This is a genomic window from Verrucosispora sp. WMMD573, from assembly GCF_027497175.1.
Lineage (GTDB): Bacteria > Actinomycetota > Actinomycetes > Mycobacteriales > Micromonosporaceae > Micromonospora.
This window is the reverse complement of record NZ_CP114901.1, coordinates 4024783-4082453: the sequence shown is the minus strand read 5'-3', so window position 1 is coordinate 4082453 and position 57671 is coordinate 4024783. Positions and strand designations below refer to the sequence as shown.

Here is a 57671-nt window from a genome sequence, read left to right as displayed (position 1 = left end):
CCGGCCCGGCGTCCGCAAGCCAGCGCCGCGAGTACACCACGACGTGATCGCCGTCGGCCAGCACCTGGTGAATCTGGACCTGCATATCGGCGAGCGGCACCAGCGCGGCACCGACGGCGGCGAGCCACTCCCCCTTGGTCGAGGTGATCGAACCCGGCCGATGGTGCACGAAGTCATCACTCAGCGACTGGGCGAGCGCGTTGACGTCACCCGTCGCGATCAGCCCTGCCAGGGCCCGTTGGACGATGGTCTTGTTCTCCGTGGTCATGGACGCAGTGTTTCCGCATCCGCGTGGCCTGTCGATGACATCGCATTTCATGGCGTCCAACTCCACGACGAGTACGCTCCATGATCGTGCACACGGTCGGGCAACTCCTGCGACAGTGGCGACACCGCCGAGGACTCAGCCAACTCGATCTCGCTATCGCCACCGACGTCTCTGCCCGTCACGTCAGCCTGGTCGAGACGGGCAGATCCAGACCGAGCGCCGACATGATCCTCCGGCTCGCCACTGAACTTCACGTGCCGCTACGCGAGCGCAACCACCTCCTGCTCGCCGGCGGCTTCGCACCCCGCTACACCGAACGTCCACTCGACGACAGTGCGCTGACGGCCGCCCACGACGCGATCCGCCGGGTGCTCCACGCCCACGAGCCGTACCCAGCGGTGGTCTTCGACCGTCGATGGAACATCGTGATGACCAATCGCGCCGTCGACCCGTTCTTCGCACAGGTAGCCCCCGACCTGCTGCGACCACCGGTCAACCTGGTACGGCTGGGACTGCATCCACGCGGGCTCGCCCGCCTGGTGGTCAACCTCGCCGACGTACGCGCGGTGTTCCGTACTCGGATCGCACGCCAACTCGCCGCCGCTCCCGACCCTGACCTCACCGCACTCTACGAAGAACTCCTGGCGCCCGAGCCCGACGACACGACAGACGAACGGATCGACGCCGACGTCGTGCTCCCGATGATCCTCAACGTCGGCGGACGAGAGCTGCGACTGTTCTCCACCATCACCACATTCGGCACCCCGAGGGACATCACCATCGACGAGGTCGCGATCGAGTCCTACTACCCCGCAGACGCGGAGAGCGCCACCTACTTCACCGAGTAGCGTGCGGCGGCACGCGCGGCCTCCATCTCGCGGGCCGACAGCCTGTATCGATCAGATCCGACGATGAAGCTCGCGACTCGGCCACCGAAACCCTTACGGTGCCCCGCCGTACTCAGCCCTCCGGCGCGACGGCGGACAGCCAGTCCTCGACCGGGGTGAGCGGGACGGGCGCAGGGCGTTCGACCGCCGTCGTCAGCTCGATCCGCCGACCCTCGGCGGCCGACCGGAGCAGGCTGGTCATGATGTCGAGTACGTGCAGCCCCACGTCGGCGCTGGCCCGTGGCGGACGCGTCTCGTCGGCCCGGACCAGGTCGATCAGGCCGACCCCCCGGGCGGCGGCGACGTAGCCGGCCTGCGGTTCGAGGGTGCGCCACTCGGGGCCGCCGAGCGCGAGGTGGCGGACCTCGCCGTCGAAGTTGTTCGGATCGGGTACGGCGAGGGTGCCCTCCTCCCCCTGTACCTCGATCGGCACGGCCGTCGTGGCGACACCGTCGAAGGTGGTCGTGAGGGTGCTCAGGGCGCCATCCGCGTGTTCCAGCACACCGCTCACGTGGGTCGGGACCTCGACCGGGATCCGCTGCCCGAGGCGGGGGCCCGAGCCGATGACCCGGGTGTCCCGCAGCCGGCTGGCCGCTCCGATCACCGCGCGAACCGGCCCGAGCAGGTGCACCAGCGCGGAGATGTAGTACGGCCCCATGTCCATGAGTGGGCCGCCGCCCGGGGCGTAGTAGAAGTCGGGGTTGGGGTGCCAGCGCTCGTGTCCCGGGGTGACCATGACGGCCGATGCGGAGAACGGGCGGCCGATCAGGCCACCATCGATAGCCGCTCGGGCGGTCTGCGTACCGGTGCCCAGAACGGTGTCCGGCGCGCATCCGACGCGGACGCCGGATGACGCCGCCCGGCTCATGAGCGACCGGCCCTCCGGCAAGGTGACGGTGAGCGGCTTCTCGACGTAGACGTGCCGGCCGGCGTCGATCGCCGCGCCGGAGATCTCGGCGTGCGCCGCCGGAATCGTCAGGTTGAGCACCGTTTCCACGTCGGGGTGGTGGAGCAGCCGCTCGACGCTTACCGCCTCCGCGCCGGGAATCGTGGCGGCGGCGGCGTCGGCCCGGGCCGCGTCCAGGTCGGCCACCGCGACCACGCGCACGGTCGGATGATCGGCCAGCGTGTTCAGGTACGCGCGGGAGATGACCCCGAGACCTACGATGCCGACGCCGTGCGGGTCGCCCACACCATCCCCCTCTCGATGACGGTACGGACGCATCCGTGCTCCAGCACGTCGAGGCTGTGTCCCGGAGTCGTCACCACGACCCGCCCGGCGCCCCAGTGTCGGGTCCAGATCGCCGGTGAGGTGACCGGCCGGTGCCACGGGTGCCACTCCCGGGTCGGGTGGGTGGTGGTGGCCAGGACGTCGATCAGGTCGTCGTGCAGGACCCAGTACTGCTCGGTGACCAGGTCGAAGTCCTCGATCCCGGCGGTGATCGGATGCTCCCGGCCCATGTCGGTGATGGTGACCGCGTGGGGCAGGAAGTTGTCCGCCTCGCCGCCGCCACGGTCGCACGGCTGGACCCCCGGATGGGTGGCGAACTGGCCGCCCACCAGGTGCAGGTAGTCCGAACAGGCGCGGAACGAGTCGACGATGCCACCGTGCCAGCCGGTGAAACCCGTGCCGGCGACGACCGCTGCGGCCAGGCCCGCCACCTGCTCGGCAGTGATCTGCGACATCGTCATGCACTGCACGATGAGGTCGGTGTCGGCCAGCTCGGCGGCGTCGGCGTAGATCTCGGTCGACCCCTCCACCCGTACCGCGTATCCGCTGCGTTCGAGGAACGGGATGAACAGCTCTGTCGCCTCGACCGGCCGGTGGCCCTCCCAACCGCCTCGGACCACAAGGGCTTTCCGCCGCGTCACATCCACTCCGTTCCGGCCCGCCGCACCGGGCCACACCGCTGCCGCCCGGGTCACGCCTGCACATCCGACCGCCGCCAACCGTACCCGCGTCGACAGCCAGACTCAGCCCTCCACCCGAGGCACCGCAGTCCGGACCTACCTGCCATGCACCGGAGTAATGGTTCCACTCCGAGCCTGCGCCCGCTGTTTCCGGTTGCTGGCAACGCCCAGCGTGCGGTCTGAGCGTGAACCATGAATATAAGCTGCATGCATGATTGACTCGTGGACCTTGCGGGTGCTCCTGGAGGTCGCCAGCCGGGGTTCGTTCTCCGCCGCGGCCGAGGCACTGTCCATGACGCAACCAGCCGTCTCACGGCAGATCAGCGGCTTGGAACGGCGCGTCGGCGTGCCACTGTTCCGTCGGCTTCCGCGCGGCGTACGGCTCACCCAGGCTGGGCAGACCGCCGTCGAGCTGGCCCGCGACATCCTGGTGCGGACCGACGCCCTGGAAGCCCGGTTGCGCGCCTTCACCAGCCTGACCGGCGGGCAGCTCAACGTGTCGGCCTTTCCGAGCGCCAACGCCCGGCTCACTCCGGAAGCCATTCGTCGCTTCGCCGAGTCCCACCCGGGCGTCGCGGTGAACCTTGTCCGCCCGGACGAGGCGGGTCCGCTGGCGGCCATCCGGGACGGCCGCATCGACGTGGCCCTGCTGACCTCGTGGCAGCTGTTCGCCGACCCGGTCAGCGCCAAACACGACCTGTCCGGGTCGCGACTCACCGACGAGGCGCTGGACGGTCTCGACCTGGTGCCGCTCTGCGACGAACGGCTTCACGTCGCCCTTCCGGCCGACCACCCGTTGGCGCAACGCAATCGGGTGCCGTTGCGGAAGCTGAAGGACGAGCGGTGGATCGAGGGCGCCTACCCGGACTGCCTCGGTCCGATCCCGCCGATCGCCGAGGCGTTGGGCGGCCCCCCACAGATCGCGTTCTTCTGCGACGACTGGAACGGCAAGCAGGCACTCGTCGCCGCGCGGGCCGGTGTGATGCTCGTGCCGACGCTGACCCAGGCCGCGCTACGGCCGGACATCGTCCTGCGCCCCACCGTTCCCGTCCTACCGACCCGCCGGCTGTATGCCGCGGCGGCCACCCCACCGTTCCGGTCGCCGGCGGCGACCGCGATGATCGAGATCCTCACCGCGATCTGCCGGCAGCCCGTCGACGCGTGACGACCCAGGCGGGTGCCACCGCCAGCAACACCGCGGTGACCAGGGTCAGCACTCCGGTGCTCTGGAACAGCACGTCGTCGGAGATGCGCGCATCGCTGTGCACGGGGTAAAGGTCGTTGATGAGGGCGTACGCGTCCAGCAGCCGCAGCACGACGAACAGGGCGTGATTGAACCCGCCCTCGAAAAGGCCGACCGCCGCCACCCAGAAGGCGTAGACCAGGAACCAGAAGATCGCGCGAGCCCACCGCATCGTCGATCCGAGGCGGTATGCCAGATACGTGACGGTGAACACGACGCTGAACACGACAGCCAGGACCGTCCGCTGCGGGCTGTCGAACCGGAGCCCCCCGTACAGGTGGTGGATGAACGTCACCAGGAATACCACTGTGGTCCAGGCGATGGCGGTTCCGCGCCGGTCCGCTGAAACTCGTTGCATCAACGCTCACATCCTTCGGACGTGGCCGGAATCCGGCCTGCCGCCAGCTCGATCGGCAGAGGCGACGGGTTGCTCGTGCACGGGCAGGTCATGCCGCCGAATCGTCTTCAGGAACTCACCCGCATCGACGATCTGGTCTTCGCGGTGGCATCGAGCCGCTCGATGCCGGCCAGCGGACGCTGTCCACGGAGATGAGTCTGAGCGGGCACAGCTATGAGCACCACTGCGACTTGGTAGGGAGAGCCATAACCTCAGCGCATGGCAACGCCTCGTATCGACGCCGCTCTCGCCAGCGGATCGGGCAGCGGTGCTACACCAGGATGAGGTGCGGTCGAGGCCGAGCCGCCGCAGCGTGCCGTCGAGGAGCAACCCCGCCCGCGCTGGTCCGACTTCCCCGGCTCCGCGTCGCGCTCGATCGTGGCTGACGCGGCGCACACTGAGACGATGGAGACGACCCGGGTCATCCTCTACCGTTTCCGGCTTCCGCTGCCAAGCGGCGACATGATCGTCCACCGGGAGGGCAGGACGACGGCTATCCGCTGGAACGACGAGCCGGTCGCGGTGTTGACCGTGGTGTGGGTGGATGACGATTCCCGGCACCGCTACTTCGTCGACCGCGATCTGGCCGACCGGTTCGGCCTGCGCCCCGCCGAGCGGGACTGGTCGTTCCTGTCGGTGGATCTCGAACCGGCCACGGCCGCGCAGTGGCGGGTCGCGGCGGAGAGCTACCTGACCGCGATACAGGCGGCCGAGCGCGACCGGCACGCGGCCCGGGATCATCCGCCGTGGTTCCGACGCAAGGCCGCCGCCGAGCGGGCACGGGCCCGGCACAGCGCGGCGCTCGAAGCCGCCGACAACGCCTACGCGCCGGTACGGGAGGCCGCCTCGCGATTGGTCGACGAGGTGTACGCCCCGATCGCGGCACGGGAGAGGGCCATCGCGGCAATCATCGGCAAGCCGCTCTGGAGGTACGTGCGCAAGGGCGACATCGCTCATGTGCACGCGGCCACCTCGGGCGGGTCGACCGCCGAACAGCTCATCTCTGCGATCACTCGGCAGAAGGGGATCACCGCGTTCCGGTGGGAGCCCGATGCCGTGGCGAAGGCCGTGGAGTTGCTCGGTGAAGAAGGATTCGAGGTGTGGTGGCACCGGTTCGCCGGGAATTGGCAGTACCGGCTCCAGCAGAACGAGAAGCCGTGGCGGGCCGGGGGCACCGGCCTCGCCGGCACCGGCGGCTTCGGAATCTGAGCGCGGATTTCGGGTCAGCCCAGCCGGGTCTGCCCGCAGGGCCCGCCGTGATCGCAGTACGGCTGCCGTTGGCTCCGCCCGCACCCGCACAGAACTGCCCTGGTCTCCGCCCGCATGCCTTGCGGCGTGTCCACTCTCAACTCACCGCGCACGATCAACTGTCCGGTGGAGTCGCGCCTGATCTGCGTCGGCCGGTCCGGGGCCTCCGCACCACCGTTTGCGAATTCGTACTGCAACGCTCCGGAGGGACACCGCCGCACCACCTCGGCCAGGCGCTCGCCCTCGGCGCCGTCGGGCCGGATCCACGGGCGCTGACCCGGGTCGAAGACCGCCGGCAGGCCGCGGACGCACTCGGCGGCGTGCAGGCAACGCCGGGCCTCGAAGGTGACCGTGATCGACCGCCCCTCGTACGCCTTCGTCGTTTCGCTGCTCATACCGACCTCCGTCGCTGCCGTACCGGGCTGCTCAGTCGCTGACTCTGCGGTAGCCTTGATCGAAGACGCGGCACCCGTGCATGTCGAACATGTCTGCCGACTGTTCATCGACGCACTCAGTCAGGAGGAACTCGACCTGCTCGCCAACATCTCCGATCGCGTCCGTGCCCACCTGGAGAGTCAGCGCGACTAAGGCCGAGCGACACCGAGGAGCCGCCGCGCCTCGCCGGTGACCTGGGGGGAAGCGATCGGAGCCCAGGCCGCGAACAGCGAGCGGAAGTAGTCGCCGTACCTGGCCGCAGTGGCCGGATTCTGCTCCACGACATCCAGTTCGTTGACGATGGTGAGGTCCACGAACGGTTGTCTCTGGTCGGGTTCCAGGTGCCAGGTCTGGTTGGTGAACCGGTCGACGACCACACCGGTCTCCGCCAGCTGCCGCCAGGTCCGCCTTCGGTCGCAGGCCCCGTACAGGTAGACGAGTGCCTCGGCGTCATCACCGATGAGGTTGCGGAGTGTGGCTCGATCGGCCCGGTCGAGCAGCGTCACATCGAAGCCGTCCGTGCCGTAGGCGGCATGCGCGAGACCGGCCAGCTGCGCGTCGACCACACATCTCAGGTCGGCGAGGCGGTAGTGGACCCGGCACAGATGGGCGTAGAGAGTGCCGCCGGGGTGCGCGATGGTCTCGGCCCCGCGCTGCCGCAGCCAGCGCCGCACCTCGGAATCCACGCTCATGGCCCGACCTTACGTAAGCCGCGTCCGGCCGGCGGCCCGTCAGCGAGGGCGGTTCGTCACACAGGCGCACCGAGCAGCTCGGTCGTCCGCTCCCACAGTCGGGTGGCCAACTGGTCGTCCGTGGCCTGCCGGTGGACCGGCCCGTCCGGTCTGAGACGGTGGAAGTAACCACCGTTGACCGCCTCCGGATCAGGGATCGTGGCCAGGTGAACCAGCGGTTCGGCGCCCTCAGCGAGGGTGGACAGACCGCCCAGCAGGCGGTACCGGACCAGCGCAGCGACCAGCGGGGCCTCCCGGTTGATGTCGGTGGCGGCGATCACCCCCGGGTGGAACGCCATCGCGGTCAGCCCGCTGCCCCGGGTACGACGGGCCAACTCGCGGGTGAACAGGATGTTCTGCCGCTTCGTCATCCCGTACCGCAGCAGCTCGGACCGTTTGCCGGCACCTTCGAGATCGTCGAGATCGACGCTGCCGAACCGGTGGCCCTTGCTGGAGGTGGTGATGACGCGCGCCCGCCCGCCGGCGGTCAACCGGCCCAACAGCAGGTTGGTGAGCAGGAACGGGGCCAGGTAGTTGACCTGGAACATCACATCATGACCGTCCTCGGTACGACTCCGCCTGGTCAGCACGACGCCGGCATTGTTGGCCAGCACGTCGATCCGGGGGTATCGACTCAGGAGCGTGTCGGCGAGCCGGCGTACGTCCGACAGCCGGGTGAAGTCGGCCACCAGCGGCTCGGCGCCCACCTGGCGCGCGACGGCGGCGGTCTTCTCGGGCGACCGGCCCACCACCACCACGGACGCCCCCAGACACGCCAACCGGCGGGCGGCCTCGGCGCCGATACCCGCACTGGCCCCGGTGATCACGACGGTCTTGCCTGCCAAGATCCGGTCACCCATGGCATCCATCTCCCCGAATGGGACGATGGCCCATCGTAGAAAACCAACAGCACGAACGCCACCGTCGGCGGGCCGGGTGAAAGGTGGTGCGGCCGGGTCTGCGATATCGGCGGTCAGCAGCGCGTGCTCGGGGCATCGGCCCCAACGGCCAACTCAGCCAGAACACCTGGCGACCCGACCACGAGCCGGGCGGCGGTGTGTGGTCGGTACCGCCCGGCTCGGTGCGATCAGTTCCCGCGTACCTCGGCGGCGGCGGCGACCAGGTGCCGCAGGGACGCCTCCACCTCCGGATAGTCGCGCGTCTTGAGGCCGCAGTCCGGATTCACCCACAACCGGCGGGCCGGCACGGCCGCGACCGCCCGGCGCAGTGCCTCGATCACCTCGTCGCGCGACGGCACCCGGGGCGAATGGATGTCCCACACCCCGGGTCCGACACCCCGGCCGTAGCCGATCGCGGCCAGGTCGTCGAGGACCTCCATCTTGGACCGTGACGCCTCAATGCTGGTGACGTCGGCGTCGAGAGCGTCGATGGCGTGGATCACCTCACCGAATTCCGAGTAGCACAGGTGCGTGTGGATCTGGGTGTCGTCGGCAACGCCGCAGGTGGCCAGCCGAAACGCTCCGACGGCCCAGTCCAGGTACGCCTTCTGGTCGGCCTTGCGCAGCGGCAGCGTCTCCCGTAGCGCCGGCTCATCGACCTGGATGACCCGGATTCCGGCGGACTCCAGGTCGCGGCACTCGTCACGCAGGGCCAGCGCCACCTGGTCGGCGGTGTCCGCGAGGGGCTGATCGGTACGGACGAACGACCAGGCCAGGATGGTGACCGGGCCGGTGAGCATGCCCTTGACCGGCTTGCTGGTCAGCGACTGCGCGTAGGTGGACCACTCGACGGTCATCGGAGCCTTGCGGGACACGTCGCCGTAGATGATCGGCGGGCGTACGCAGCGGGAGCCGTAGGACTGCACCCAGCCGTGCCGCGTGGCGGCGAAGCCGTCGAGTTGCTCGCCGAAGTACTGCACCATGTCGTTGCGTTCCGGTTCCCCGTGCACGAGCACGTCCAGACTCAGCCGTTCCTGCAACCGGATGACCTGCTCCACCTCCGTGCGCATCCGGGACGCGTAGCCGGCGTCGTCGAGGCTGCCGGCCCGGTGCGCGGCACGGGCCTTGCGCAGTTCGGCGGTCTGCGGGAACGACCCGATCGTGGTCGTCGGCAACTCCGGCAGCCCCAGTCTTTCCTGCTGGCGGGTGGCCCGGTTGGGGTACTCACCACGCTGCCGGTCGGTGCGGCGCAGCGCGGCCAGTCGGCCGCGCACGTCGTCGTGGCGCCAGGCTGCCGGGGTGGGCGGCAACGGCGCGGGTAGCGCGGTGGTGCCGTCGCGCAGCGCGCGGCCGAGCACGACGATCTCGTCGACCTTCTGTCGGGCGAACGCCAACCGCTCGGACAGCCGGGGGTCGAGGTGCGTCTCGGCGGACACGTCGACCGGCACGTGCAGCAGCGAACAGGACGAGGAGACGGCGACGTGATCGGCGAGCCCGGCGACCGTCGCGCCGGCCGTCACGGCGGCCCGCAGGTCGGTACGCCAGATGTTACGGCCGTCGACCAGGCCGGCGACGATGGTCCTGCCGCCCAGCGGGCCGGCGGCGGCGAGCCGGTGCAGGTTGCCCGGTCCGGCGACCAGATCCACGCCGACGGCTTCGACCGGAGTGTCCAGCAGCGCCGGAAGCGCATCGCCGAGATCACCGAAGTAGGTCGCCACGAAGATCCGTGGTCGGTGTGCGAGTTCACCGAGTCGGGTGTAGGCGCGACGGAGGGCATCGATCTCCGCGGAGCTACGGTCGACGACGTAGGCAGGCTCGTCCAGTTGCACCCAGTCGACACCCGCGTCCGCCAGAGCGGCGAGAATCCGGGCGTACGTCTGGACCAGGTCGTCGAGGCGGGCGAACGGATCGTTTCCCTTCGCCAGCAGCAGGAAGGTGGCTGGTCCGACGAACACCGGCCGGGTGGTGATGCCCAGGTCGCGTGCCTCGGCGTACTCGTCCAGCGCCTTCGCCGGGTCGGCGGCGAAGACGGTGTCCGGGGCGATCTCCGGCACCAGGTAGTGGTAGTTGGTGTCGAACCACTTCGTCAGCTCCAGCGCCGGCTCGGCGTCGACGCCGCGGGCCATGGCGAAGTAGGTGTCCAGCGCGGACAGGCCGAGCCGGCTGAACCGGGTCGGAACCGCGCCGACAGCGACCGCCGTGTCGAGCATCTGGTCGTAGTAGGAGAAGGTGTTCGACGGGATCGCGTCGAGACGGGCATCGCGGAGCGTCCGCCACGCCTGCACCCGCAGGCCGGCGGCGATGTTCGCCAGCGCCTCGGCGTCGATGCTGCCGGCCCAGTACGCCTCGACAGCCTTCTTGAGTTCACGATTGGCGCCGATGCGTGGATAGCCGAGCACGGTGCTCTGCCCGAATGCGGTACTCACCAGGGGTTCCTTCCCTCGAAGTGCCCGGCGGACACGGGAGGGTGGAAGACGGGTACGCCTCAGGTACCGGCTTCCGCCCTGGCCCTCCCGCGAGGCCGCCGGCGGCGCACACCGGCGGCGTGCGCAGCACTGGCAGGTCTTCGGACTCGCGGGCATGACACCAGGTCGCCTACTGGCCGTCGCTTCCCAGACCTCACGGTCCAGTGCTTTGTTGACGGCGGTCGTTCCCACTCACCGCTGCGGGGCAGTCCCGGATTCACACCGGGTTCCCTCTTACGACGCCCCGCCCACCCGGGCGGGACGTACCAGCACCGCCAGCCATCGTACGGGCCACGCCGCCGGGTGGGTCCGGAGTGCCCGGCCTGCGGGACGACGAGCAGGCCGAGCACCGGTGACCGCGTCCGGCGGCTGCGAGCCGTCGGAGGCGGCGTGCCGTCAGCGGCCGTACGTCTCCAACAGCCGCAACCAGACCTCGCTGACCGTCGGGTACGCCGGCACCGCGTGCCACAGTCGGTCCAGCGGAACCTCGCCGACGATGGCGATCGTCGCGGCGTGGATCAGTTCCGCGACGTCCGGACCGGCGAGGGTGCAGCCGACGATCACCTTCCGGTCCTCGTCGACGACCATCCGGGCGTGCCCCTGATAGCCATCAGCGTGCAGCGCGGCACCGGCGACGGCCCCCAGGTCGTAGTCCACGACCCGGATCCGCAGCCCGGCGGCCTCGGCCACAGCCGCGGTCAAGCCCACCGACGCGATCTCCGGGTCGGTGAACACCACCTGCGGCACCGCCCGCTCATCGGCCGTCGCGGTGTGCCGGCCCCACCGGCCGTCCTCGACCTTCAGACCCTTCGCCCGGGCCACGATCACGTCGCCCACCGCGCGCGCCTGGTACTTGCCCTGATGGGTCAGCAGCACCCGCCGGTTCACATCACCCGCCGCATACAGCCACTCGCCGCCGCCGACCACGCGCAAGGTGTCGTCGACCGTGAGCCAGGCACCCGGCGCCAGTCCCACCCGGTCGAGGCCGATGTCCTGGGTGTTCGGCGTACGACCGACCGCCACCAGCACCTCGTCTGCCTCGATCCGCTCGCCGTCGACAGTTGCGACGTGGACGACTCCGCGATCGTCGCGGTCGACGGAAACGGCCTCCGCGCCGAGGCGTACGGACACACCGGCCTCGCGCAACGACTCGGTGACCAGTTCACCGGCGAACGGCTCCGCCGACGGCAACAGGCCGTCGCGGGCCAGCACCGTCACCACAGACCCCAGGGCGGCGTACGCGGTCGCCATCTCGGCTGCCACGACGCCACCACCGATGATGGCGAGCCGACGGGGAACCGACCCGGCCGAGGCGGCCTCGCGGCTGGACCACGGCGCCGCCTCGCGCAGACCCGGAATATCCGGCAACAGGGCGCTGCTGCCGGTCGCCACGACCACGGCGTGCCGCGCGATCAGCGTCGTCGTTACACCGTCGACGCCGGTCACCTCGACAACGCGGGCGGAACTGATCCGCCCCTGACCACGGTGTAGCGCGACACCGGCCGACGCCAGCCAGGAAACCTGACCGTCGTCCCGCCAATGCGACGCGAAGACGTCGCGCCGGCCGAGCACTGCGGCCGCGTCCAGGTCTCCCGTCACCGCCTCCCGCGCACCCGGCAGTTGGCGAGCCGCCCGCAACGCGGACGCGCTGCGCAGCAACGCCTTGGTCGGCATGCAGGCCCAGTAGGAGCACTCGCCGCCGACCAACTCCCGCTCGACAATGGCGGCGGTCAGCCCGCCCCGCACGATCCGGTCGGCAACGTTCTCCCCGACCGGACCGGCACCGATCACCACGACGTCGTACTCGAGTGTGGTCATCTCAGCTGTCCTTCGCGGTACGGCCGAGGCGGATGGCCGCGATGAGGAAGAAGATGGCGCCGGGAATGGCGTAGCCAGCCGCATTGATCAATGACGGGTCATCCGCGGCGGCTGCGACGATGAAGGACCCACCAGCCAGAACCGAGATGCCGCCGCTGATGATCATCGGCCACTGGCCGCCCATCCGCCGACGGGTGACACCAACGACCAACTGGACCAGACCGGCGACGATCGCCCAGGCACCCCAGACCCGCAGGACAGCGGGAACACCGGACGCGCCTGCGACGCCCACTCCGACCGCCGCGATGAGGCTCACCGCGATGTTCACGTACAGCAGGGTCGGCGAGCCGGTGGCCCTTGACGAACGAAGATCGTAGATGGCCGCGCCCACGTCGAACAGCGGGTAGAGCACGAACAGCGCCACCGCGAGCGGACCGATCTCCTGGGCGGCGGCGATCGTCACGCCCGCCCACACGATGGCGAACGCGAAACGGATGAAGTACAGCCGCCGCAGCGCGGAGGCAGCCTCGGAGAGTCCGGGCGAAGCAGCGATTGTGGTCACGGGTGACCCTTTCAATGGAGAGGCGGGAGAACGAACGTTCTGTCTCTAAAGCATGCCAGGACTGCCCCGGGTCGTCAAGACCGAACGTTCTGTTCGCTAAAGTGGTGGGTATGACGCGCGGCAAACCCGACACTCGGCCCTCTGAGGCGCGCCTCCGGCTGCTCGCCACGGCGACCAGGATCTTCTACTCGGAGGGCATCCACTCCGTCGGCGTGGATCGGATCATCGCCGAGGCGAAGGTGACCCGGGCGACCTTCTACCGGCACTTCCCGAGCAAGGACGACCTCATCCTCGCCTACCTGCGTGAGATCCATGAGATGGAGCGCGGCACTGTCGACGCGGCCATCGCCGACAATTCATCACCTGTCGGCCCACTCCTGGCCATTGCCGGCTCCATCGCCCAGAACATCCAGGCCCCCGGCTTCCGTGGCTGCGCCTTCCTGAACGCGGCAGCCGAGTATCCCGACACGGAACATCCCGTGCGCCGGGAGATCATCGCCCACCGGCAATGGTTCCTGGACACGCTCAGCAAGCTGATGACGCAGGTGCACCCGGACACGGCGGACCCCGCCGCGCGCCGTTTCGTCATGCTCCGCGACGGCGCCATGGCAGCCGGCTGCCTCTTCGACCCCGCGCTGGTGTCCGAGACATTCCTGCACGGCGTCGACGACCTCCTTCAGACCCGTGCCGATCGACGATCGACCGGATCTATCGACTGAAGGGTGTCGCGGCCACCGAGGCGCAGGTGCCGGGCGAAGAACCCGGCCGCGTCCTCCCCCGCGTACCAGGGAACGCCCGTGTGTCCGCCCATGTTGGCGTGCAGCGTCTTCTCTTTGGAGCCGAAGGCGTCGAACAGTTCCAGGGCCGCCTGTCGGTCGTTCCCTTCGTCGTCCCATTGCAACAGCACGTGCAGCGGGATGGTGACCTGCCGGGCCTGCTCGACGATGAGGCGCGGCACGAAACTCCCGGCGAAGAGACCGGCGGCCACGATACGGGGCTCCACCACCGCGAGCCGGATGCCGACGGAGATCACTCCCCCGAGTAGATCCGTTGATCACCAACAGGAGAGGCTGGGACGGCGGACGGCTACCTCGTCCAGCCGCGTCTACGGTTTGTGGGCGAGTAGTCCGACGAAGGTGTGGTAGGTGTCGGTCTGCTTCGGCGCGGGCGTGTCCGGATCCGGACGCCATTCGGCCAGCGGCACCAGCCCCGGCTCCAGCAGCGTCAGTCCGTTGGTGAAGGAGAGGATTTCTTCGTCGGTGCGCCAGCGGCCGGTGCCGAGTGATTCGTTGAAGACGCGTTCGACTTCGCGGGCTTTGCGGGAGCCTTCGGGGTCGCGTTCGCCGGGGTCGCGGAAGTGTGAGATGGCCACGTAGCTGCGTGGTGGTAGTGCGTCGATCAGTTCGGCTGACACGGCTTGTGGTTGTTCGTGGTCGCCGAGGTGGTGCAGGATCGCGAAGAGTAGCAGCCCGATGGGTCGGTTGAAGTCGAGGAATTGGTGGACGTCGGGGTGGCTGAGGATGTTCTGGGTTTGCCGGATGTCGGCCTGGATCACTGTGGCGCGGCCTTCGGAGGCGAGTAGCGCCCGTCCGTGGGTCAGGACGATCGGGTCGTTGTCCACGTAGACCACGCGGGCGTTCGGGTTGTGTTCGGCGGCGACTTCGTGGACGTTGCCTTGGGTGGGTAGCCCTGATCCGAGGTCGAGGAACTGGTCGATGCCGGCGTTGGTGGCGAGGAATCGGATCACCCGGCGGAGGAAGGCTCGGTTCGCTTGGCCGGCGGCGGGGCCGTCGGGGGTGATTCGTAGGGCGTGTTCGGCGACTTTCCGGTCGACTTCGAAGTTGTCCTTGCCGCCGAGGAAGTAGTCGTATACCCGAGCCACGCTGGGCACGGTGAGGTCGATTCCGGCGGGTGCGGCCTCGTCGCGGGTCAATGCCATCTCCATCCGAATCTGATCGCCGCGCCGGTTCTGTGGCGGCGGCGGACCGTGGTGGGAAGTGTAGCGATCGGACGGTGCGGATTCTCGCCCCGCTGGTATCGCTCCCACCAGACCGGCCGCGCGAGCAGGGACCACGCCAATTTGGCGGAGACCGGCGTGTCCGACCTTGCGGCCACGATCCGACGCGCGGCCGTCGTGCGTGGTGAGATGCCGGGCCGAACCAGGTCCGGGCGAGGTGGTTGAGTCTGGGGCCAGACGGGGACCCGCCGGTGCAAGTGTGGCGTAGACATGGGTGGACAATGTCGAGGGCGGCGAGGTTGGCAGTGGTGCTGCGAGTGAGTGGCCGCAACGCGCGGTTCCAGCAGTGGAGAGCTCTCCTCGGCAATCGGACTAAGCGGCAGCGACGCGGCGAGTTCCTCGTGCAGGGCGTACGCCCGATCACGATGGCCGTCGCACAGGGCTGGCAGATCCGGGAGTTGCTCTACGACACCGGAACTCACCTGTCCGGCTGGGCACGCGAGACCCTGGACACGGTCCGGGCCGAGACGTTCGCCGTCTCACGTGACCTGATGCACGAGCTCGGAGGTAAGGCGGACACGGTTCCTGAGCTGCTGGCCGTGGTCGCGCTGCCGGCGGACGACCTATGCCGGATCCCGGTCGGTCCGACCATGCTCACCGTCGTGTTCGATCGGCCCACCAGCCCCGGCAACATCGGAACCCTCATTCGGTCGGCGGACGCCTTCGGTGCCGGCGGCGTCATCGTCACCGGCCACGCCGCCGACGTGTACGACCCGAAGGCGGTCCGGGCGAGCACCGGCTCACTGTTCGCCCTGCCCGTGGTCCGGGTGCCCTCCCACCAGGCCGTTCTTTCCTGGGTCGCTGCCGTCCGCGCCGAGGGCATCGGCATGAACATCGTGGGGACCGACGAGCGAGGCATGCTGGACGCCGCCGAGTACGACTTCACCCGGCCCACCCTGGCGTTGATCGGCAACGAGACCACCGGTCTCAGCTCCGGCTGGCGCGTGGCATGCGACGAACTCGTCCGCATCCCCATGCTGGGGTCCGCCAGCTCCCTGAACGCGGCGACCGCCGCGACTGTCGTGCTGTACGAATCGGCACGCCAGCGGGCCGCCGCCCGGCGATAGCACAAGCCGGGTCAACGTGGACGTCACCATCCCCGCAACAGCAGACTTTCGCCTCGGCCGATCGCCGCCAACGCCGCTGCCACATAGTCGGCGATGTCCGGCGGCAGTGCCGATGCCGTCACCCAGAGCAGCTCACTACATTTGCCGGGCTCCGCGATGAACGGCTCGCCGGTCCAGCGATCCACCTCGAAGAACAGATGGAAGTATTCATTGTCGTCGGAGCGTTCCGGCGCGGAGTGCATGAGCAACGCAAGACGGCAGCTGTGCGGCTCGGCGGCGATCCCGAGTTCCTCCCGCAGCTCGCGTACGAGGCCCGTGACCGCATCCTCACCTCCGTCAAGATGTCCGGCCGGCAGACTGAGCTGGCCGTCCCGGTAGCCGGTCGTCGCACGGCGGATCAGTAGCACCCGGCCCCGGTCACGGAGAATGCCGTACACGGCGGCGGCCACCCGGAAAGGCTCAGTCGGCACCCCCGGACCCTACGTCCATCCGGCGCAGGGCCCGGGGCCAGCCGCCCACTTCCGTCGGCCCGGTACCCGACGACGTTTCCGGAGAATTTCCGGAAGTTGTTGACAGTGCGACGGGCAGGTATCGACACTGACCCTTCGATTGCATGCACACGCATCGATCGGTTACCGGTGCCAAGGAGATCCCGTGAACAGTGACCCGAGACAGCGCAGGAGAGGTGCTCGAACAGCGTTGCCGACGGCGGTGTTGTTGCTGATAGGCAGCGCTGTCGCGGTCCAGTCCAGCGCCCCGGCCGCTGCGGCCGAGACCACGCTGCGGGCCGCAGCCGCCAAGGCCGGGCTGTTCTTCGGCGTCGCCGCCTCACCCAACCGGCTCTATCCGATCGTCGGTCAGGAGTTCAGCCAACTGACGCCTGAGAACGACATGAAGCCGGACCGGATCGCCACCTCCAGCGGCGGGCTGCAGAACACCAGCGGCGCGGACACCTTGGTCAACCACGCCCAGAGCAATAACATGCTGGTACGTGGCCACACGCTGGTCTGGCACTCGCAGGCCGGCGCGTTGCAGGGGGCCAGCCAGGCCACGCTGAACACCTTCATCGGCAACGCCATCAACCGCTGGGGCAGCAGGATCGCGTACTGGGACGTCGTCAACGAGGCGCTGGAGGACAACAACACCGGCCGGCGGCGTAACCAGTGGCCGCACACCATGAACCGGGACGCCAACGGCGACGGTGACTTCTTCGACGCCGGCGACACCGACGTCATCCGGGACTCGTTCATCCGGGCCAAGCAGGTCGTGCAGGCCGGTGGGCTGACCACCAAGCTCTGCATCAACGACTACGACGTCGATGGCCTGACGGTCCAGGGCGGTACCCCGAACCGCAAAGCCAACGCGCTGTACGACATCGTTCGCAACTACCGCCAGTACATCGACTGCGTCGGGTTCCAGGCGCACTTCAACGACAACCCGAACAGCATCATCACCAACGACATACAGGCAAACATCCAGCGCTTCGCCGACCTTGGCGTCGAAGTGCACATCACCGAGCTGGACATCGACGACGACCTGAGCAACAACGACATCGGAGCGGGCCAGGCGGAGAACTACCGCAAGGTCGTACGGGCCTGCCTCAACGTCGAACGGTGCACCGGCATCACCGTCTGGGGCATCTCCGACAGCGAGTCGTGGCGCTCCTCGGAGCGGGGCCTGCTGTTCACCGGCGGCAACGGGAACTACCAGAAGAAGGCCGCTTACCACGCGGTTCTCGACGAGCTGAACAAGGGCCGGAACCCCACCCCGCCGTCGACCACGCCGCCGGTGACGCCGTCCGTCCCGCCGACCACGCCACCGGTCGACCCGACCACACCACCGCCGCCGACCACCCCGCCGCCACCGACCACGCCGCCGCCGGCCACGGGGTGCTCCGCGACGGTCTCGCTGAACTCCTGGACCGGTGGCTTCGTCGCCACCGTCCGGGTCACCGCCGGCACCGCGCCGATCAGCGGATGGAGCGTCCAACTCACCCTGCCCTCCGGGGCCACCGTCACCAACACCTGGAACGCCAACCGCAGCGGCAGCAGCGGCACCGTGCAGTTCAGCAACGTCAGCTACAACGGCTCGGTGAACGCCGGACAATCCACCGAGTTCGGCTTCCAGGGCGTCGGAACCGCCACCGGCCTGACCCCGGTGTGCGCCGCCGCCTGAGCGCCACCTGTGCTGGACGGCCGCCGTGCCGGCCGTCCAGCACAGGCGAGGCGGTGTTGACGCTCCGAGGCGCGCCGCGATGGCGTGCGGGAGCGCGACCCGCAAGCGCCCACGAGACGATCCGGGCGCGGTCGGCGGGGCGTCGCGTCCGACCTGCCGGCGTTTGCGGCGCCGCGCCGAGGGAACCCGACGATGTATCCCCGGAACAGGAGGACGATCGTGGGTAACTTCATCAACAAGGTCAAGGACTTCGCGGACAAGCACGACAAGCAGGTCGACCAAGGGCTGGAGCGGGCCGGTGACATGGTCGACAAGCGCACCGGCGGCAAGTATGGCCAGCACATCGACAAGGGCGTGGACCAGGCACAGGCGCGTACCGGCGAGGGCGACCAGGTGCGCTGACGGCAACGCCGATCCCGGGTCGCCCGCCGAAGGGTGACCCGGGATCAGTCGGCCTGATCCGCCACCTCCAGCGCCGCCCGGTAGCCGACGTGTTGCACGACGATGTCCACGTCGAGCGCGGACTGCACCGCCCGGGCGACGTCTTGCCGGACCGTCGCGAGCGCCTTGGTGCCGAGGTCGGTCAACCAGGCGCGCAACAACAGCAGACGAAGTTCCGAGGCGGCCAGTTCGGCCGCCTCCAGCCGACCTGCCTGCTCCGCGCGGGCCAGCAGGCGCTCGGCGAGCAGCGCCGGCGCGTCGATTCCACGGTCGACGAGGCACAGCACCAGCCGGTGCTGTTCCATCCGCGCGGCCAACGCGTCGGCGACCAGCACCACCCCCGCTGACGCCCAGTGCCGTACCACCGGGTTGTGCCGGCTCACCGCCGTCATCAGTGGGCTCAGCTCGTGCCCGTCGGCCTGACGGCGCAGTTCGAGCAGGTAGCTGGCGGTGAGTGCCTGGAGCCGGCGTTGCGCCCGCTGCACCGGGTTGAGGGCGGCCACCCGTTGCACTCCACCGGACAGTGGACGCAGGGACCGCAACGCCCGCTTGGGCGAGTCCTCGAACGCATCCACCACATCCTGCTCCAGCTCGGCGCGCTCCTCGGCGGTGAGTGCCTCGCCCGCGAGGAACTCGGCGAACGCGACCGTCTCCGCCAGGTGGCCACGGGTCAGCCGGTATCCCCGGGCAGCCGCGACGACCGTGGCCGCCTCCGTGGGATCGAGCGACACGTCGCCACCCGGGAAGCCGCTCGCCTGCTCCAGCCAGTGCTCGGTGGCCAGTGGGGTGCCGGCCCACCGGCGGGCGGCGTCACCGCGGGCCTGCTCGGCATCGAACATCGGTGTCGCGCCTGCGGGAGCGGCGCTGACCTGGGTGGACATGGTGACCTCCGAGGGCCGTTGAGGTGGGATGTGCCGGACCGGACGGCCCCGCACATCCCCCATTCGCCGGCCACCCGCTCTGCGGTTCCCGGCGCGGATGGGGGAACCGGTCCGTGCCGCCACGGCGAACCCCGGCTGTCGTGACCCCCGCCTGGGGACGCGTTGGGGGAAGGAGCCGGACGATGGCGTACGTCGGTATCGACAGTCAGGGCGCACGGACGCTGGGCGGGGTGCTACGCGACACCGCGACCCGCGCGGAGGCGGTGCGGCGCCAGGTCGTCGGCGCGCTCAACCTCGCCGAGTTGACCAGCCAGGTACCTCTGCAGCTCGCCCTCGTCCAGGACGGATTCGCCACCCTCGGCGCCGGAGTCATCGACAAGGCCGATCTCGCCGAGCAGTTCGCGACAGATCCTCGGGGGGTGGCCACCGGCCTCGGTGCGACCACCGCCGAACTCGGCAGTGTGCTCGGCGCGCTGCTCGGATTCGCCGGGCCCCGGGATCTGCGAGCCTTCCTCGTCGGCCTCGCCCCGGCCGGCAGGAACGCGGCGCTGGACGCGGCGCTCGATCGGCTGTCGCCGGTCCTGGTGCCGGCGCTGCTGGCCGGACAGCGCCCAGACGTCCCCGCCGAACTGCTTCCCGACCTACGAGTGCTGGCCCTCGCGCTGGGCATCGAACACGTCGGACCGCCGGTGCCGCCAGCGGACGCAGAGCAGACCGGTCGCGGCTTCCTCGGCCTGTTCCGGCGCCGGGCCGAGCAACGCACCACCGAGGTGTTCTGGCAGGACTTCTGGTCCGACGGACGAACCGTCGACGACGTGTTGGCCGACCCGCAGCGGCTGCTGGACTGGGTCGCCGGCACCGTCGAGCTGGACCACCGTCTCGCCCGCGCGGCCGACCTGCCGCGACTGGGCGACGTGCTGGCCACGCACGACTTCGCCACTGCCGAGACCGCACCGGCAGAGCTGGCCGCGAAGATCGCCGCCGCGGAGATCGAGTTCGCGGCGATCGCCGACTGGCTGCCCGCCCACCTCGTGGGCCGGGACACCACCGCGCCCGATGACACGCAACTCGGGCAGACCCTGGCCTTCGCCGCCCGGGTCGGCTGGACCGACCCCGGTGCCACAGCTGCGACGCCGGCGGCCCGGTTCGCGGCGGCGATAGCGTTCCTGCGCGCGAACCGGATGGCGCAGAGCGCGCTGCTGCCCACCGGATTCGAGGGCGACACCGACCCGACGGCGTTCTTCAACGAGGCGGGCATCGACGTCGTCCTGCGGTTCGGCCGTGCGGCAGGGGCCATCGACGACTCGTACACCGTCGGCCTGGCCAGGCTCGTGGATCAGGCGATGTCCGGTGCCGGGGTCGATCTGGACAGCGCGACACCCATCGAGCTGACCCAGCCGCTCCAGCAGCAACTCTTCGCGCTGGTCGCGAGTCAGATCCCCCGCTCGATGGCCCAGTCGCCGACCGTCCAGGCCCAGTTCGTGGGGGCGCTGAGCTACCTGCGCGGCGCGACCGACGGGCCGCAGTTGCGCGAGCGCATCAACCGGGTGGTCGCGGCCTTCCGGTCGCTGGCCGTCGTCGGAGCGCCGGCGCTCACCGAACGCGAGTTGACCGTCGTGGTCGGCGACAACGTCGTGGACGCACTCGGCCGGGGCCGGCTACGGATGCGCAGCCGGGGCGCGGTCGACCGCAACCCCGAGTTCCTGATCCTCGCCCGCCAGTGGGGCATCCCCGGTGGCCGCAGTCAGGACCTCGGCAAACACAAGCTCGCCATCACCTTCGACGAGCTCGGAGTGCTGACCGACATCAACCGGCGGAAAAAGAAGAAGAAGGGTTTTCTGTCCCGGGTCTTCGACACCGTCAAGTCGATCGGCAAGGCCATCGTTACCGCCTGGAAGGACAACCCGTTCAAGGCGATCTTCCAGGTCGGCAAGATCGCGCTCGGGGTCGCCAGTCTCGTCGTACCCGGCCTACAGGCCGTCGGGATCGCCACTTTGGCGGCCAACGCGGTGGAAGCGGTGAGCCACGCCATCGACGGTAACTGGCTGGGCGCCATCGGCGCGGGCCTGTCGGCCTTCACCGCCGGCGCCGACCTGCTGGGTACGGCGGCCGGAGTGGCGAAGCTGGTGGGGCAGAGCAGCATCGCGGGCGGATTCTTCGACGCCGGTGCCACCCTGGACGTACTGCGCAACGCCAAGCGCGCCTTCGACATCGGTGCCTCGGTGTTCCAGGCGTCCCAGGCGTCCCAGGCGAAGACGGTGATCGGTGCGGTAACGGCGGGGCTCGGCGCCGCCGGCAGCGTCCTGGGCAATGGCGGACCACTGCTGGCGAGCCTCGATCTGATCGACAGGAATCTCGCACTCGACCTGGTGCGGCTCGGTACGTCGGTACGGGATGTCGCCCGACTCGTGACCCCGGCAGCCGGCGTGATCCAGGCCCTCGACCGAGGCGACGCGCTGGCCGCGTTCGGCAACGGCCTCTCGGTGGTCTCCGCCGGGGCCGCGGCACTGCTGAACCCCAGGGGTGTCCTCGGTGACCCGAAAACCGTCGCCGGAACGGCGTTCGACTTCGACCTCGAGACCCGTACCGACCTGGCCGACCTGGCGAAGGGCACCGGGATCGCGGCGAACCTGGCGCAGGCCATCGCCGCGGTCGACGCGGGGCGTCCGTTCGCCGCCGGACAGGCACTCGCCCAGGCGCTGCGGATCACCCGTACCGCACCGCCGGACGGGCCGGATGCGGCCCTGGTCGCGCAGCGCGTCGCCGAGGTGGGAGTCGTGCTGGAAGGGGTGTTCCGGGGCGTCGACCCGAGGTTGGCCGCCCCGGTGGTCATGCAGCGGCTCCGCAGCGTGCTCGATTCGCTGCGGCCGACCGGCCTAGACGGCGGTGCCGCCAGTGAGCGTGAGTCGCCCGCCCCGTTCGCCGGCGCAGCCACAACCTCCGCTACGACCACGACATTCGGTTCGGTCCCGGGACCGACCGAGTCGGCTCCGCCGAGCGACCCGGCGGTGCTCGGCACCCCGGCGGGCGGTGCCGGGCAGCGCACCCTGGCGGGCGGTGCCGGGGCGGACACGCTCATCGGCGAGTTCGTCCTGGCGCAGGCCAGCGGCGGGCCGACCGCGCGACAGCCGACCATGACGCTGCCTGGCTCGACGACGCCGATACCGCTGCAACCGGGAACGCAGTTCATCCCGCCCGGCGCGACGGTCGTCGGTCCCGACGGCACCGTGTACGGCGGCGACACCGGTTTGGTCCCGGGTGCGAGCCCCGGCGCGATAAGCGTCCCGGGTGGAATGCCACCAGCCCCCGGACAGATCAAACAGCTTCCCGGCGGCTACCTGCTCTTCTTCCTCGACCGTCCCGAGGACATGCCGCAGAGCCGGCTGGACGACCTGGACGGCACCGGCACCGGCATCGGCGACGGTGACACTCGCCTCGCCGGCCTGGCCGGCGCGTCGCTGCTCGGCGGCCCTGCCAGCGACCTACTGCTCGGCGGGTCTACCCGCAACCTGCTCGTCAACGACACCGGCGGCACCCAGGACGAGCTTGGACGCATCGCCCTTCCCGAGGATTTCGGTCGTGCCCCGGAATCGCCGTTCTACGTCCCGCTGCCGGCCGAGCCACCGCTGCATCCCATCGGGCAGTTGTTCGTGCCGCCGGCCGCCGGCCCGTCCTTCGTCTGGGCGGCGCCGCAGCACCCGGCGTTCACCGCCAATCACGTCCTCGACGGCGGCGCGCGGACCAAGGAGTTCATGACCAGATTCGTGGGCTGGGGCGCTTCCGCACAGGGGCCCCACAATGCGTCCGAGTCGGTCTATGTTGGTGTCCGCAACGGCATGCTGCTGATCGACAACGACACGGCCCCGGTGGATGGTCTCACCATCGGCGGCGCGGCTGGCTTCTCGTACCAGGGCGACCACTACGGCCTGGTCAGCTCGATCGCCGGCGAGGTGAATCTCGGCCCGATCCTGGACCTGCGGCTACCCACCCTTGCCCTCGACGGGATGGCCGCGGTAAACATCCCGTTCATCGGTGCGGTCGGGTTCCGGGTCAACAACGACGGGTTCCGGCTCGCCGAGCAGAGCGACTTCGCTGGAGGCTTGGCTACCGGCGGGGGCGCAATGGTAAGCGTCAAGTACCCGGTCGGCGGCGATCTCGCGGTGGAGCGCATCGCCGAACTCGCCGGCGTGTCCACGGCGGACGTACGCATCGCGCAGCACGCACCACCGGGCAGCCTGCTGGCCTTCGACGTACGGGACGAGTTCCGGTCACCGTTCGAGCCCACGTTCGCGGACCGGCCCGGCTTCCCGGCCCCGGACATCCGGTCCGCCGCCGACCCCGACATCGACGGCGGCCTGCCGGACGGCTTCTCCGTCGATGCGGGCGGAGCATACGTGCCGCTGCCGGACGACCTGTACCGCTACGGCGCCGCCGGATCAGCGGACCTGGCCGGCTGGGATGACGTGTCCGAGCACGAGCTGCCCGATTTCTACCACACCGCGTACGACACGATGATCGGCCTCGGGGCACCGGAGGGCACCACCGTCGACTTCGGACCCGACGATGACTTCTGGGCGCAGACGCAGCCCTTCGCGACGTACGACGACGGTGCGCCGGCGCTGCTGGGACCGGCGCTCGACACGTTGACCTGGGAGCCCGACCTGGAGCCGGTGCCCGGCATCGACATCAGCTACGACGAGTTCACGCCGCTCGACCTGGACGCCGACGACGGCTGGTCGGACTGGTGAGCGAGGGAACCGAAAGGGGACCTGGCAGCGAATGCAGACGACCGAGGCGACAACGGTCGCCCGGGAAGAACACATCGGGAGGAAGCAGCCATGAACGTCGGAATGCTCGGCGGCGACGTCGCCCAGATCCAGCAGCACGCCATCGCGTACCGCAGCCTCGGTGACAGCCTCGCCGCCTGTGGTGGCAACGTCGTCTCGACGACGGACAGTGCGGTCGCCGGTCTTCAGGAGCAGATCAGCAACGCTCAGACCGCCGTGGTCTCGGCGCTGATGGCGGTCAGCCAGGAGTCCCGCTCGGTGACCACCAGCTTCGGCGGCGTCCAGTGGACCGGCGCCAACCGGGCCCAGGCCGAGGAGGTCGGCGTGGAGCTCGACGCACGGGTCAACGAGACGACGGTACGCGTCCAGGAGATCTTCGAGACCTTCCGGGCGGACCTCGCCCGCCTCGGTGGCGAACTGAACGAGGTGGCCACCCAGTTCAACGCCGTCGCGGTGGTGGCCGGTGAGTCGGCCGGATCGCTGGGCCAGGCGATGGACGCGCAGGCCGTCCAGCTCGACGAGATCATGAACACCGGGATCACCCGGGTCTGAGTGGTGGGTCGCCGTGCCGGGGGCCGGGGTTGGTCATGACGCCCCGGCCCCGCACGGGTGACCGGCACCGGAAGGGAGCGTCGAAGTGCCATTCGCGGAGGACTACGAGGCCGCGGCGAGCGTCCTGGACGCGGCAGCCCAGCTGGCCGGCACGCTCATGGAGCCGGCACGGGCAGCGATCGGCGCAGGCTCCATGATCGGTGGTCAGTTGACCGACATCGTGACCGACGAGCTGGACGCGGCGGCCACCATCCTCGACCAGGTCGCCACGGAGCTGACCCAGCTCGCCGTCACCTGCCGGGAGCGTGCGGACACCTGTCGCGAGGCCGCGGCGGCCGAACGTGACTACACCGCCGCCTACGAGGAGTACCGCGCCGAGTTGCGGGACCGGCAGGGGCAGTCGGAGCCGGTCGATCCGCCGCCGGCACCTCAGCCTCCGCCGGCACCGCCGGTGTGGGCCAACAACTGAACGAGCGGCGAAGCTGTCCCGCTGGCGCGGTCACCGGTAGCGGTGGACCGCGCCAGCCTGCTGGGGTCAGGAGCCCAGAGCCGCCGTCATCACCACCAGGCCGGACGGGGTCGGCGGCGCTCCCTCCGTCTGGAGGGTGACGCTGAAGGTGGTGTAGTCGGCGATGTCCACGCCGCTCCACAGCTCGATGGGCACCCCGCTGCGGCGCTCGTGGAAGGAACCGATCGGCACGGTGCCGCGCGGTCCCTTGAGCCACGCCGCGTAGTAGGAGCCCGGCGCCGCAGCAGGCAGACCCACCGGCTCCAGCACGATGGATGCCCCCGACGGGGTGTCCACGACGGACACCTTGCCGCGCGCCGCCGGTGCCAGCTCCGTACCGGCAGCGGCGTAGACGTCGGCGCGCGGCTGCGGATCGAGCATCCGGTCGACCGCCAGCACACCAGCGGTGAACACCGCGGCACCGAGGGCGGCGGCGGGCAGCGCCCAGGTGAGCCGGCCCATCCGGGGACGCCACCAGCCCGGTTGCCACCATCGCGGGCCGGGGTCCGCCGGCGGGATCGGGGTGGCCGCGCCGCCGGTCGGCGGCGCGGGCGCGGCCGACGGCTCGGGCGCGGGAAGCGGCTCAGGCGCGGGCAGCGGCTCAGGCGCGGGTTCGGGCGCAGACAGCGGCTCGGCCGACGGCTCGGCGACACGCTGCTCGACAACACGCTGCTCGTCGGCGTGCGCCCGTACCCGGCTGAGGATGCTGTCCCGAAGTGCCGGCGGTGGACCGGACGCCCAGGTGGTCTCGGCGCGCAACTCGGTGACCACGGCAGCCAGCAGGGCGGGGTCGGCGCTCTGCGCCGCCGCCTTCTTCCGCCCGGGGGTGCGCCTCGCGTGCCGGTCGAGGTGCCCGGTCAGCAGGTCCACGAGCTGATCGTCTGCGTCCCCGTCGGTCTGTGGTGCGGTGCTCACCGGTCGCTCCTCCCTTCGCTGCCCGCTTTACCGATTGTTGTTCGTCCCCCGGCGCCGGTCTGGTTCGCGGTTTCGCCCAGTTGTGGAGGATCCCGCACGTGGGCCAGCAGTTCGGCCAGCCGCCGGTGCGCCCGGTGCGAGCGCGACTTGACCGTACCCAGGGGTAGGTCCAGCCGTTGGGCGATCTGCGCGTGGGTCAGGTCGTCGAAGAACGACAGTCGGATGATCTCCCGCTCGTGGTCGGCGAGCTGACCCAACGCCTCCTGCACCGTCCAGGACAACCATGCCACGTCCAGGTCGGGTGCCTCCACCACCGCATCCTGCTCGGTCTCGTGGCCACCCCGGGTGGGACGCAACTCACGGCGGATCAGGTCCAGCGCCGTGTACCGCGCGATGGTCAACAGCCACGGACCGAGATCCCGCTCCGGGTCGTACGTCGACGCGGACCTCCACGCCCGGATGAACGTCTCCTGGAGCGCTTCCTGCGCGAGGTGGTCGGCGCGGGTGACCGTCATGGCAACGGCCCACACCGGACGCGAATAACGGTCGTAGACCTCGCCGAGCGCATCGGCATCCCCCGCCCGGAACCGCACGAGTACGGCGGGCGGCAGCTCGCGCCGCCCGTCCCCCGAATCCGATGGTTCCGCCGACGAGCCGGACACGGCTGTCGCACCCGGCGCAGATCTCTCGGCCACTGATCCACGATACGCAACCAATCGCGCCGCGTGAATCTGCCGAATGTCGCGCCGACGGGAACCATCGGCGGGCCCGGCGGCGAACGATGGTCATGAGGCTCAGCGTCCGCATCGAAGAGCAGCAGCCGGTCCATGACCCGTCCGGCCGACTGTCGCGCACCCGGGACGTCTCCCTGGTCACGGCCGCTTCGGACGTCACCGTCAGCGACCTGCTCGACCACCTGGCCGGACCGCTCACCGCCCGGGTCGCCGCCGGTGAGCTGACCATCGAGGTGGACGGCACGGAGGTTTCCGCTGGCACCCGGCTCGCCGACCTGCCGCTGTGGGCCGGATCGGAGCTGAGCGTGCGGCCGGCGGCACCGGGCACGCCGGCCGGCCCGTCGGGCGGCGGGCCGGTTGGGCGGCCTGTCGTAGAGCTGAGCCGGGTGGCCGGGCCCGACAGTGGCCAGAGCATCGCACTCGACCACGGCACCTTCGCGATCGGACGCCGCCGACCGGCCGGAATGGATTTCGGCACCGTCACCCGGGCGATGGTGCACATCGAGACGACCGACCAGGTGCGGGTCGCCGCCGTCGACGACGGCTGCCCCGTACGGGTCAACGGACGCGACCTCACCGACGCCGAATCCGACGCCGACCTGCACGACGGCAGCTACCTCCGGCTCGGCGACACCGCCTTCCGGGTGGCACCCCCGGCTGAGGCGCCCTGGCCCGCACCGTGGCCAGCACCGTGGACCGGCGAGGCGCCGGGGGGCCGTGAGCCGCTGATCCGTACGCCCCGAGTGGCCACCACCGCGCCGGCCGAGCAGGTACCCGTGCCGGCCGCGCCGGCACCGGTCGCCACCCCCGCGCCGCTGTCCTGGCTGCTGCTCATCGCGCCGCTGCCCATCGGGGTGGTGATGGCGTTCGTGTTCAGTCCGTTCTTCCTGGTCATGGTCGCCATGACGCCGCTGATGGCGCTGGCCCGCTGGGTCGAGTCCCGGCACCGCGCCAAGAAGGACACCATCCGGTTGGCCAGGGAGTCGGCGGCGGCCGCGCAGCGGTTCGGCACCGACCTGGACGTCACCCGCACCGCCGTGGCGGCAGCGGCCCGCGCCGCCTACCCGGGGCTGGCGGGCCTGGTGCGCCGAGCGGTGTCGGGTCGAGGGCTGTGGGAAGTGCGCCCGGGCGACGCGGACGAGCTGCGGGTGGTTGTCGGCGTGGGTGCCCGCCCCTGGCTTCCGGAGCTGGGCCGACGCGGCACCGAGGAGCTGGCCGGCCGGCCGGAGCTGGGCGAGGCGCTCGCCGAACGGTCCCGGCTGCTGGACGTACCGATCCAGGTCAACTTGCGGGACCGCACCGGGCTCGGCGTCGTGGGCACCGCCGCGCACAGCGCCGCCGCTGCGGTCGTGCTGGATCTGGTCACCCGGCACGGACCGGCCGACCTGGCGCTGGCTCTGGTCGTGCAGCCGGACCGGCTGGCCCGCTGGGACTGGCTGAAATGGCTGCCGCACCTCAGCGGTGACGACGGGACGCTGCGGGTCGCCGCCGACCCGGCCAGCACCGAACAACTGCTCACCCGGCTGGCCGCCGACACCGCACCGCCGTCGCGCACCACACTCATGCCGCAGGCCGGGCCCGGCCCGGAGCGGGCCGGCGCCACGCACACCGTCGTCGTGGTCGACGGCGACGACCTGGTGACCGGGCGCGTCGCGTCGATGCTGGGCCGGCTCGCGCGCGGCAGCGGCCGAACACTTGTGGTGAGCGGACACACCGAACGCCTGCCCTCGGTGTGCCAGTGCTTCCTCGAACTTGCGCCGGACGGCACCGCCGAGTTGACCGACGCGGTCACCGGCGAGCGGACGCCGGGCCTGCTCGCCGTTCGGGCCGCCGACCAGGTCTGCGCTCCGGCATCCCGGGCGCTGGCCCGCTGGACCGACCCGGAGCAGGCGGTCGCGGCGGCCATGCTGCCGGCCCACGCCCGCCTGGTGGACCTGCTGCGGACCGTGATGTCGGGCCCCGACGCGCTGGGACAGCCGGTAGAGGAACTCGACCCGCTGTCGGTGGGTGAGTGGTGGCGACGCGGCAGCGGCGGGATGCAGGCCACCATCGGGCTCACCGAACACGGCCCGTTGACGGTGGACCTGCACCGCGACGGACCGCACGGTCTGGTGGTGGGCACCACGGGCGCGGGCAAGAGCGAGTTCCTGCGTACGGTGGTGGCCTCGCTGGCGTGCGCGCACTCGCCGGACGCCCTCACCTTCCTGCTCGTGGACTTCAAGGGCGGCGGCGCCTTCGACGCCTGCGCCGCGCTGCCGCACACCGTCGGGCTGGTCACCGATCTCGACGAACACCTCGCCGCGCGGGCACTGCGCTGCCTACGGGCCGAGTTACGGCACCGGGAGCGACGCCTGCGGGAAGCCGGTGTCAGCGACATCGACGACCTGGTGGCCCCGGACCCGCCGCTGCCACGACTGCTCATCGTGATCGACGAATTCGCCACTCTCGCGGTGGAACTGCCCGGTTTCCTCGGCGCGCTTGTCGACGTGGCGCAGCGGGGCCGCAGTCTCGGCATCCACCTGCTGCTCGCGACGCAGCGACCACAGGGCGTGGTGGACGGCAAGATCCGGGCCAACACGAACCTGCGGGTGGCGTTGCGCGTCCAGGACGAGGCGGACTCCCGTGACGTGCTGGGCACCCGGCAGGCGGCCGACATCGACCGGCACCGGCCGGGCCGCGCCTACGTCCGGCTCGGCGCCGGCGAGGTGGTCGGGGTGCAGACCGCGTTGGTGTCCGCAGCGACCCGACGAGGACCACGCGCACGCATCGAGGTCGCCCCGTTCGCACTGCTGACCGAGCAGCTGGCGGACGTGCGGGAGGACCAGCCCGACGGCGTACCGACAGATCTTGGGAGGCTGGTGAGCGTGCTGGCGCAGGCCGCCGAGCGGGGTGGTTACCCCCGGCCGCGGGTGCCCTGCCCGCCACCGCTGCCGCAGCAGGTCGACGCCTGGAGCCTGGCCGCCGACATCGGCGCCACCGCGGATGGTCCGCTCCCGGTTCCGCTCGGCCTGGTGGACCTGCCGGACGAACAACGCTCCGACGTGTGGTGCTGGGCACCCGAGACGGGTGGGACGTTGGTGCTCGGGGCCGACGCGGCCACCACCGGCGCGGTGCTCACCACCGCCTGCCTGGCCCTCGCCCGCCACCGCGCCCCCGACCGGCAGCGGATCTTCGTGCTGGAGGGACTCGGTACCGGCCTGGGGGCGCTGGCCGGCCTGCCGCACGTGAGCGCGGCAGTCGGCGTCGACGACAGCGAGCGCCTCACCCGGGTACTCGACCAGATGGATGCCGAGATCGCCCACCGACGGGTGAGCCGGGTGGCCTCACCCGACGTCCTGCTCGTGGTGGCCGGCTGGGACGCGCTTGTCGAAGGGGCCGAACGGACCGGCGTCGGTGAGGTCGGAGCACGACTGGAGCGTCTGCTGCGCGACGGCGCACCCGTCGGGATCCGGCTGCTCATCTCGGCGTCACACGACCGCGGCGTACCCGGTCGGGTGCTCGCCCAACTGCCCACGAAGCTGTGTCTACGCCTGGCCGACGTCAACTCGTACACGGGACTGGGTCTGCGTGCCCGGGACGTGCCCGAGCTGACCGGCCTACGGGCCATCGACCTGCAGACCCGGCGCGAGGTCCAGATCGGACGGCACTGCGACGCTCGGCCAGGGGCGCTCGCCGACGCGGTGGCCCGGATTGCCGCCGACTACCCGGATGCGGTTCCCGCGCCCACCGTCACGGTGTTGCCCGAACGGGTGCCCGCCGGTGAGGTGCTGTCCTCGTCCGCGGCAGGCGGGCCGGTCTGGCGGCTCGGCATCGGCCGGCACTACCGCGACCTCAGCGTCGCCACGCTCGCGCTCGGCCCGGGCATGCACGCGGTGGTGGCCGGTCCCGCCGGCAGCGGTCGCACGGGTACGCTTCGGCTGCTCGCCGCCGCCGCCCGCGCCAGCGCACCCGACGCCCGCGTACTCGTGGTGGCCGCCGACCCGGACGCCTGGAACGGCACCCAGGGCACCGAGGTGAGCGGCTCCTTCAGCGAGTTGACCAGCCAGCCGAGCCCGGGACGGGCACTTCTGCTGGTCGACGGAATCGAGTCGCTGCCCGACGCCGGGCCGGCCCTGGACCGGCTGCTGCCGGGCCTACCGGCCGGCGTACACGTTGTCGTCGCCGGCCGGCCCGACGCCTTCCGCGGCATACAACCCTGGCAGCGGGCGGTGACCATGTCGCGAACCGGACTGCTGCTACGCCCGGCACCGGACGACGGCGAGGTGCTCCGGGTGCGGCTGCCGCGCGAGGCCCCGCCCCGGCCGCTGCCGGGACGCGGCTATCTGGTGGAGGCCGGCGGCTTGGCCCAGGTCCAGGTCGCCTTCGTGGCCCCGCCGTCAGCAGGCGCCCGGCTGGCCATGCCGGTCGGGGTGTTCGCAGGGGAGGCACGATGAACAGTCGGTCGGCGTACGGGGTGGGGGTCTGCCTGACCGCGCACGGCGCCGTGGTCGCGGTGGTCCGCAACGATCCGATGCGGCTGGCCGCGGTCGCCGAGGTCGCCGGCAGCCCGACGAGGGCAAGGTCACTGTCGCGGCGGCTGACCCGCGCACGTCGGCAGCTCGGCCTGCCCCGATGGTGCCCGACGTCCATCGTGGACACGCTCGGTCAAGCCGACGATCCGGGTGGAGCCGGCGGTAGGCACGCCCCGGACGGACCGACGATGTCGCGGCCGGAGTTCGCCGCACTGCTCGCCCGCGCGGGATTCCTGCCGACCGCGGTGCGGGCACCGGCGCAGCTCGCCCGCCTGCGGAGCAACGTCGGTCTGGGTGTCGGGATAAGCGTCGACCGACGACTCGTCGGAGCGATCGCGGAGGAGGCACCCGGCTGGGCGACGGCCGCGGCCCTCAGCGCCTTCGCCGAGCCGGACAGCTCCGGGCGCGGGGACCGGCCGGCAGACCGTGACGACGCCGGCAGTGATGCCGGACAATGGGACAGCAGCACAGCCGAGACCGGATGGGCGGTGCAGCGCGTGAGCGCGTCCGGTGAGCGCGAGCAGCAGACGGAGGAGACGCCATGCGTATCCCGACGAAGCGTGTGAAGGTCACCGTCGCCACCGGCGAGCGACGGCCCCTGTCACCGGTGGCCCGCTGGCTCATCATCGCGCTGGCCTGGGTCCTCGCCTCCGCTACCGTCCTGGTGGGCTCCAGGTACGCGGTGAGCGCCTGGGTCGGCGACCCTGGGACCATCCCGGCGACCGCACTCGACGCCCGTTCGCTCGGCGACGCCTCGGCAGCCCCCACGGACCGGACGGTCCCCGGCTCCGCCCGCCTGATCCCGGTACGGCCCCAGGTGCTGCTCGACTCGCGCGAGGTCGGCTCGCTGCCCGCCGGTGTGGACGTGACGGTGCCGATGCCCGAGACGGCCGCCGACGCACGTGTGGTGCTTGTCGAGGTCTCGATCCTGGACGCCAAGGGCCCGGGCGAGGTCACCGTCGGCCAGGGCGCAGACCGGACGGTCGTGTTGCGGGCACTGAAGGCCGGCGCACAACTGTCCACCACCGTGGTCGCGCACCTCGCCCCCGACGGCGACCTGCGGGCCAGCACCACCGGCGGCGGCGATCTGCTGGTACGTCTGGTCGGTGTGTTCGAACCGGCACAGCGCTCCGACGCGGGACGCATCGTGGCGGTGCCCCCCACCCGGGTGGTGACCCTGGTGCCCAGGACCGACGGGAAGAAGGCCAGGATCCCGCTCGCCGAGGTCCGGCCACTCGCCGACGCGGGCCCGACCTCCGCGGTGATCCTGCAGGTCTCCGCCGATGTCGGGTCGAACGGCGGATTCGTCTCCGCGGGGACACGCGCCGATGACCTGAACCAGACCGTCTACTGGTCGGCCACCAACGGCAGCGACCGCACCCGCAGCGGGCTCATGGTCATTCCGGTGCGCGACGGGTCCGTTCACCTACGGTACGAAGCGGGTACGGAGCTGCGGGCCGACCTGGTCGGCTACGTCACCGGCGCGGGCGCACCCGAATCCACCGAGGGTCTGGTGGTGCCCGTTGCGCCACAGGCCCCCGAGCCGACCCACGCCGATGAGCAGTCCGATGTCGAGGTCACCCTGGGCACCACGGATTCACTCGCGGACGTTCCGGTGGACCGCATCGCCGCTGCGCTGGTGACCGTGACCGCCACGGGCGAGGCCGCAGGCGGTGTCAAGGTGGGCGGCACGCAGATCCTGACCGCCTCGAAGGGCGTGGCACGCTCGGCGCTGACCCTCGTCAAGGCGCCACAGGCGACGGTACGGGTCCGAAGCGCCGCGCCCGCCACGATTGCCGTCGCACCACACGCCCTGGTGCTGACCGGCTGACAGCGGGTACCGGAACTCCGCCAATTGGCGGCGCGACGTAGCCGCCGGTCATCATCGTCGCCCGCGCCGGACGGTCGGTGTGCTGGTCGAAACCTAACTTCCGACCGGCGCGGCGCCGTAGACGGTGAACGAGACCCAGTCGGCCAGTCCGGCGAACGGACGGACCGTCCGGTACGCCGGTGCGTTCGTGGAAACGTGTCGGGATGTCGCCCCCGCCGGTAGGGACTGACCCTCCACGAGCCTGCTCAGATGGCGCTGCCAGGTCACGAACGCCTCCATTTCGCCGGCCGTCCGGTGCGCCAGGGCAATGGTGCGGCACCCTAGCAATGCCTGGTCACCCCCCGCCGCCACCAGGTGGACGCCCCGCTCCACCAGGTCGGCCGCACTCGCCCCGCGCAACTGCCGCTGCGCCTGGCCGAGGACCGTGCCGACCTGCGCCAGGCCGAGCTGACCCGCCGGGTCCAGCCCGTCGTAGAACCAACCCATCAGCAGCGCCGTCGCCAGGTCGGGGACCGGCCGGATCGCCGTCACCAGGCCGCTGGCGCCAGCCGCCAGCAGGGTCCGGCCCAGCCCGACGAGTTCGTCTCCGTCGCGCACCTCGTGGCGACCGCTGTCGCAGGCGCTCAGTACGACAAGCACCCCGCTCCAGTTCCACCGCGCCAGGCGGGCCAGGCTCACCAGATCGGCGGCGCGCGGATCCAGCGGTTCGCCGCGTCGCCGGTCCCCGTCGAAATGCCGTCCCCGCATACCGTCATCCAGGTCCCTCGGGGCACCAGGTGCCGGACTGGCCGCCAGCACCAGTCCACTGCGCTCAGGGCGCCGTCGATCGAAGACAGCGTGGCAGGCCAGGTGCACCAACCGGGGCCGTTCGGGCCCGGCGAGAGCGTCGGCGAGCCACGCCGAGGTAACGGCCGCGCCGGTCCGCTCCGTGCCGCCGAGCCGGGCAGCCACATAGGCGCACTCGGCGCGCGCATAAGGCAGGTCACCGAGGGTATCGCCGCACACGAGGACGCGGCCCGGCGGCGCGGAGCGCATCTCGGGTTCGCCGCCGTGCGGGTTGGTGCGTGCCGGGACCGACCGGTGTGCCCGTAGCAGCGAGGCGCTCGGCAGCAAATACGTCCTGGGCCGGACCCTGATCTCCGCGGTATCGGATGGCCCGGCTCCACCGGCATCGTCGGTGGTCCTGGCCGGTGGAAGCACATGCAGGGGAACCAGGTGCAGGGTGCCGTGCGGTACCACGTAGACGGCTCGGCCGGGTGGCACCTCGGCGATGGGCGCGGTGAGTGCGGCGTGCACCGGATGCTCGACCAGCCGGCGCATCCCGTCGTCGTCCACCGATGCGAGCAGGTCCGCCCAGCCCTCAACGTCGATGCCGGCCGGAGCGCCGGGACCGTGCGGCCCCAGCAGACGTCGGGCGGTGAGGTCGGTGCCGCTAAACGTGAACGCCCACACGCCGAACGGGCCGGTCAGGTACTCCACGAGGACGGCGTCTCCCGCGTCGGCCAGCAACGGCGCGACCTCGTCGGCGGTGATCGGCTCGGCCATCCGGTGGGCGCGCATCGTCGGGTGGGTCGCAGCCATCTGCTGCCACAGGTCATGCAGCTCACCGCGTACCCGCAACTGCTCCTCGGAGGCCGACATCCGACGCACCAACAGCCGCCGACGCTCCACGACCTCGGCGGAGCCGCCGACGTCCATGCCCGAGGCGCGCAGCCGCCGCAGCTCGGCCCAGAGCGCGGCCTCGCGGGCCACCAGCGGGTCAGCCGGGTCGACGCCGGTCTCCCGGTCCCGCATCGCCTCCAGCAGCGCCCGCGACTTCGCCCGCTCCAGCAGCGCGAACGCCTCCTCGACCCGGCCCAGCTCCACCGCCAGGTCGGCGGCCTCGACAAATGGCGGCGTGAAGATCGCACCGTAGCCTGCCGCGTCGCTCAGGTCGGCGATCCCATGGCGCAGCTCGTCGTAACCGTCGCAGGCGTCGCGAAGCACCCGCAGCGTCTGTTCGGTGCGCTCACCGGCGGCCAGCGCGGCGAGACCCAGCGCCGCATCCGCCGGATAGCGCACGGCCGCGACTGTCGCCTCGCCGCGCAACGCGACAAGTCGGGCCCGGAAGGGCGCGGCCTGCTCCGTCCGGCCCGAGCGCGACCAGTCGAGCACCAGTGTGCCGAGTCGGAGCGCCAACCGGTCCAGGCCGGCGAAGGGCAGCTCCGCACCGTGCCGGTCGTGGGCGCGCTGCACCGCGTCGATCGAAGCCAGCAGGTAGCGGTCGGCGAGCGCCGTCGCGCCGTAGTCGCGGGCCACACCCGCCATGATGGAGTCCAGGATGCCCAGGTCGCCGGTGGTCTCGGCGGGGAACTGCGCGGTCAGGAAGACGAAGAGCGCCCGCGCCCGCGCTGCCAGTTCCAACAGGTTCAACCCGGTACGGGTCGGCTCGCGGGAGAGCAGCGCACACAGATTGATCAACGCGGTGAACTCGGCGCGGGCGTCGCCGATCTCGTTTGCCGTCCGTCGAGCCTGCTCCAGCAGCGCCAGCGCCTCGTCGTAGCGACCGACCGTGGTGTAGAGCAGGCCGAGCGACGACCAGACCGCCGGCAGCGCGTGTGCGGCCCCGAGCTGGTTCCAGAGTTCCTCGGCCGTGCGCAGGGAGCGCTCCGCCTCGCCGTAGCGGTGCTCCATCAGATGCCGCTGACCGTCCTCACTCGCTCGCTTGGCGAAATAGGCCGGCGCACCGATCGTGAGATCCCGACGTATCCGTGGGTCGCCCAGCTTCCCGACCATCTCCCGGAAGGCCGGGTGGGCCAGGGCCAGCGGGTCATCGCCCATCCGCTCCCGGGTCGCCGCCTCGATGCGCTCGACCCGCGCCCGGAAGCCGGTCGTGTAATGTGCGGCGTCCACCTCGGAGTGCAGGTCGTGGATGAGGTCGTGGGCGGCGGCGAACGCGTCACCGGCGGAGCCGCCGTCTGCCTCCCGGCGTATCGTCGCTAAATTGATCATTGCCTTGTAGGCGTCGTACCGGGCCGGCGAGTCGGCCAGTAACCGTACGGCCTCCGCCGCTGCCTCGACCGCCTCGTCGTGCCGGCCCTGCCGGAAGAACTCCCGGGCCATGTTGTCCAGCAGGATCCCACGCCGGGGTCCCGCCACGCCGGGCTGGGCCAGCGCCCGGCGGTAGAGCTCCTCGGCACCGTCCTTGCCCTGCTGGTGCAACACCTCCGCGTGCCCGGAGAGCACCGAGACCAGGCCGGTCTTGTCGGTGACCAGCTCCGCGAGCTGGGTCGCCATGCCGAAGAGCTTGGCCGCCTGCTCCAGACGATCATCGGCGATCTCCACGGTGGCCATCCCGGTGATCGCCGCGACCCGCAGGTCCACAGCCCGCTCCAGGTCGCTCTCCGGCATCGCGGCGGCCACCTCGAAGGCCGACCCGTACGCCCGGCGGGCGTCGTCGAGCCGACCGGCGACCCGCGCGCACTGGCCGAGCAGCCGGAAGACCAGGAAGCTGGCGGGGCTGGGCGAGAGGGCCCTAGCGTGGCCGACCAGTCCCCGCAGCACCCGGTCCGCCTCCGCCAGCTGGCCGGTGTTGATGAGCCCGTGCACCCAGTCGGTAACGCTCAGCAATATCTCCTCGGTGACCTCGTCACCTCCGCCCGGCTCTGTCGGCCGATCCCGGTCGAGCGGGGCACCGGAGCCGGATCGGCGTCGGCGGAAGAACGGCATGGCCTCAGCGCCCCAATCGTCGCAGCAGGATCTCCGGGTCGTCTTCGAACTCCGTCGCACCCTCGCCGTCGGACCCGTCGTCGTTGCGGTCTTCCCCGCCACGTACGGTGGCAGCCGGGGAGGAGGCTCGCTCCACCAGCGCGACGTACTGGCGTTGGTACTCCTCGAAAAGGGCCTCCTGTTGTGGGCGGATCAACTCGTCGGTGCAGAGCGCCCCGGCCGTCTGCCGCCACAGCACCTGGGCCGCCCCCAGGTCGCCGTCCGCGAGATGCTGGCGGGTCCGCTGCCAGAGCCGGAAGAAGGCCAGCTGGCGGTAGTCGTCGCGGTGCCGGGTCGCTTCGACCTGAACCAGGATGAAGTCGTGCTCCGTATAGGGCACGGTCGTGCCGTCCGCGGCCACCCGGCAGAGCCGACCGCCGGCCACCCCGAGCGACGCCAACTCCGCCTGGGTCGCCTCCCCCGCCGGCCGGCGGATGACCACGAAGTGGGTGGGTGCCAGCTCCGTCGGGCCACGGGCCACCCCGCCCGGACCGGTCGGAGTGGACCAGGACTGGTGCACGCCGACGCGCAGTTCCAGCGCCGCCGAGTCCACGAAGGAGTCGATACCGTCGATGAGCGCCTTGGCGACCCTGGTGGAGCCCAGTAGCCCGGCGAAGCCGATGGCGCTACTCACGTTCTCGATCAGGTTCAGCGATCGCTGCAACGTGTCCGACGTCTTCGCTCGGAACAGCGCCAGCAACAGACTCACGTCGTCGCCCTCGTAGGGCACAGGTCCGGCCACCCGCAGGTTGGAGATCTCCACCGCGTCGCGCTCACCGGTCACCTGTAGCCGCCGACTCAGCTCGCCCGCACCTATCAGGTGCGGCACCGCGACCCGGTCACCATCGCGCAGGAACTCGGTCACCACGGCTCCGAAGGGCAGGAACTCCCGCCACAACTCGCGCTCGTTGGCCAGCCACAACTGGCTGACCCTGATCACCAGATAGACCTCGTCCGTCACGAACGGCGCGGCGTCGGTCGGCCCGTCCAGTGTGGGCACAGGTCGAGCGATGATGCCCTCCGACTGCCGAGCGAGCACCCGGCGCACAAGATGACGCAACGCCATGCACTGCTCCCCACTCCGGCTCAACTCCGTCACGTTAGCGCGCGATCGCACGGCGCGAGGTACCGCGCGACCGAGCAGTTCGTCGTAGCCGTTACGGACGGCGGCCGCCGTTTACATACAGCGGCAGCTATCCGTAGAGTTGCCCGCACTGACCTGCCTGGATCACGGGGGTGCTGGATGGCTGGTGTGTGCGTACCTGTGTCGCGGCGTGGATGGACCGCCACGGTCGCGGCGGTCATGCTCGTGGCGGGGGTGATCACGCCGGGCCCGGCCACGGCGGCGCCGTCCGGCATCACACCGCCGTCGCCGCCGTCGAGCGTCAGCTCCGACGACTATCCCAATGACGGCACCCCGAGCGGCGGGGTGGACGTGACCGGCACGTTCGAGGTGACCGCGCCGGCCGTCCGGCCGGGCAAGGTGAAGGAGTACGCCTACAGCCTGGACTCCGGTGTGCTGATCGCGGCGGAGACCGTCCCGGCGCGGACGTCTGACCGCGGAGCGACGATCAGCGTGTCCCCGAAGCATGACGGCATCAACGTGCTGTGGGTGTGGTCGCGGGACCGCGCGGGTCGCATCTCCGCTCCGGTGACCTACAGGTTCACTGTCCGGGCCGACTCCGGGCCGGGCTATCCGGCCGTGCCGCTGCCGCCGGCGATCACGTTCCCCAACGGCAGCGAGGTCTCCGCGGGCGGTCAGCTCACGGTGACGTTCGACGCGGAGGGTGATACCGACGTCACCAGTTTCCGATACAGCATCGATGGCACTGGGCTGGGCAGCACCGTGCCTGCCATCAGCGCCGGTGGCTCGGCCACGGTCGTCCTCGACGTCGGCAATGTCAGCGGTTCACGGCCGATCTACGCGGTCGCGGTGGATGACAACGGCAGTCGGGTCAGCGGCCTGAGCCAGGGCGAGTTCACCGTGCTGCCGGCCACGAGTCTGGCCGGCACGGTGTGGGACGCGTACTTCCTGCCACAGGCCGGTGCCGTCATCACCTTGCGACCCGGCGATCATCAGGCCACCTCCGGCGCCGACGGCGGCTACGCCTTCACCGACCTGACGCGCGGTGCCTACACCGTCACGGCGACCCTCGGCGACCGGTGCGTGGCCAGCTTCGCCCTGGAAATCGACAGTCAGGGGCAGACGGTCGACATTTTCGTACCCCCGGTCGGCGAGGGCTCGGACCCCATCTGTTCCGATTAGTCGGTCGATCGCTGACGGGCATGCTCACGCACGTCTGCCCAGGTCCCCTGAAGCGTAAACCAGCCGAGTGAAGGGAGTCGTCGCACCACTGCCCCACCGACATCGGCTTCCGGCGGTCACCCGGTCTGCTGCTCCGGTGACGGTGTCGTGCCGGTTGCGACTGCCGTGCTCTGCCGAACAACGAGTTCAGGCACCAGCAGTTCGCGTGCTGTGCTCCGCCGGTCGACGGTCCGGTCGAGCTGCGACAGCAGCAGCCGCACACTGTGGCGGCCGAGTTCGGCGAAGTCCTGCCGTACCGAGGTGAGCGGTGGCAGGAAGTGTTCGGCATCGGGGATGCTGTCGAAGCCCACCACGCTGACATCCTCCGGGACTCTCCGGCCGGCCTCGTGCAGCGCCCGCAGCACGCCCAGGGCGAGCTGATCGCTGGCACAGAAGATCGCCGTAACGGAAGGGTCCCGCGCCAGTCGGCCGCCCTGCTCGAATCCCGCGCTGGCGCTCCAGTCGCCGGGCACCAGTGGCGGCACCGGTGCGCCCACCGCCTGGAGCGCCTCCCGCCAGCCGGCGACCCGTTCACCCGCCTCCGGCCAGTCACCCGGGCCGGACAGGTGGTGGACGGTCCGGTGTCCCAGGCCGAGCAGATGCCGGGTGGCCGCTCGCGCCCCGGCGACGTTGTCGATCCGCGCACTCGACACCGCCTCACTGCACCCTCCGCCCACGGTCACGCACGCCACCTCCGTCGACACCTCGACCAACGCGCCGGCCATGGCCGACTTGGGCGCAATCGCGATGACCCCCTCGACCGACTGACAACGCAGCCAGGCCACCGCGTCGAGCACCGACCGCCGGTCGAGATCCCGCACACTCGCCACGCTGACGACATAACCCGCGGCCCGCGCCGCCGCCTCGATCGCGTACAGCATGCAAGTCGGCCCGTACAGCGGACTCTCGTAACCCACGATGCCCAGGGTGCCGGAACGGCGGGTGGCCAACGCCCGGGCCGCCAGGTTCATGTGGTAATCCAGTACCCGCATGGCGGCGGTCACCCGCTGCCGGGTCTCGGCCGCGACATGCGGATGCCCATTGATCACCCGGGACACCGTCTGCGCGGAAACGCCGGCCAGCTCCGCCACATCACGCATGATCGACCGCCCCGATCGACCGGGCGACCGCTCACCGCCAGGCGGGACAGACAGCGGACGCGGCCCGCCCGCCACAACCAGGTCACGCTTCTCAATCAACGCCACCCCTCCCTCACCGGCCGGCGAAGATCCACAGACGCACGCTCGGCAAGCAGCAGCCCGCCGCTTCGCCGGGCCAGGCCGTCGCCCCTCCTCAGACAATGCCCGCCGAAAAGGGTTTCGGCAACGCCTACCAGGAGACTACCGCCAGCCCGCCACCCTCCCCCACGAAAACCATTTCGGCAAGCGGTAGCACGAGTTGCCGCGAAGGCTGCGTACACCGCCTGCCCGAGCAGGCGGTGTACGACGGTGAGGCCGCCAGTCAACACCAGGTCAAGGTCGAGCTGACCCGCGTGACGTTGCTGATTGTGTTGTTCGCTCCGCCACAGGGACTCTGGGTGATGTTGGTGTTGGTTACGGTCAGGTTCTGAAACCGGATGCCCGAGGAGATCGGGAACTCCGTCCGCGACGAGATTCGCACCTCGCCGCCGCCCGTCACGGTGCCGGACACTCCAGCGATGGTGACGTTGTAGCAGTTCTCCACGAGGATCGAGTTGTTCCCGGTGTTCGAGATCGTCACGCGGTCGATGACCGCGCCGCCGGACTCCGAAACACAGAAGATCCCCCGGCCGCCGCCGGACGCGATCACGTTCCCGACCCGGATGTTGGTCGGGTACGAGCTACCCACCCGACCGTTTCGGTTGGCCATCCGGAACGCCGCGTACCCGGTCCCGGTCCCGGCACCCTGCGCGTCGACCGTGCCCACCGTGGCGTTGATGGTGTCATTGAGCAGCAGACCGGAGTAGCCGGTGTTTCGCGCGGTGACCGTGCCGATGGTCAGCCCGTCCACGCCGTACGTCTCCACACCGTGGGCGCCGGTCCCGGAGACGTACACGTTGTCGATCCGTACATTGCGCACCTTGACCGCCCGGTCGCCGCCGTGGTTGTCGATCCGTACGCCCAGGCCGCCCGAGAGGCGCATGTCGATCTGCCCGAGGGTCAGGTTGTTCACGTTGCGCATGAAGATCCCGTACAGCGGCGCTCCGGTAAGGGTCAGGTTCTGCACCTCGATGTCGGTGGTGCCGCGGGAGTAGACCGGTGCGTAGTCACCCGACCCCGAACCGGTCACGTTGATCGTGCCGCACACCGCCAGTGTCGTGTACGACGGCAGCGACAACCGAGATCCCGCGCTCATCGAACCGGAGCCCCGCACCACCACCCGCTGCTTGGCGGTTCGTCCCGCCGGCAGCGAATTCACCGCCGCCTGCATCGCCGACAGCATGTTCGAGCCCGAGTACACGGTCGACGACCCGTTGCGGGATGTCCAGGTGCTTCCGTTCAGCACGGCCTCGGCCTGGAACGAGCCGCTACCGCAACCGGCGCTCGGTGGCGGCGTGGTCGGCGTGCCGCCGCTGCCGACCCGGACCATCTGCCACTGCTGGTTGGCGCCGTTGAGATCGGCGTACTGACTGATCCGGGCACCGTCGGCGGTCGACCACTCCCAGACCTCCAATGCCTTGGCGGAGTGCCTGTTGATCAGCCGTATGTATCCCCCGTCGGAGTCGAGGACCTGGAACTGCTGGTTGGTGGCGTTGAGATCGGGCCACTGCCGGTACTCCGCGCCGTCGGCGACGTTCCACTCCCACAGGTCGACGACCTTGCCACTGTGGCGAGCCTTCAGACGGTAGTAGCCGCTGCCGGAGGAGACGAACTGGAACTGTTGCCACTCACCGTCGTTGCGGGACCACTGCTGGATCACCGCACCGTCGTCGACGGCGGTGTCGCGGACATCGAGGACCTTGCCGCTGTGCCGGTTGACCAGCACGTAGTAGGCGCTGGTGTCGATGGTGGCCGCCTGCGCCGACGGCGCGGCCAGCACGGCGACACCGATCGCGCCGGCCAGCGCCACCACCAGGGTCAGCACGAGGGCGGCGCGTCGCCCCGGAGGGCCGAGGGGCGATTTCACTGCGGGGTTGAGCATCGTTGAACCTCCAAACGTGGCGGAAGGGTGATCATGGTCGGCTCGCGCCAGGCTGCTACTCCAGGTGGAATGTGGCGGAGCCACGGTCGGCGTTCGAGCTGACCGTCTCCACATGGAGCAGGCCGCTGCGGTGGCGCACGTACCGCCCTGGGAAGTTCTGCGACTCCAGGGAGAGCCCGGCGCTGTCGGCGAGGCCGGCCCGACGGTGGAAGCTCGCGTCCGAGTCGAACAGGGTCGACCCGTCGTCCCGTTCGACGTAGAGGGCGAAGTCACGGTGACGCAGGAAGTAGCCGGGGAAGTTCGTCGACTCCAGTGATACGGTCCCCCCGCCGGCCAGGCCGGGGACGATGCGGAACTGCGAGTCGGCCAGGTTTGTCACGTTCGGCTCGATCCGGGCACGGTGGTCGTAGTGGCGGACGTAGCTGGTGGTCAGGTCATGCGACCGCAACCGCACCGGGGTGGCGCCGTCGGGCACCGGGATACCGAAGTTCGGGGTGCCGTCGACGTTCCAGTACAGCTTCTGGATTCGGGTCCGTCGGTTCGGGTCGTTCAGCGGGTCACCGACGATGTCGCGATAGTTGCGGTCGTGGTAGACGAGGACGTCGCTCTGCCCGTCCTCGGACACCGTGAAGGAGTTGTGTCCGGGGCCGTACTGTCCGGTGGCCGCGTTGCTGGCGAACACCGGGGTCGGACTCTTGCTCCAGGCGGCGGCGTCGAGCAGGTTCGCGGTGGCGGACGCGCTCAGCAGTCCCAGGCAGTAGTTCGCGTCCGTGGCACTGGCCGAGTAGGTCAGGAAGACCCGGCCGTTGCGCTGGATCACCGCCGGCCCCTCGGCCACCCGGTAGCCACGGGTCTCCCAGTCGTACGTCGGCACGACCAGCCGGGTCACTGTACCCGTGATCTGCCACGGGTTGGCTCCCATCCGCGCGAGGTAGACGTTGGAGTTGGTGGAGATACCGGGCTCCTGCTGCGCCCAGGTCAGGTACCGCACCCCGTTGACCACGAACGTCGAGGCGTCCAGGCTGAACGTGTCCCACGGCGTGCTGATTCGACCCCGTTCGGTCCACGAGCCGGACAGCGGGTTCGCGCTCGTGTTCTCCAGCACGTACATCCGGATCCGCCACACGTCGTCGGTGCGCCCGGCGGCGAAGTAGACGTACCACCTGTTGTTGATGTAATGGATCTCAGGAGCCCAGATGTGGGCACCCATCTCCCCACTGGTGTGCCGGCGCCAGATCGTCGTTTCGCTGGCGGTGGCCAGTCCTTGCAGGGTGCTCGCCCGGCGGAGCACGATCCGGTCGTACTGCGGCACCGTCGCGGTCATGTAGTAGTAGCCGTCGGTGTGCTTGACGATGTGCGGATCGGCCCGCTGGTTCACCAGCGGGTTGGTGTAGTTCACCGCGGGTGCGGCCTGTGCGGGCCCGGCCACCGGTAGGCCGGCCGAGATGGCGGATATCGCGAGCACCGCGGCCAGCATCGACCGCAGGCGCCAGCGGGAAGGGCCATCGGCGAGCGCCGGGTTGACCGCCCGGCGGTCGTTCGGGGGGAAAAGGTACCTGTGCAGCATGCGCTCTCCCAGGTGGCGAGTTCGTCGATAGGTGGAGGTCTGCCTCCGGGCAGCCGGCTCGGCGTAGCCGCATTCGGGGTCCAGGGAGGAGACCATCCCGGTGGGCAGGCGCCCGCCCACCGGGACAGTCGAGTCAGTACACGTAGGGCCAACCAGTGGCGTCGTAGCCGATGCGGTTGATGCCGAGCAGCGACCGACCGTTGTCGGCGTAGTAGTGGTAGAACAGGTGGTCGCCGTCGGTGTCGGCGAGGAACGCCTGGTGGCCGGGGCCGTGGATGGCGCCGTGCGAGGCCAGGATCTGGGTGCCTCCCCCGGCGAGCATGTCCCGGCCGGCGCGGTCGACGAATGGCCCGGTCGGGCTCGCCGAACGGCCTACCATGATCCGGTACGTGCTGCTGGCGCCCTGGCAGCAGCGGTCGAACGAGACGTACAGGTAGTACCACGATCCCCGCTTGACCAGGACGGGCGCTTCGATGCCGGGGCCGTAGTTGGCGAGGCTGTGCATGGCGGTGCCGAGCCGGCGACCGGTGGCCGGATCGATCTGGATCATCTTGATGCCCGACCAGAACGAGCCGAAGCTCAACCACCAGCGGCCCTGGTCGTCAACGGTCAGATTCGGGTCGATGGCGTTGAAATTGTCCGAGGTCCGCGATTCGATGACCAGCCCGTCGTTGGTCCAGCTCCCAGAGGCCCCGGTGGTACTGGTGGCCAGGAAGATCGCCGAACGGTTGGAACCGAAGGTCGACGCCGAGTAGTACAGGTGGTAACGCCCGTTGCGGTAGGACAGGTCCGGAGCCCACAGGTTACGCGCGCCGCCGGTGTACGTGGTGGTCCACGGCGCGCCTCCGGGGAAGACCGCGCCCGCGTTGCGGTAGGTGACCCGGTCGGTGGAGGTCTTCAACGCCACGTTGTCGCCGGTGTGTGCGAGCAGGTAGGTGCCGTCGGGTCGTTTGACCACGGTCGGGTCGTGTACACCGACATCCCCGGCGACCCTGCTGGGTTGCGGATAGGCCGGTGGCGGGGTGCCGGTCGGTGGGGGTGGCGTGGTGGGGCCGGGTGGGGTGCTGGAGCCGGGTGGGGTGGTGGGTGTCGCGCCGCCCAGCCGGATCAACTGCCACTGCTGATTGGCACCATCAAGGTCGGAGTAACCGGCCAACCGGCCACCATCAGCCGTCGACCACTCCCACACATCAATGACCTTGCTCCACTGCCGGTTCACGAACCGCACGAACCCACCCGCGGAATCCTGCAACCGGAACTGCTGCGCCGCCGACGACCGATCAGTGGACTGCACCAACTGCGTACCGTCGCTACCGTTCGGCAACTCCAGCACCTTCCCACTGTGCCGCGACCGCACCTTGTAGAAACCACCACCCGCATCCACAAACTGCCACTGCTGCACCGCGAGATCATTGCGCGCCCACTGATTCACCGGCGCACCCTCCGCCGTCGACCAGTCATACAGATCCATCGCCTTACCACTGTGCCGATTCACGAACACATACGACGCCGACGTATCCACCGTCGCCGCCGACGCCGACGGCAACCCGAACACCACCCCCGCGCCGAGCAGCAGCGACGTCACACCCACCACCGCACCCGTCCGCCAACCCCGCGACCACGACCTCACCCGCGGCACCTGATCCGTCCCTGTCATCGAAACCTCCTTGGTGGTCGAAGTGGTGCGGCTCAGTAGCCGACCTGGAAGGTGGCGTCCGCCCGGTCGACGGCGCTCGACGAGGCGCTCAGCGGGTCGATGCGCAGGACGTAGTTGGCGTGCCGGATGTAGTAGTTGGTGAAGTTGTGCGAGCGGAACGAGGTCCACCCACCGTCGGCGAGCCCGGCGGTTCGGTGGAAGGTGGCGTCACCGGCGAACCCGGAAGAGCCGTCGTTGGCGGCCAGCACGAGGACGTAGTTGCTGTGCCGCAGGAACCGGCCGGGATAGTTGACCGACTCGAACGACACACCCGAGGAGTTCGCCAGACCTGGCCGTAGCCGCCACTGGGCGTCGGCGTAGGGATCGAACGGGTAGGGGTCGATCCGGGCGGCGTTGCTGGCGTGGCGGATCAGGTGGTCGGGGAAGTTGTACGACTTGATCCGGTTCCAGGACGGCGCTCCCCACCGGGACAGCATCGCGGCGTGCTCGGCAGCGGTGATCGGCGCGATGGTGGGATGCTTGGCGTTCAGCGGCTGGGTGTAGCGCTCCTTGCCCAGCGGCGCCCAGCTGTTGCTGTTGATGTCGCCGCTGCGCCACACGTACAGCTCACCGTTGGTCGGGGAGAACGAGTCGCCCCAGAGGAACCACTCGTTCCGGTCGTTGGCCTTGACCACGATCGGTGCCTCGATGCCACCGTTGATCACGCCGCTGGTGTACGTGCCCCGGTCGAAGCTGCGCGGAGCGAGGCTGCTCGACCGGGCACCGTAGAGCCGGCCATCGGTGAAGCTCTTGTAGTACAGGTAGTTCGCCCCGCTGCCGACGTGCATGGTGGCGTCCAGCACGTCGAAGCCGGGATCGAAGTAGAGCTGGTGGGCGCTGACCGTACGGAAGTCGGTGGTGTAGTTGACGTAGAAGGCGTCCCGGCCGTTGTTCCTGGCCGAGTACAGGACGCCGTACTGACCCCGCGCGGCGTCCCAGAATGCCTCCGGTGCCCAGGTGTGGGTCGGCATCGTGTGCATCCGCACCCGGCGGTAGCCGGTGAAGTTGCGCAGGTCCACGGAGTCCCAGATGTGGATGTACTGGTTCTGCTGGGTGAAGTCGGTGCCCTTGAGGTCGGTGGCGAGCACCACGAAGGTATTGTCCTGCTTGCGCATGATGAACGGGTCACGCAGCCCGCCGGTGCCGGCGGTGGGGGTGACGACCGGGCTGTTCTGGTTCAGTGGAGTCCAGGTGAGACCGTCGGTGCTGATGGCCAGGTGCAGACCGTAGTTGTTGGCCACCGAATTCGGTGACTCGGCGAAGTAGCCCATGACGTAGCCGCCGTAGGCGGGGGCGGCCAGGGCGGGCGCGGCACTGGACAGCAGACCGGTGCCGGCGGCCACCGCCGTGGACGCGCCGGCGGCCAGCAGGGTGCGTCGGGAGACCATCGGATCACTCATTTCCGGCCCGGAGAGCGGGCCTGGTACCGGGTTCGGTCACTCGTGCCGGCCGTACGACGGCCGGACCGGCTCACTCGCCGGACGGGGCGGTGAGGGTCACTCCGAGCCGGACCGGCGTGCCGAAGTTCGGAGTGCCGTCGGCGTTCCAGGTGAACTTCTGGGCTCGGGTGGACCGGTTCATGTCACAGCCACCGCCGGCGGAATCGTTGGCGTGGTAGACGATCCAGCTCTCGGTGCCGTCGGGTGAGGTGAAGAACCCGTTGTGACCCGGGGCGTAGACGCCGTTGGCGTCACTGCGCTGGAAGACCGGGTTCGGCGCCTTGGTCCAGTGCGCCGGGTTGAGTGGATCGTTACCGGTGAAGGTGAGCAGGCCGAGCTTGTAGTCCGGCCCCCAGCAGGCGCTCGCCGAGTAGACGATCATCGTTCGTCCGTTTCGGTAGAGCGGCTCCGGGCCTTCGTTGACCGGGTGGGTCTGCCGCTCCCAGGACAGCGTCGGAGAACTCAACCGGACCCGGCTGCCGCTGAGCGTCCACGGGTTGCTCATCGGCGTGATGAACAGGCTCTGCCCGTAGCTGCCACCAGGGTTGTACGTACCCATCAGGTAGAGCCGGTTGTTGACCGTCAGGATGCTCGCGTCAAGCTGCCAGTCGGTGCCGAGATCGGCTTTGAACGTGTACGGACCCATCGGGTCGGTGCCGGCACTCTCCAGCACGTGCAGCCGCTGCGTGGGGTTGAAGTCGGAGACGTTCTGCCCGGCGGTGTAGTAGAAGTACCAGCGTGGGCCGTTCGGCCCGTTGATCAGGTGGAACTCCGGGGCCCACATGTTGCAGCAGCCGTTGGGCCGGCCGGCCAGATTGAAGATCACCTGGTCCGGTGCGGTGGCCAGCCCGGCGAGGGTGGTGGAGCGGCGCATGGTGATCGTCGAGTTCCACGTCGTGGTGGCGAGATAGTAGACGCCGTTGTGCACCTGCAGCCAGGGATCGGGGCCGTTGCGCTTGATAGGATTCGTGAACGTCCGGCTGCCGCCGGGTGGGGTGGTGGGTGTCGCGCCACCCAGCCGGATCAACTGCCACTGCTGATTGGCACCATCAAGGTCGGAGTAACCGGCCAACCGGCCACCATCAGCCGTCGACCACTCCCACACGTCAATCACCTTGCTCCACTGCCGGTTCACGAACCGCACGAACCCACCCGCGGAATCCTGCAACCGGAACTGCTGCGTCGCCGACGACCGATCAGTGGACTGCACCAACTGCGTACCATCACTGCCATTCGGCAACTCCAGCACCTTCCCACTGTGCCGCGACCGCACCTTGTAGAAACCACCACCCGCATCCACAAACTGCCACTGCTGCACCGCGAGATCATTCCGCGTCCACTGATTCACCGGCGCACCCTCCGCCGTCGACCAGTCATACAGATCCATCGCCTTACCACTGTGCCGATTCACGAACACATACGACGCCGACGTATCCACCGTCGCCGCCGACGCCGACGGCAACCCGAACACCACCCCCGCGCCGAGCAGCAGCGACGTCACACCCACCACCGCACCCGTCCGCCAACCCCGCGACCACGACCTCACCCGCGGCACCTGATCCGTCCCTGTCATCGAAACCTCCTTCGACTGCCGTCACCGGCCGAGGTGCCGCCCGTTACCCGACGGAAATCGGCCTGCCGTTCCTGAACCGATGGACGCGACGCTTACGGGAGCACAAACGCCACACGTATGACGGTCGTGTTACCGTGGTGTCACAAGCCGATGTTCGCGTTAACATCGACGTTCGTCAAGTGGTATGGCATCGAATCAAGTCGAATTTTTCAGCAGTATGTAATCTCGCGGAGAAGCACGGTCCGGTCACTGAAAGACACCACTCCCGCCAGGTCCGCACAGCTGGCGGGAGTGGTACCCACGTCCGCGGTCCGGTGGGCAGCCGGACGTCGCGGGCGCTGTGGACGCGTACCGCGTTGGGCTCAACCAACGGGGTGCGGGCGGGTGGACAGCCGCACGGCCGTCCACGATGTCGGTGGCAGTACGACCTGCGCGCCGCCGGCATTCACCGCGAGTTGTCGGTTCGGTCGCAGAGTGACCCGGTCCTGGTGGGCTGCCGTGTTGCTGGCGCGGATGTCGTCGTCCGACAGTGTCGACGCCGCCGCACTCCGCACCGTGCGGCCGAAGCGAGTCAGGTCGATGGTGAGCTGCACCGGTCGGACGTCGTCACGGTTGACGACGAAGATCGCCACGTCGCCGGTGGCACCGTCGTGGGTGGCGACCGCGTCGAGCACCGCCGCCTCGCCGTAACGGGCCGTCTGGTAGGACGGGCTCTCGACCGCCGTGCGCAGGACATCGCCGCGGGCCAGCGCCGCCGTGCGGGCGAACGGATGGAAGATGCTCTGTCGCCAGGCAGGCCCACCCGGTTCGGTGCGGATCGGGGCGATCACGTTGACCAACTGAGCCTGGCAGGCCGCGGTGACCCGGTCGCTGTGGCGCAGCAGGGCGATGAGCAGGTTACCGACGACGACCGCGTCGGCGACGTTGTACTCGTCCTCGATGACCCGGGGCGCGATCTGCCAACCGTCGGCGGGCGGCTGCTTCTGGAAGCGGGAGAGGTACCAGACGTTCCACTCGTCGAAGGACAGTTGGATCTTTTTCTTGCTGCGCAGCCGGGCACCGATGCTGTCGGCGGTGGCCACGACGCTGTCGATGAAGTGGTCCATGTCGGCCGCGCAGGCGAGGAAGGAGCCGAGGTCGCCGTCGTGTTCCTCGTAGTAGGCGTGGCAGGAGACGTAGTCCACCAGGTCGTAGGTGTGTTCGAGCACGGTGGCCTCCCAGGCGCCGAACGTCGGCATGGCGGAGCTGGAACTGCCACAGGCGATCAGTTCCAGACCCGGCTCGGCCGCACGCAGCGCCCGAGCGGTGGCGGCAGCGAGTTGCCCGTACGCGTCGGCGCTCTTGTGTCCGAGCTGCCACGGCCCGTCGAGTTCGTTGCCCAGGCACCACATCCGTACTCCGTACGGCTTCTCCGCGCCGTTGGTCCGGCGCAGATCCGCTAGGTGGGTGCCGGCGGGTTGGTTGAGGTACTCGTGGACGTCAAGGGCCTCCTGCACACCCCGGGTACCCAGGTTCAGCGCGTACATGATCTCGATGTCGGCCTTGGCGGCCCACCGCGCGAACTCGTCGATGCCGACCTCGTTGGTCTCGATGCTTCGCCAGGCGAGGTCGCGGCGGCGTGGGCGCTGGTCTCTCGGACCGATGCCGTCCTCCCACCGGTATCCGGAGACGAAGTTGCCGCCCGGATAACGGACCATTGTGACACCGAGTTCGCGGGTCAGGGCCAGGACGTCGGTACGGAACCCGTCCTCGTCGGCGGACGGGTGGCCGGGTTCGTACAGGCCGGTGTAGACGCAGCGCCCCATGTGTTCGACGAACGTACCGAAGGTACGGCGGTTGACCGGAGCCACCACGGCGGCGGGATCAAGCGTGACGTGAGCGAGGTGCACGTCCTTCTCCTGAGGGTTCGAAAGTGTGTCGACGTCGGCAGTCGGACGGAACAGTCACTTGAGGGCGCCGATGGTCAGGCCACCACGCCAGTACCGTTGCAGCAGCAGGAAGGCGGCGATCAGCGGGACGATCGCCGCCAGCGAGCCGATGACGATGACGTTGAACAGCGCGGGACCGCCGTTGCCGATGGTCGCCGACAGATACCAGGACCGCAGGCCGACGGTGAGCGGGTAGAGATTCTGGTCGCTGAGCATCACCAGCGGCAGGAAGAAGTTGTTCCAACTCGCCACCATGGTGAACAGCAGGACGGTGACCAGCGCCGGTCGCATGGCGGGCAGCGCGACGCTGCGGAATACCCGGAACTCCCCCGCACCGTCGATGCGCGCGGCCTCGATCATCTCGTCGGGCACCGAGTCGTGGACGTAGACCCGCAGCAGGTACACCCCGAACGGGTTGAGCAGCGAGGGCAGGATCACCGCCCACACCGAGTCGATGAGCCCGGTCTCGGCCATCAGCAGATACGTCGGCAGGACCAGGGCTGTCGCCGGCACCATGATGAGCCCGAGCAGCAGCGCGAACAGCGCGTTACGGCCGGGAAAGCGGAGTTTGGCGAAGGCGTAACCGGCCAGGGCGGCGATCACGGTGGCCCCGACGCCGCTGGTGACGGCGTACAGGGCCGAGTTGCCCAGCCAGCGCAGGTAGAGGCCGTCATCCTGGGTGAACAGCAGCCGGAGGTTGCCGAGCAGATGCAGGTCGGCGAACCAGAGGGGGTCCGAGCCGAACAGCCCGTCGTTGTCCTTGGTCGCCGCGACGAGCAGCCACCAGAACGGCAGCAGGAAGTAGACGACGAACAGCGCCATCATCGCGTGTGCGGCGATGGTGCCGCCGCTGCGCCGTTCCGGCTGGGTGGTCTTGGTAGCCGGGGGGCTCATCGCAGCGAACTCCGCTTCCGCGTGGCGAACAGGAAGACGTACGAGCCGACGAAGACCACCGCGCCGAGCAGGAAGGAGATCGCCGCCGAGTAGTTGTACTGCTGGTACGAGAACGCCTGGTTGTAGGCGTAGACGTTGGGGGTGTAACTGTTGGTGATCGCGCCCGGGTTGAGTGGTTGCAGGATGAGCGGCTCGGTGAAGAACTGCAGGGTCCCGATGATCGTGAAGACGGTGCACAGCACCAGGGCTGCGGAGATCATCGGTGTCTTGATCCGCATCGCGATCTGGACCGCCCCCGCACCGTCGATCCTGGCGGACTCGTACACCTCTCGCGGGACGCCCTGAAGCGCGGCGTAGAGCACGATCATGTTGTAGCCGGCCCACTGCCAGATGACGAGGTTGCCCAGGGACGCCAGGACGGTGTCACCGGCCAGGAAGTCGATCCCGGTGAACCGGAACGGGCCGGTGTTCTGGCTGTAGAGAAAGCCCCACATCAGGGTACCGATGACCACCGGCACGGCGTACGGGACGAACGCCGCCAGCCGCAGCGCACGCGCGAGGCGGGAGCTGGCGCCGTCGACCAGCAGGGCCAGCACGAGGGCGATACCAATCATCACCGGCGTCTGCACGAGCCCGAAGACGAACACCCGCAGCACCCCCGACCGGAACTCGGGGTCACCGAAGGCCTGCCGGTAGTTGTCGAACGCCGCGAACACCTCGCCCTCCACCAGGGTGGAGCGGTACAGGCTGAGTTTGAACGCGTATCCCATCGGCAGCAGCAGGAAGACGACCAGCAGCACCGCGAACGGCGCGACGAACAACCATCCGACCGCCGCCTGCCGGTCGAAGCGACGTCTGCCGGCTGCGGGCCGCTGGTCACCGCCGGACACGGCCGGCCCCGCGGCCGCCGCGCCGGCGGCCGCGGGAATAGGTCGGGTCCGGGTCATTGTGAGACCTTGAAACCCTGGTTCGAGGCGTACGCCGTGATGTTCTGCTGGACGGTGTCCAGCGCTGCCGGCCACGATGTCTTCTTTTCCACCGCCTGTCCCACCGCGGTGGTCAGCTGGTTGAAGCTGTAGCTGTTGAACGGGCTCCACTCGAATTCTTCGATGCCGTTGTACGCCGGCACGAACACCTCGTTGACCTGCTGTCCGCCGAAGAACTCGTACTCCTTCGTGCGGAAGTAGTCCCAGTCCAGGATCGACGTGGCGGTCGGAAACAGGAACGCCTCGTCAATGCCGATCTTCCAGGCGTCCTTGTTCGCTCCGAAAATCTCCATGGCGACGGTCGTGGCCTGCTCGGGGTGCTTCGTCTGGTCGGTCACCGCGAACGACGAGCCGCCCCAGTCCCCCTGCGCGTTCTCGCCCGCGTTCCATTGGGGCAGCGGCGCGGCGCGCCACTTGCCGGCCGTCGTCTTCGCCACACTCGCCAGGTAACCAGGACCCCACCCCGCGGCCAGATAGGTCGCGTACTTCCCGCTGCCGAGCCCGTTGTAGAAGTCCGTGGTCCCGTACGCGGTGGTGTCGGCCAACCCCGTGTCAACCATGTCCTGCCAGTAGGCAAACACGTTCTTCGCCGGCTCGCTGTTAACGCTAACACCAATACTGTGCGGATCCGCGACGTTGTAGCTGAACGGCCGGGCTCCGGCCTGCCACATCAGCCCTGTCATAAAACCGCCGTCGTTCGCGCCAAAATCTGTCATGAACCTGTCGGGCGCGGCAGTCTTGAGCTTCTGTGCCTGCTCCTTGAATTCCGCCCAGGTCTTCGGAACACTCATCTCGTACTGGTCGAAGATGTCCTGCCGGTACAGCATCGCCATCGGACCGGCATCAACCGGGATCGCATAGACGGCATCGCCATTGCTGACCTGCTTCCACGCCCAGTCGACGTAGTTGCCCTTGAGATCGTTGGCCCCGTACTTGCCCATGTCGACGAGATGATTGGTCAGCTGAAACGTCGGCAGTTCCTGGAACTCGAGCATCACCACGTCGGGGGCGCCCTTGCCGGCTTTCAGCGCGGTCTGCAATTTCGTGTACTGATCCTGGCCGGTTCCCGCATTGGTCCACTCGATCTTGATCTCGGTGTGCGTACGGTTGAAGTGGTCGACCACGCCCTGGAAGGCCGGATACCAGGCCCACACCTTGATCGTGACCGGACCGTCCTGCTTGTCACCGCCGCCCGAACTACAGGCCACCAGCAGCAGAGCGGTGACCACCGCCACCGCCGCGGCCAGTGGCCTGCGTCCTAGACTGGAACTCCTGGCACTCACTGAACTCCTCCATCGGAGATCGGCTACTTCCGCAGCCGATGTGTATGTGCCACAAAGGCCGGTCGCGGTGCTGGCACACCGCGACCGGCCGCTCGGAGACACGGCGGTCCTCCCTGGCACACGCCGCACCCCTACGCCCGTGGCACGTCCTGGTATCTTCCATTTGCAGCGCTGCAAAGACAGCATGCCTGGAGCATCGATGGACGGCAAGAGGTAACCTGCCGGAAACTCGCGGCTGCCCTCGGCATCGGAAAAGGGGGGCCGGAATGCGGCGGGATGTCACGTTACGCGAAGTCGCCGAGCTGGCCGGTGTCTCCAGCCGGACGGTGTCCAACGTCGTGAACGGTTACGCCCACGTCACCGAGCGCACCCGCAACCGCGTCATGCGTGCTGTCGAGCAGCTCGGCTACCGGCCCAACGTCCTGGCCCGCAACCTCGCCCAGGGTCGCTCCGGGCAGCTCGCCGTCGTCGTGCCTTACCTCGACACGCCATACTTCTCGGAGCTATTGCAGGGCATCATCCGCGCCGCCCGGGTCCAGGGGTACAACGTGCTCATCGACCAGACTGACGGCGACCCCGACCACGAGCGGATGTTCATCCGCCACGGCCGCAGCCGGCTGCTGTTCGACGGCGTCATCTTCAGTCCCCTCGGGCTCGACCAGCAGGCCCTGGCCGACCACGATCCCAGCCTCCCCCTGGTGATCCTCGGCGAGCGGGTCAGCCAGGGGACGTTCGACCACGTCGGCATCGACGATGTCGCGGCGTCCCGCCTGGCCACCGAACACCTGCTGGATCTCGGCCGCCGGCGCGTCGCCGCCATCGGCGACCAGCCCTACCCCACGGGTGAGGCGGCACAGCTGCGGACACGCGGATTCCGCGAGGCACACGATCACCGCGGCGCGGCCGTGCACGAGGAGCTCATCATCGCGACTCCACGGTTCAACCGGGCCGATGGTGCGGGCGCCATGCGACACCTGCTCGACCTGCCGGAACCGCCGGACGCCGTGTTCTGCTACAGCGATCTCGTGGCGCTGGGCGCGATGCACGTGCTGGCCTCACGCGGGATGCGGGTGCCCGAGGACATCGCCGTGATCGGCTACGACGATATCGAGGACGGCGCCTACGCCAACCCGCCGGTGAGCACGATCTCCCCCGACAAGGAGGGAATCGCGACGGTCGCCGTGGAGCGTGTCCTGCTGCGCATCGCCAGCCCCACGCCGTTGCCCGGCGTGGAACTGCGCGCACCACACCGGCTCGTCGTACGCGAGAGCACGGTGGGTCGGCCCGCAGCGAGCCGGCCTGGTTCCGGTTAGCAATTCGCCGGAGTGACGGTCCCGACCCGGCGGAGCGACACCGCCGCCACGTCGGCGGCAGCGCCACGTGCCGGCGGAGACTCACGATGTCGACGAGGAGATGCCGAAACGCAACTGGGGCAGCAGGCGGCCAGCGACAACGGTTGACGGAACGGTGCCGATGCGCTCGGCACCCATCGCCGCGTAGAAGCCCTCGGCGTGCGGCTCCGCATCGATCAGCAATGCCGTGAACCCGAGGGCGCGCGCGGCGGCCAAGGCGTGTTCCCAGAGGCGGCGGCCGATCCCACGACGTATCTGCGTGGGATCAATCCAAAGGTTGCCCAGTTCACCCTCGGGCGGCACGCCGTCCAACGTGTAGAAGCCGACGATGCGGCCGGACGTCTCCGCCACCACCGCACGCCGAGCGCTGATCTCCTGCGGTCGGAGCGTCAGATCCGGCCGACATGACTCAAGGAACTGTGCGTCGTAGCCCCAATGCGCCTTGGACCTCATCGCCAGGCGACTCAGTGCCTCCGCCTCTTCAGCGCGAGCCGGCCTCATGTTGATCTGCATCGCCGCGCCCCTCCGCTTGTTCGCAGCCTGACTACGGATTGCCGGCTGTTCCGACGACTCGCAAGGCCAGGCTAGCCCGGCTGCGTGCCGCCATTCGCCGGATGAACGGTGTGCTGGTAATGGAGGCGTTGATGGCCTCGCACCGGGACGCCTGGCGGGACTACGCTCCACCTCGACCGCAGACTTGTCGACACGGCCCCCGGGCTCTGGCCGGTCCTCACGCCCGAGGAGGTGTCACGGCGGTGGCGCCGTGCTGGCCCGGACGACGAGCCGGGTGGGCACCAGGTCCGTGCCCGGTTCGGCGGGTCCGTTGCGGATCTGCCCCAGGAGTCCCCGCACGCATCGGCGGCCCACCTCGGCGAAGTCCTGGTGCACGGTGGTCAGCGGGGGGAGATAGGCCGACGCGTCCGATACGTCGTCGAAGCCGACCACGCTGACCTGCGCCGGCACCCGCCGGCCCCGCTCGTGCAGGGCTCGCAGTACGCCGAGGGCCATCTGGTCGTTCGCCGTGAAAACCGCGGTGCAGTCAGGGTGCTCGGCCAGCCGCAGCCCAGCCCGGTATCCGGATTCGGCGGACCAGTCACCGCGTTCGATCGGCGGCGTCAGGCGGCCGTACGCCTCAAGCGCGACGCGCCACCCCCTGGCACGCCTTTCGCTGGCGAACGACTCAACTGGACCGGCGACGTGCCACACGGTGCGATGACCGAGGTCGAGTAGGTGGAACACCGCCTTGCGGGCACCGTCGGCCTGATCGGTGTCGACGACGGGATAGCGGTCACCGGCGTCGGAGTCCACCACCACGGCGTGCACCCCGGGTGGCAGGACCACCGTGTTGGTGTCGAGCAGGTGGACCTCGATGATGACGATGACTCCGTCGACCGCCAGCTCGCCCATCCGGGTGAAGGCACCGAGCACATTGTCCTGAGTGGGAGCGCCGAGCGGGATCAGGGTGATCGCGTAGCCCTCCATCGCGGCGTGGGTCGCGATCGCCTCGACCGTACGACTGTTGCCCGTCGTGGACAGGTTGAACAGGATCACGCCGATGGTGTTGAACTGCCCGTAGCGCAAGGCTCGGGCGGCACTGTTGGGCCGGTAGCCCAGCTGTCGCATCGCCGCCAGCACCTGCTGGCGGGTCGCCTCGACCACAGCGGGATGGCCGTTGGAGACCCGGGACACGGTCTGGGACGACACGCCCGCGAGTTGGGCCACGTCCGCCATGGAGACCCGCTGCTTGCGCCGCCCTCCGGGGATGCCCGAACTGGCGCGCTGTGCGACGGGCGCGGCCTGCGGCCGGTGACCTCGGGCATCCGCATCCATCGTTGTTCCTGACTGCCGCGAACGATCGGTCACGCCGACCTACGGTCCCTTGACGGTCATGGTGAGCGGTGCCACCATACCGCCACGCGAGTTACGTAAACATCGCTCACGCCCTCTCCGCTCCCGTCCGTGGGCCGGACTGCGACACCGATGTTTACGTAACCATTGCACTTCGTCGATCAGGCGGGAAGGAGGGCGTCGATGGCCTCGGCCCGGCCCACCCGCCGCCCGCCTCGCCGGCCGGCGACGGCCGCCGCCCGGAGATCGCGGGCCGGCTGGCAGTTCACCGGCCCGTTCCTGGCCGTCTTCGCGCTGGTCTTCCTCGCGCCGATCGCATACTCGCTGTACCTGAGCGTGTTCCGAACGCGGCTGGTCGGCGGTACCGCGTTCGTCGGCCTGGACAACTACGCCAAGGCGCTGACCGACCCGCAGTTCTGGTCGGCGCTGGGCAGGGTCACGCTGTTCCTGGCCGCGCAGGTCCCGATCATGTTGTTCCTGGCCCTGCTGATCGCGCTGACCATCGACAGTGGACGACTGTACGGGGTGTCGTTCTTTCGGATCTCGGTGTTCCTGCCGTACGCGGTGCCCGCGGTTGTCGCCACGCTCATGTGGGGCTTCATGTACGGCAACCAGTTCGGCCTGATCGCGAATGTCAACGAGGCGCTCGG

Annotated in this window: 46 protein-coding genes and 1 riboswitch (2 of these 47 only partly in view); of the genes, 16 read left to right on the top strand and 30 right to left on the bottom strand. The window is 69.7% G+C overall.

Annotated features, from left to right (window positions below; all coding sequences use genetic code 11):
* A protein-coding gene (locus O7601_RS18525; protein ID WP_281562363.1) for a nuclear transport factor 2 family protein crosses the window boundary here: on the bottom strand, positions 1-334 show its 5' portion. Its footprint begins 122 nt before the window's first position; 334 of the gene's 456 nt are visible here — the first part of the coding sequence; the start codon lies at positions 332-334; its stop codon lies off the left edge, out of view.
* 14 nt (positions 335-348) lie between these two features.
* On the opposite strand from O7601_RS18525, the gene O7601_RS18520 reads away from it, so the two are divergent.
* On the top strand, positions 349-1116 hold the full coding sequence (locus O7601_RS18520; protein WP_281562362.1) for a helix-turn-helix transcriptional regulator: 768 nt from the start codon (positions 349-351) through the stop codon (positions 1114-1116).
* A gap of 112 nt (positions 1117-1228) precedes the next feature.
* On the opposite strand, the gene O7601_RS18515 is transcribed toward O7601_RS18520, so the two are convergent.
* Positions 1229-2347, bottom strand: a complete 1119-nt coding sequence (locus O7601_RS18515; protein WP_281562361.1) for a Gfo/Idh/MocA family oxidoreductase — start codon at positions 2345-2347, stop codon at positions 1229-1231.
* The gene (locus O7601_RS18510) at positions 2317-3027 is read right to left on the bottom strand and encodes a ThuA domain-containing protein (RefSeq protein WP_281562360.1); all 711 of its coding nucleotides are present in this window, start codon (positions 3025-3027) and stop codon (positions 2317-2319) included. Before O7601_RS18510 ends, O7601_RS18515 begins: the two co-directional genes overlap by 31 nt.
* Positions 3028-3277: 250 nt before the next feature.
* On the opposite strand from O7601_RS18510, the gene O7601_RS18505 reads away from it, so the two are divergent.
* Positions 3278-4231, top strand: coding sequence for a LysR family transcriptional regulator (locus tag O7601_RS18505; RefSeq protein ID WP_281562359.1), 954 nt, complete (start codon positions 3278-3280; stop codon positions 4229-4231).
* Here the strand turns inward: O7601_RS18505 and O7601_RS18500 are convergent.
* A complete protein-coding gene (locus O7601_RS18500) occupies positions 4197-4667 on the bottom strand; it encodes a hypothetical protein (protein ID WP_281562358.1) in 471 nt (156 codons plus the stop codon). The two genes, O7601_RS18505 and O7601_RS18500, sit on opposite strands and share 35 nt — an antisense overlap.
* A gap of 444 nt (positions 4668-5111) precedes the next feature.
* Between O7601_RS18500 and O7601_RS18495 the strand changes: the two genes are divergently transcribed.
* Complete coding sequence (locus tag O7601_RS18495) at positions 5112-5915, top strand: hypothetical protein (protein ID WP_281562357.1); 804 nt, start codon at positions 5112-5114, stop codon at positions 5913-5915.
* A 14-nt stretch (positions 5916-5929) separates the two neighbouring features.
* Here O7601_RS18495 and O7601_RS18490 read toward each other — a convergent pair whose 3' ends face one another.
* The 6 genes from O7601_RS18490 to O7601_RS18465 form a co-directional block, all read right to left on the bottom strand.
* A complete protein-coding gene (locus tag O7601_RS18490) occupies positions 5930-6349 on the bottom strand; it encodes a (4Fe-4S)-binding protein (protein WP_281562356.1) in 420 nt (139 codons plus the stop codon).
* Between the two features lie 189 nt (positions 6350-6538).
* On the bottom strand, positions 6539-7081 hold the full coding sequence (locus O7601_RS18485; RefSeq protein WP_281562355.1) for a DUF6817 domain-containing protein: 543 nt from the start codon (positions 7079-7081) through the stop codon (positions 6539-6541).
* Between the two features lie 56 nt (positions 7082-7137).
* The gene (locus O7601_RS18480) at positions 7138-7980 is read right to left on the bottom strand and encodes an SDR family NAD(P)-dependent oxidoreductase (RefSeq protein ID WP_281562354.1); all 843 of its coding nucleotides are present in this window, start codon (positions 7978-7980) and stop codon (positions 7138-7140) included.
* Positions 7981-8207: 227 nt separating this feature from the next.
* Positions 8208-10445 (bottom strand): 5-methyltetrahydropteroyltriglutamate--homocysteine S-methyltransferase, encoded by a 2238-nt coding sequence (gene metE / locus O7601_RS18475; protein ID WP_281562353.1) that lies wholly within the window; start codon positions 10443-10445, stop codon positions 8208-8210.
* Positions 10446-10558: 113 nt separating this feature from the next.
* A riboswitch (cobalamin riboswitch) is annotated at positions 10559-10770 on the bottom strand.
* 110 nt (positions 10771-10880) lie between these two features.
* Entirely contained in the window at positions 10881-12302 is a 1422-nt protein-coding gene (locus O7601_RS18470; RefSeq protein ID WP_281562352.1) for an NAD(P)/FAD-dependent oxidoreductase, read from the bottom strand.
* 1 nt (position 12303) lies between these two features.
* Entirely contained in the window at positions 12304-12864 is a 561-nt protein-coding gene (locus O7601_RS18465; RefSeq protein ID WP_281562351.1) for a hypothetical protein, read from the bottom strand.
* Between the two features lie 110 nt (positions 12865-12974).
* Between O7601_RS18465 and O7601_RS18460 the strand changes: the two genes are divergently transcribed.
* The gene (locus O7601_RS18460; protein ID WP_281562350.1) at positions 12975-13583 is read left to right on the top strand and encodes a TetR/AcrR family transcriptional regulator; all 609 of its coding nucleotides are present in this window, start codon (positions 12975-12977) and stop codon (positions 13581-13583) included.
* On the opposite strand, the gene O7601_RS18455 is transcribed toward O7601_RS18460, so the two are convergent.
* Together O7601_RS18455 and O7601_RS18450 are read right to left on the bottom strand one after the other, a co-directional pair.
* Positions 13541-13897: a hypothetical protein gene (locus O7601_RS18455; RefSeq protein WP_281562349.1), complete on the bottom strand. Its 357-nt coding sequence runs from the start codon at positions 13895-13897 to the stop codon at positions 13541-13543. The two genes, O7601_RS18460 and O7601_RS18455, sit on opposite strands and share 43 nt — an antisense overlap.
* A gap of 72 nt (positions 13898-13969) precedes the next feature.
* Positions 13970-14809, bottom strand: a complete 840-nt coding sequence (locus O7601_RS18450) for an SAM-dependent methyltransferase (RefSeq protein ID WP_281562348.1) — start codon at positions 14807-14809, stop codon at positions 13970-13972.
* A gap of 311 nt (positions 14810-15120) precedes the next feature.
* On the opposite strand from O7601_RS18450, the gene O7601_RS18445 reads away from it, so the two are divergent.
* Complete coding sequence (locus O7601_RS18445) at positions 15121-15948, top strand: RNA methyltransferase (RefSeq protein ID WP_281562347.1); 828 nt, start codon at positions 15121-15123, stop codon at positions 15946-15948.
* 23 nt (positions 15949-15971) lie between these two features.
* Here the strand turns inward: O7601_RS18445 and O7601_RS18440 are convergent, their stop codons facing one another.
* Positions 15972-16418: an NUDIX domain-containing protein gene (locus O7601_RS18440; protein WP_281562346.1), complete on the bottom strand. Its 447-nt coding sequence runs from the start codon at positions 16416-16418 to the stop codon at positions 15972-15974.
* Positions 16419-16659: 241 nt separating this feature from the next.
* Here O7601_RS18440 and O7601_RS18435 point away from each other — a divergent pair, with 241 nt between their 5' ends.
* Positions 16660-18123: an endo-1,4-beta-xylanase gene (locus tag O7601_RS18435; protein ID WP_281562345.1), complete on the top strand. Its 1464-nt coding sequence runs from the start codon at positions 16660-16662 to the stop codon at positions 18121-18123.
* 219 nt (positions 18124-18342) lie between these two features.
* Entirely contained in the window at positions 18343-18525 is a 183-nt protein-coding gene (locus O7601_RS18430) for an antitoxin (RefSeq protein WP_281562344.1), read from the top strand.
* Between the two features lie 44 nt (positions 18526-18569).
* Here the strand turns inward: O7601_RS18430 and O7601_RS18425 are convergent, their stop codons facing one another.
* Entirely contained in the window at positions 18570-19445 is an 876-nt protein-coding gene (locus tag O7601_RS18425) for a hypothetical protein (RefSeq protein ID WP_281562343.1), read from the bottom strand.
* 182 nt (positions 19446-19627) lie between these two features.
* Here O7601_RS18425 and O7601_RS18420 point away from each other — a divergent pair, with 182 nt between their 5' ends.
* The 3 genes from O7601_RS18420 to O7601_RS18410 all read left to right on the top strand — a co-directional run bounded on the left by O7601_RS18420 (position 19628) and on the right by O7601_RS18410 (position 25253).
* Positions 19628-24193: a hypothetical protein gene (locus tag O7601_RS18420; RefSeq protein WP_281562342.1), complete on the top strand. Its 4566-nt coding sequence runs from the start codon at positions 19628-19630 to the stop codon at positions 24191-24193.
* Positions 24194-24283: 90 nt separating this feature from the next.
* Positions 24284-24784, top strand: coding sequence for a hypothetical protein (locus tag O7601_RS18415; RefSeq protein ID WP_281562341.1), 501 nt, complete (start codon positions 24284-24286; stop codon positions 24782-24784).
* A gap of 85 nt (positions 24785-24869) precedes the next feature.
* Positions 24870-25253 (top strand): hypothetical protein, encoded by a 384-nt coding sequence (locus tag O7601_RS18410; protein ID WP_281562340.1) that lies wholly within the window; start codon positions 24870-24872, stop codon positions 25251-25253.
* A gap of 66 nt (positions 25254-25319) precedes the next feature.
* On the opposite strand, the gene O7601_RS18405 is transcribed toward O7601_RS18410, so the two are convergent.
* Both O7601_RS18405 and O7601_RS18400 read right to left on the bottom strand, forming a co-directional pair.
* Positions 25320-26207, bottom strand: a complete 888-nt coding sequence (locus tag O7601_RS18405; RefSeq protein WP_281562339.1) for an anti-sigma factor — start codon at positions 26205-26207, stop codon at positions 25320-25322.
* Positions 26204-26902, bottom strand: coding sequence for a sigma-70 family RNA polymerase sigma factor (locus tag O7601_RS18400; protein ID WP_281562338.1), 699 nt, complete (start codon positions 26900-26902; stop codon positions 26204-26206). The genes O7601_RS18405 and O7601_RS18400 overlap by 4 nt, the downstream gene beginning before the upstream one ends.
* A 92-nt stretch (positions 26903-26994) precedes the next feature.
* Between O7601_RS18400 and O7601_RS18395 the strand changes: the two genes are divergently transcribed.
* The 3 genes from O7601_RS18395 to O7601_RS18385 are packed head-to-tail and all read left to right on the top strand — an operon-like array spanning position 26995 to position 33283.
* Positions 26995-31374: an FtsK/SpoIIIE domain-containing protein gene (locus O7601_RS18395; protein ID WP_281562337.1), complete on the top strand. Its 4380-nt coding sequence runs from the start codon at positions 26995-26997 to the stop codon at positions 31372-31374.
* The gene (locus tag O7601_RS18390) at positions 31371-32018 is read left to right on the top strand and encodes a hypothetical protein (protein WP_281562336.1); all 648 of its coding nucleotides are present in this window, start codon (positions 31371-31373) and stop codon (positions 32016-32018) included. Before O7601_RS18395 ends, O7601_RS18390 begins: the two co-directional genes overlap by 4 nt.
* A complete protein-coding gene (locus tag O7601_RS18385) occupies positions 31994-33283 on the top strand; it encodes a hypothetical protein (RefSeq protein WP_281562335.1) in 1290 nt (429 codons plus the stop codon). The genes O7601_RS18390 and O7601_RS18385 overlap by 25 nt, the downstream gene beginning before the upstream one ends.
* 93 nt (positions 33284-33376) lie before the next feature.
* Here O7601_RS18385 and O7601_RS18380 read toward each other — a convergent pair whose 3' ends face one another.
* Together O7601_RS18380 and O7601_RS18375 are read right to left on the bottom strand one after the other, a co-directional pair.
* Positions 33377-36991, bottom strand: a complete 3615-nt coding sequence (locus tag O7601_RS18380) for a CHAT domain-containing protein (RefSeq protein ID WP_281562334.1) — start codon at positions 36989-36991, stop codon at positions 33377-33379.
* Positions 36992-36995: 4 nt separating this feature from the next.
* Positions 36996-38096, bottom strand: a complete 1101-nt coding sequence (locus tag O7601_RS18375) for a hypothetical protein (protein ID WP_281562333.1) — start codon at positions 38094-38096, stop codon at positions 36996-36998.
* Between the two features lie 198 nt (positions 38097-38294).
* Here O7601_RS18375 and O7601_RS18370 point away from each other — a divergent pair, with 198 nt between their 5' ends.
* Positions 38295-39296 (top strand): carboxypeptidase-like regulatory domain-containing protein, encoded by a 1002-nt coding sequence (locus O7601_RS18370; RefSeq protein WP_281562332.1) that lies wholly within the window; start codon positions 38295-38297, stop codon positions 39294-39296.
* 116 nt (positions 39297-39412) lie between these two features.
* Here O7601_RS18370 and O7601_RS18365 read toward each other — a convergent pair whose 3' ends face one another.
* The 10 genes from O7601_RS18365 to O7601_RS18320 all read right to left on the bottom strand — a co-directional run bounded on the left by O7601_RS18365 (position 39413) and on the right by O7601_RS18320 (position 53821).
* Entirely contained in the window at positions 39413-40435 is a 1023-nt protein-coding gene (locus tag O7601_RS18365) for a LacI family DNA-binding transcriptional regulator (RefSeq protein ID WP_281562331.1), read from the bottom strand.
* Between the two features lie 361 nt (positions 40436-40796).
* Positions 40797-42455: an RICIN domain-containing protein gene (locus O7601_RS18360; RefSeq protein WP_281562330.1), complete on the bottom strand. Its 1659-nt coding sequence runs from the start codon at positions 42453-42455 to the stop codon at positions 40797-40799.
* A 55-nt stretch (positions 42456-42510) separates the two neighbouring features.
* Complete coding sequence (locus O7601_RS18355) at positions 42511-44022, bottom strand: family 43 glycosylhydrolase (protein ID WP_281562329.1); 1512 nt, start codon at positions 44020-44022, stop codon at positions 42511-42513.
* Positions 44023-44155: 133 nt separating this feature from the next.
* Positions 44156-45679 carry a family 43 glycosylhydrolase gene (locus O7601_RS18350; protein ID WP_281562328.1) on the bottom strand — a complete coding sequence of 508 codons (1524 nt, stop codon included), beginning with the start codon at positions 45677-45679 and terminating at the stop codon, positions 44156-44158.
* 32 nt (positions 45680-45711) lie between these two features.
* On the bottom strand, positions 45712-47106 hold the full coding sequence (locus tag O7601_RS18345) for a glycoside hydrolase family 43 protein (RefSeq protein ID WP_281562327.1): 1395 nt from the start codon (positions 47104-47106) through the stop codon (positions 45712-45714).
* Positions 47107-47188: 82 nt separating this feature from the next.
* Positions 47189-48730 carry a family 43 glycosylhydrolase gene (locus tag O7601_RS18340; protein ID WP_281562326.1) on the bottom strand — a complete coding sequence of 514 codons (1542 nt, stop codon included), beginning with the start codon at positions 48728-48730 and terminating at the stop codon, positions 47189-47191.
* Between the two features lie 362 nt (positions 48731-49092).
* A complete protein-coding gene (locus tag O7601_RS18335; protein ID WP_281562325.1) occupies positions 49093-50619 on the bottom strand; it encodes an alpha-L-arabinofuranosidase C-terminal domain-containing protein in 1527 nt (508 codons plus the stop codon).
* 54 nt (positions 50620-50673) lie between these two features.
* Positions 50674-51552 carry a carbohydrate ABC transporter permease gene (locus tag O7601_RS18330; RefSeq protein ID WP_281562324.1) on the bottom strand — a complete coding sequence of 293 codons (879 nt, stop codon included), beginning with the start codon at positions 51550-51552 and terminating at the stop codon, positions 50674-50676.
* On the bottom strand, positions 51549-52499 hold the full coding sequence (locus tag O7601_RS18325; protein WP_281562323.1) for a sugar ABC transporter permease: 951 nt from the start codon (positions 52497-52499) through the stop codon (positions 51549-51551). Before O7601_RS18325 ends, O7601_RS18330 begins: the two co-directional genes overlap by 4 nt.
* A complete protein-coding gene (locus tag O7601_RS18320) occupies positions 52496-53821 on the bottom strand; it encodes an extracellular solute-binding protein (RefSeq protein WP_281562322.1) in 1326 nt (441 codons plus the stop codon). The genes O7601_RS18325 and O7601_RS18320 overlap by 4 nt, the downstream gene beginning before the upstream one ends.
* A gap of 266 nt (positions 53822-54087) precedes the next feature.
* On the opposite strand from O7601_RS18320, the gene O7601_RS18315 reads away from it, so the two are divergent.
* Positions 54088-55134 carry a LacI family DNA-binding transcriptional regulator gene (locus O7601_RS18315; protein ID WP_281562321.1) on the top strand — a complete coding sequence of 349 codons (1047 nt, stop codon included), beginning with the start codon at positions 54088-54090 and terminating at the stop codon, positions 55132-55134.
* Positions 55135-55215: 81 nt separating this feature from the next.
* On the opposite strand, the gene O7601_RS18310 is transcribed toward O7601_RS18315, so the two are convergent.
* On the bottom strand, positions 55216-55686 hold the full coding sequence (locus O7601_RS18310) for a GNAT family N-acetyltransferase (protein ID WP_281562320.1): 471 nt from the start codon (positions 55684-55686) through the stop codon (positions 55216-55218).
* A 234-nt stretch (positions 55687-55920) separates the two neighbouring features.
* Entirely contained in the window at positions 55921-57003 is a 1083-nt protein-coding gene (locus O7601_RS18305) for a LacI family DNA-binding transcriptional regulator (RefSeq protein ID WP_281562319.1), read from the bottom strand.
* Positions 57004-57204: 201 nt separating this feature from the next.
* On the opposite strand from O7601_RS18305, the gene O7601_RS18300 reads away from it, so the two are divergent.
* Positions 57205-57671: the 5' portion of a sugar ABC transporter permease gene (locus O7601_RS18300; RefSeq protein WP_281562318.1), read on the top strand. 451 nt of this gene lie beyond the right edge of the window; only the first 467 of its 918 coding nucleotides appear in the window; it begins with the start codon at positions 57205-57207; its stop codon lies off the right edge, out of view.

What these genes read in the sequence shown, in the direction of transcription:
- O7601_RS18520 (WP_281562362.1), top strand. Translation starts at nt 349, where the DNA reads ATGATCGTGCACACGGTCGGGCAACTCCTGCGACAGTGGCGACACCGC.
- O7601_RS18505 (WP_281562359.1), top strand. Translation starts at nt 3,278, where the DNA reads ATGATTGACTCGTGGACCTTGCGGGTGCTCCTGGAGGTCGCCAGCCGG.
- O7601_RS18500 (WP_281562358.1), bottom strand. Translation starts at nt 4,667, where the DNA reads ATGCAACGAGTTTCAGCGGACCGGCGCGGAACCGCCATCGCCTGGACC.
- O7601_RS18495 (WP_281562357.1), top strand. Translation starts at nt 5,112, where the DNA reads ATGGAGACGACCCGGGTCATCCTCTACCGTTTCCGGCTTCCGCTGCCA.
- O7601_RS18490 (WP_281562356.1), bottom strand. Translation starts at nt 6,349, where the DNA reads ATGAGCAGCGAAACGACGAAGGCGTACGAGGGGCGGTCGATCACGGTC.
- O7601_RS18485 (WP_281562355.1), bottom strand. Translation starts at nt 7,081, where the DNA reads ATGAGCGTGGATTCCGAGGTGCGGCGCTGGCTGCGGCAGCGCGGGGCC.
- O7601_RS18480 (WP_281562354.1), bottom strand. Translation starts at nt 7,980, where the DNA reads ATGGGTGACCGGATCTTGGCAGGCAAGACCGTCGTGATCACCGGGGCC.
- O7601_RS18470 (WP_281562352.1), bottom strand. Translation starts at nt 12,302, where the DNA reads ATGACCACACTCGAGTACGACGTCGTGGTGATCGGTGCCGGTCCGGTC.
- O7601_RS18460 (WP_281562350.1), top strand. Translation starts at nt 12,975, where the DNA reads ATGACGCGCGGCAAACCCGACACTCGGCCCTCTGAGGCGCGCCTCCGG.
- O7601_RS18450 (WP_281562348.1), bottom strand. Translation starts at nt 14,809, where the DNA reads ATGGAGATGGCATTGACCCGCGACGAGGCCGCACCCGCCGGAATCGAC.
- O7601_RS18425 (WP_281562343.1), bottom strand. Translation starts at nt 19,445, where the DNA reads ATGTCCACCCAGGTCAGCGCCGCTCCCGCAGGCGCGACACCGATGTTC.
- O7601_RS18420 (WP_281562342.1), top strand. Translation starts at nt 19,628, where the DNA reads ATGGCGTACGTCGGTATCGACAGTCAGGGCGCACGGACGCTGGGCGGG.
- O7601_RS18415 (WP_281562341.1), top strand. Translation starts at nt 24,284, where the DNA reads ATGAACGTCGGAATGCTCGGCGGCGACGTCGCCCAGATCCAGCAGCAC.
- O7601_RS18395 (WP_281562337.1), top strand. Translation starts at nt 26,995, where the DNA reads ATGAGGCTCAGCGTCCGCATCGAAGAGCAGCAGCCGGTCCATGACCCG.
- O7601_RS18390 (WP_281562336.1), top strand. Translation starts at nt 31,371, where the DNA reads ATGAACAGTCGGTCGGCGTACGGGGTGGGGGTCTGCCTGACCGCGCAC.
- O7601_RS18385 (WP_281562335.1), top strand. Translation starts at nt 31,994, where the DNA reads ATGCGTATCCCGACGAAGCGTGTGAAGGTCACCGTCGCCACCGGCGAG.
- O7601_RS18380 (WP_281562334.1), bottom strand. Translation starts at nt 36,991, where the DNA reads ATGCCGTTCTTCCGCCGACGCCGATCCGGCTCCGGTGCCCCGCTCGAC.
- O7601_RS18375 (WP_281562333.1), bottom strand. Translation starts at nt 38,096, where the DNA reads ATGGCGTTGCGTCATCTTGTGCGCCGGGTGCTCGCTCGGCAGTCGGAG.
- O7601_RS18365 (WP_281562331.1), bottom strand. Translation starts at nt 40,435, where the DNA reads ATGCGTGATGTGGCGGAGCTGGCCGGCGTTTCCGCGCAGACGGTGTCC.
- O7601_RS18360 (WP_281562330.1), bottom strand. Translation starts at nt 42,455, where the DNA reads ATGCTCAACCCCGCAGTGAAATCGCCCCTCGGCCCTCCGGGGCGACGC.
- O7601_RS18355 (WP_281562329.1), bottom strand. Translation starts at nt 44,022, where the DNA reads ATGCTGCACAGGTACCTTTTCCCCCCGAACGACCGCCGGGCGGTCAAC.
- O7601_RS18350 (WP_281562328.1), bottom strand. Translation starts at nt 45,679, where the DNA reads ATGACAGGGACGGATCAGGTGCCGCGGGTGAGGTCGTGGTCGCGGGGT.
- O7601_RS18345 (WP_281562327.1), bottom strand. Translation starts at nt 47,106, where the DNA reads ATGGTCTCCCGACGCACCCTGCTGGCCGCCGGCGCGTCCACGGCGGTG.
- O7601_RS18340 (WP_281562326.1), bottom strand. Translation starts at nt 48,730, where the DNA reads ATGACAGGGACGGATCAGGTGCCGCGGGTGAGGTCGTGGTCGCGGGGT.
- O7601_RS18330 (WP_281562324.1), bottom strand. Translation starts at nt 51,552, where the DNA reads ATGAGCCCCCCGGCTACCAAGACCACCCAGCCGGAACGGCGCAGCGGC.
- O7601_RS18325 (WP_281562323.1), bottom strand. Translation starts at nt 52,499, where the DNA reads ATGACCCGGACCCGACCTATTCCCGCGGCCGCCGGCGCGGCGGCCGCG.
- O7601_RS18315 (WP_281562321.1), top strand. Translation starts at nt 54,088, where the DNA reads ATGCGGCGGGATGTCACGTTACGCGAAGTCGCCGAGCTGGCCGGTGTC.
- O7601_RS18310 (WP_281562320.1), bottom strand. Translation starts at nt 55,686, where the DNA reads ATGCAGATCAACATGAGGCCGGCTCGCGCTGAAGAGGCGGAGGCACTG.
- O7601_RS18305 (WP_281562319.1), bottom strand. Translation starts at nt 57,003, where the DNA reads ATGGATGCGGATGCCCGAGGTCACCGGCCGCAGGCCGCGCCCGTCGCA.